We start from the raw sequence: 57671 nt of genomic DNA, 5'->3' as shown, positions 1-57671 counted from the left end.
CATTATTATTTTTTAATTTAATCTTGATTAAAGAATGTTCGATTTAAACATAACAATTTAAAAAAATGAATAGTTTTTATTACAAAAAATCTAATAAAAACAATAAATAAAATGAAAAATCAATAAATTAAATCAACCAAAAACCAATAAATCAACTTTGCCTTTTATTCAAAAATCCTCTTAGTCAATTCTTCTTTCCACTATCTCAAAACAACTAAACAGTATGAGTTCAGCAAAAAAACGCTTGTAATTGTAAAGTATCAGTCGCCTTTACGATTATTCATAGAAAAGCTTAATCCAACTTAATTTATAATAAAGATGTTGTAAAAATTTAGTTTGAATCATTTGAATCACCTACCGCCTCAACACCACCAATGACCATTTGAAGCCAATCTAATAATTGAGGAAATTCCCGATATCCATCACTCGCTAAAAAATGTCCAGCATTGGGAATAATTTCATAAGGAAACTCTAATTTTTCTGCCAGTGAGATACTTAAATCAGTTGGAACATATTGATCATTACTCGATATAAACATTTTTCGATTTAATATTTTATTTTTAAAAGAAAAATCCTTATTTGTTTCAGCGATATATGAATCCAGTTGAGGTAATACTGCCAATTTATTCGAAAATCCAGATACACAGACAACACCACCTATCTGTTGAAAATCCAATTCAGACAGAAAATCAAGCAGCGTAATACATCCTAAACTGTGCGCAACAAAAAATGTATGCTGATCAATTTGAGCAACATTATTTTTTAAGGTTTGCTTCCACTGTAAAAGATTTGGATTTCTTGAATTCGGTAAAGCGATCTTTACAACTTTAGTATTTTTATCTTGTAAATTTTCCTCAATATAATCAAACCAATGATCATCCACCTTTGCACCATAGCCATGAATGATATAAACATTATTTTGAGCATATGCAGTATTTAGCAATAACAAACTGCTTAAAAGAAAGATGATTAATTTCATTTATTGATCTCTTTGATGTATATAAGATCTTCATGCTAAAGTATGACAGTAGTGTCAATGTCAATCACTGTTTGAATAAAATCACCCTATTTCGCCTAACAATTTGAAATAACGCTTATCAGAGCACTGCTATAGATGCAGATCTAAGTTTATTTTACTTATTTAAAAAAAAGATAATAAATCCTAAAAAATTTATATATTATGAATAAGTATAAAATTTAATCATTTATCGTTTAGCATTCAACAAAAGCATTTGTTTTCTTTATTAAATTAATAAAAACATTGATATTCATGCAACGACATCACTACCCAATGTCAACACGCAGCCACTATGTATAATTTTCATTTATTGATATGATAAACAAATCTTTAGAGTCTGTTTTAAACAATTAAAATTCTTTTAAAACATACTGCTAATCCTCAAATGTAAAGAATATAGATAGCGCAATCAGACAAGTACGTCACCGCATTATTTATTTTCAAAATGTTAAAAATTCGATTTAAATGATCGAGAATGCAAAGGACAAAATTCTACTGCATTTGCTACTTAGGATTTATTCATGAAAAAGCTGTTTGGCGTTTTACTTAGCGCGTCTGTGCTTACTCTTTCTGCCTGTGGAAAACAAGAAGCTCCAAAAAATGATGCTGCTCAAGCAGATGCAGGTAAAGAACAAGTCGTTACCATGGCTTCTACAGGTTCAGATGCAGATATTTGGCGCTATATCGCAACATTACCAGAAACAAAGCAAGCTGGAATTAAATTAGAAGTTAAAAACTTCACTGACTATGTTGCAATGAATACTGCTGTGGCAAACAAAGAAGTCGATATCAATGCATTTCAATCTTATGCATATCTTGTTGCTTTCAATCAATCAAACAAAGAAAAAATTGCACCAATCTCTACAACATATTTAGAGCCAATGGGTATTTATTCTAGTAAAGTTAAAAAAGTTGAAGAGTTTGCCAATGGCGCAACCATTGCTATTCCAAATGATGGCGCAAATGAATCGCGTGCATTGTTACTTTTACAATCTGCTGGTCTCATCAAATTGAAAGATGGCTTTGATTTAGTTAAAGGCACGCCTGCTGATATTACTGAAAATGCAAAGAAAATTGTTATCAAACCTATTCAAATGGCGACTGCGGTACGTGCTAAAGATGAAGTTGATGCAATTGTTTTAGGTAATACTTTGGCAATGGAAGGCGGTTTAAACGTGCTTAAAGATTCGGTTTATTATGAGCCAGTTGACCAAACAACCAAAATGAATGTCAACGTACTTGCTGTTGCAGATGCACGTAAAGATGATGCCCTTTTGAAAAAAGTGGGTGAGTTATATCATGTTCCTGCTGTAGGTAAATATGTTCAAGAACACTTCGGTGGAACTAAAGTTGATGTGAATAAACCTGTAAGCTATCTTACAGAATCAAAATAGTTTTATAATGGATCAGGTCTATTGACCATTCTTTTATGAAAGGTCTGTAGGCCCTCATAAAACAGGCAAAGTGAATTTGCCTGTTTTTTCTTTTTGCTATAGTTTTTGACGATATGATTGAATTTAAAAACATTTCAAAACACTATGAGTTGAAAGGTCAAACCATACGTGCGCTGGATCAGATTAATCTTGAGATTCCAGCGGGCAGTATTTTTGGCATTATCGGCTATAGTGGTGCAGGTAAAAGTACCTTAATCCGTTTGATTAACTTGCTTGAGCGTCCTAACCAAGGGCAAGTCATCATTAATCAAAAAGACTTTACGGCACTTGATGCACGTGCATTACGTCAAGAACGTGCAAATATAGGCATGATTTTTCAGCATTTCAATTTACTACAAACCAAAACTGTAGCTGACAATATTGAAATGCCGTTAAAGTTGCTAGGTGTCAGTAAAGACCAACGTGAAAAACGTTTAAATGAGTTACTTGAGTTTATTGATCTAAAGCACAAAAAAGATGCTTTTCCAGATGAACTCTCGGGAGGTCAAAAGCAACGTGTCGGTATTGCACGCGCCTTGGCCAACCACCCCAAAATTTTACTTTGTGATGAAGCAACCTCTGCGCTTGATCCACAAACCACGAAATCTGTTCTTGCTTTGCTTAAAAAGATTAATCAAGAGCAAGGGATTACCATTGTCATGGTTACGCATGAAATGGATGTGATTGAATCTGTTTGTGATTATGTTGCGGTCATGGAACAAGGCAAAGTGATTGAAACTGGCTCTACCTTAGAAATTTTTAGTCAACCGCAACACCCGACGACGAAAAATTTTATTCAAACTGTTTTACAGCAACAGCTCCCTGTTAATATCTTAAACAATCTCGAAAATCAAAATCATAAAAGTATTTATAGCCTGCAATTTTTGGGTACTTCAGCGCAAGAGACTGTGGTACAAGCAGCAATTAAGCAATTTGATGTCAGCTTAAATATTTTATTTGCCAATATGACTGAAATTAATGGCTCAGTCATCGGTCAAATGTTTATACAACTTTTGGGAGATGCTGCAAGCATTCGCCAAACCATAGATTTCTTTGAAAAAAATGGGGTCAAGGTGGAACAGTCAGGAGTTAGACTATGAGAGAACTCATTGTACAATGGCTCACTACGCTTACTGCACCATTTTGGAAAAGCTCTTTAAGCATTGACCAATTTGTTACAGCGATGCAAGAAACCATTCAAATGGTCATTTTTGCAATGCTGTTTGGTACCATTTGGGGCTTTATTCAAGCAATTACCTTGCTGGTCACTCGCCCTAATGGCATTTTACCCAATCGTGCTGTCTATCAGATTTTAAATCCTATCGTCAATGCACTACGCTCGCTCCCCTTTATTATTCTATTGATTGCGGTTTTTCCACTGACCAAAGTGATCGTGGGTACAACAATCGGTACTTGGGCGGCGATTGTACCGTTGACCATTTATGTTGGTCCTTATATTGGTCGTCTTGTAGAAACATCATTGCTTGAAGTGAACGAAGGGATTATTGAGTCTGCACAGGCAATGGGTGCATCGCCTTGGCAGATTATTTTTAAATTTATTATCCCTGAATCTCGTAGCTCACTCATTCTGAGCCTTACTACAGCAACCATTAGCTTGATTGGTGCAACAGCGATGGCGGGTGCTGTAGGCGCTGGCGGTATTGGTGATTTAGCTATTTCTTATGGTTATCAACGTTTCGATCAAAGTGTGGTTTATCTCACTGTGATTGTCTTATTGATCCTTGTACAAATTGTACAGAGTCTTGGAAATTGGTTATCTAAGCTTCGATAATCCTTGCTTGCCATTTCCAGTTGTTCTTCGTTCTAAAATCATACCCTCCTTGTTGAGGGTATTTTTTATTTCTTGAGTTAGCTACAGATATAAATACTTATAAAATTTATAGATCCTTTTTAATTCTACTCATTTGATCATCTGCTCTTGATCAATCCTTCAGAACTGATTAAGTTATAGAAAACTTAAGAAATATTTGAAATGAATAATTTTACCCAAACCATCGCCCCGTTGCTCCTTATGCTACCTATTTGCAGTTTTGCTGCGCAACATTCAGAAGATTACACCACCACAGTAAAAGTCAATGGTGTCGAGCTCAACCAAGCAGTAAGTGCAACACAAATTGAAAAATTGCTTGGAAACACCTCTCAAAAAACTACAAAAGCATTTTCAGAATGTAGTGGGAACTATGAATACTCAAGCTCTACTGCATTAGGGAAAAAACTGATGTTTGAAATTTATAGTGAAGACAATCCACAGATTAAGTCTGACGCATTTTATAAAAGCAAAAATACTTTTCAACAACTTGGCACAACCAAAGGACGAGTTTGGCTTTCTTGGTCAAATGCGCCAGCGATCACGGATACAATCCTGATTAACAATAAACCCATCACTAATCTGTATAGCATCAATCAATTTAAAAAAGACTTCCCAAACAGCGCCAAAACAGGCACCAGTGTTTTAATTTTAACGGCATCGGAAGCCAAAGAGTTTTTAAAAAATCCTGCTGAATTTGAAACAGGCTATCGCAGTTATGTCGATTTTAGTTTTAAAAATGGCAAACTCAGTAAATTAGAAATCAACCAAGGGATGGCCTGTTAAGTTTTATTGAGAATAGCATATTGATCTATATACTATTCTCTAAAAGAATAACCTACCATATGACTTGTTTGTTTAAGCAAACAGCATGCAGTACTGTCGAATTACATATGTTTTCACATAAAAAAGACTGTAATCAGTTTTCTAACTTGTCTATAGCCTGATTTTGCTATTAAATTTGTGTCAGCATATCCATGGAATTCAACGATGCAATTTAAAATTCACGTCATAGATGTAAAAAATCAATTACAAAACTATATTTGGCTGATCGAAGACAGTCAAAGCCATGATGTCGTTGCAATTGACCCCACTGAAGCATCGCTGGTTGAAGATTATTGCCTTGAGCATCAGCTGAATTTAAAACAAATTTGGCTCACACACTGGCATAAAGACCATATTGGTGGTGTTCCAGAATTAATCGCAGATCATAATATTCCTGTTTATGGGCCACGCGCTGAACTGAGTCACATTCCTTTTATTACCTACCCGCTACAACACGATGATCAATTTGAATTTCATGGATTAAACATCGACATTATTGCTGTGCCAGGTCACACCCTAGGGCATGTCGTTTATTTTATTGATGCATTAGACAGTGTTTTCTGTGGTGATACCCTTTTTGCTATGGGGTGTGGACGTATGTTTGAAGGAACTGCTGAACAGTTTTATCACTCTCTCAATCGCCTTGCTGCTTTACCACCAAGAACCAAAGTTTACTGCACCCATGAATATACGCTTTCTAATGCACAATTCGCTTTGCATATCGAGCCAGAGAACCGAGCGATACAACAACGTGCCGAAGAAATCAAACAGCTCCGTGAACATGGGAAAATCACCTTGCCCAGCACCATTGAACTTGAACTTGAAACCAATCCTTTTTTACGTGTAGAAAGTGCTGAGGAATTTGCGCGTATTCGTGCATTGAAAGATCATTTTTAAGCAATCACGATTATTGTCCCCACAATGTTAAAACTGCGCCAGTCTAAGCCTCTTTTTTAAAAGCCTCTCAGCGGGCGGTACTGTTATTACATGCCTATACCAGTACCGTTCAAGATATGAAGGCCTTAGCAAAATTTCTGCATAAACATGGCTACACTTGCTATGCACCTAGCTACGCCGGGCATGGTTTAACGATTGATGAGTTTATCAATTACACTACAGATGATTGGTGGCAAGATACATATAATGCTTATCAACTCTTAGAAAATCAGGGTTATAAGCATATTGCTGTCATTGGGGTTTCTTTAGGTGCAATTTTATCGTTAAAACTCACTGAGCACTTTCCAATTGAGGCATGTATTAGCATGTCTGCGCCACAGGATCGAAGTGTAAATGATCTTTTTAAGCGACTAAAGCACTATGCTGAATATCTCCATCAATTTCAGAATAGCAATGTAGAGCTAGACTTAAAAAACTTAGAAAATAAAGCAGCAATACAACTACATGCATTTCATCAGTTTGTTGCCGCAACCATAAGCAATGTTTCTTTAATTCGCGCACCTATTTTTTTATTGTATGGCGAGTTAGATGATGCACATTATCAATCCAGTGCACAAACCATTTATAATCATGTGAATTCTACAAAAAAACAGATTAAAAGTTATCCCAATACAGGGCATCTCATGACTTTAGGCAAAGATCAGACACAACTGTTTGGCGATATTTTAGATTTCTTAGATCAACATCATCCCATACAGGCATAATAACCTATACTTCTGTTAAATTTACTTACATTTAGCCAAAGTAAAAATGAGAAAAATTCTGCTTTTTTAAAACGATATCTTTGCATCAAAATATTACAAGCACAGTTTTAATATTTAATTAATTGGTTGTTTTATTTAAAAATTTTTAAGTAAATTCACATTTCATCCATATTGATAGCAAAAAAATACGCATTGATACAAAAGCGTCATTTCTCAAATTGCTCAAATATTGATATAAAAAATAAGTTTCATCAAATTTCCCCTTTAAAAATTTAATGATCACCCCTATTAAATTTATAGGCAGGAATTAAGGAGATCTTCTGTGAAAAAGGTTGTAAAGGCAAAGAATTTAATCGCTTTTCGTATTTGGTTAGAAAAATTAGGCTATTCAGTAAAAAATTTAGCTGATGGAAAAGGATTTACTTTCAGCTTTAAAAAAGAATATGGTTTAGTCACTTGTGATTTATCTGGTAATAACTTAGCAATGCAGCTCGGTGAAGAATTTGAAGATCACTTAAAAGCTTAGTAAGTGTCTAAATGAAGTTTCTCTTTGAAAAGACCTAAATGATTTTGTTTAGGTCTTTTTATTGATCTGAATAAAATTTTAAATCCCCAAAACCTGTGATCAAGATATAGCATAGCCAGAATAAAAATTTAGGCATAAAAAAAGCATGATTTTCATCATGCTTTTTTAAATATGGTGGGGACGGAGAGACTCGAACTCTCACACCTTGCGGCGCTGGAACCTAAATCCAGTGCGTCTACCAATTTCGCCACGTCCCCGAATAAAAACTAACACTGTAGTCTTTTTAAATAACTTGGCAGAGGATCAAGGATTCGAACCTTGACGAACGGTTTTGGAGACCGTCATGCTACCATTACACCAATCCTCTATAACCCTTCATTTTGTTTTAGTACCACAAAATGAATTGCTTGGTGGGGACGGAGAGACTCGAACTCTCACACCTTGCGGCGCTGGAACCTAAATCCAGTGCGTCTACCAATTTCGCCACGTCCCCAATGGCTGTGTATATTATAGAGATCGTTTTATTATGACAAGCCCTTTTTTCGAAAAAGACACTCGTTTGTTTAAATAAAAAACAAATGTTGCAAATACTGCTTTTTGTTTAAACAATTTGGCTTAATACTTGTTTTATTTGATAAATATTTGAGCAACGTTGCCCTATTTTTTTCATTAACATCTCTGTTAAAACCATTTCAAAAATTTTAAATTGCTGTGGTAACACCACATTTAGCTGCTGACAATGCAAAAATGCCCAATCTTGATAGCTTTTCGCCGATAAGCGCTGTTGTGTCAACCACTCCAACCAAACGATTCCCAACGCATAAATATCGGATTGAAATGATTTTGGTTGCCCATGAAACAATTCTGGTGCCATATACCTTGGTGTTGCTGTATGTGTTGCGATACTGGTTAAATTTGCCTCTTGAGCGATGTTTACAGCCTGTTCAAAGTCAATCAAATAACTTTTCTCATCCTTAACTCGAAAGTGCTCAACTTTGATATCGCCATGCAGATAACCATAGTCATGCAAATGTTCAAGCACATCTAAGCTGAGTACTAATCGCTTACCAATTTCAGCCAAACTAAGTCGATCAGGCAGATCCTGAAAAAGCTTTGGGACATCTTCCACCCATAAAGCTTGATCAATGACCTCTTCTTCAATTTTAAATTGCTGAAATGGATCAAATATTGAAAAATTTAACAATACAGGTTGAGCTTCAGTCTCCAATGCATTCAACTCGCTATAACAGTTCAGTTCATTGAAAAAGTGCTGTTTATAATAGCGATTTGAATTTTTGAGCTGTAATTTCAACCAAAACCATTGCTGTCCCTGTTGAATTTGATAAACACGGCGACCAAATTTTTGACTTTGGATTGAATTATATGCAACTGGAAGAATTCTGCTTTGGCTCATACTTCGGTCAATTGTTCTGCGGGTATATCTTTCGTCATTGGATGATTCAAAACTTCTAGACAATGTTGGATTGTTTTACCAATACGCGCATGTGTTTCTATGCTTGAAATTTTTGGCCAAGTTGCACGCTCACCTTCTCGTTGCAACAGCTTGAATAGATATGGGCGTGGGTTCTGTAACATATAGCTATAATGGCGCAGACTATACTCCCCAATAATATTGACATCACCATAGTAGCGCTGGTCAATAATACCGTAACCGTGATCGAGTAAACGACGCATAGAAGGAACTCGTCCCATACGACCTCTGGCAAAATCCATGATCCCCATTGCAGCCATGCGTCCTTGACTACGCACAATACGTTCAGGCCAACTCAGTAAATCTCTACGATAACGTTCTTCATCATTCTGCATAAACGGTACAATATGTGGATTAACCTGACTGGCAATGGTGTAATTCAAATTATAAAGACGTGACATGCGCTCTTGGGGGAAATCATTGCGGACACTGCCATCCACCCAACGCGTATTTGCCAAATAAGGGGTATGTACACCATCGTAACGTTTACTGATCAAACGCACAGGTGGAAATAAAACCGGTACAGCACATGATGCCAATACTGCACTCCAGACCAATAAATCTGGTGAGGTATATTTATTCATGATTCGTACATCTTCTTGGGAAACATCATAAGGCGCGACGGTGACATTGATATCCAAGCCTGATTTTTCAAATGCCTCCTGAAAGGTTACATCACCTAAATTTTCGACCAAGAACTTTTTAAGATATCGGACATCTGCAAAACCACCATTGCCTTTGATTAATTCTTTTAAGCTACGGAAGTGAAAGGCTTCACTATAAAACTGGTCACCACTGAGCAGATTTGGAATTTCACCCGGTTCATTTACCCCCAGCATCGCCGTCATGATTGCCCCAGCACTCGAACCAGAAAGCACTTTTGGCATTAAGTCTTGTTCCATTAATGCCTTACAAACACCACTGTGAAATAAACCTAATGTAGCACCGCCTGAAAACATCAGCGCGGGCTGACCATAGGCCTTTTCACAGTTTTCAAAAAACTTCCTTTTACTTTCATGACACAAAGCTTGGCAACTTTCTGAAGCAATGAATGCCAAACTATTACTGACTTCATCGATATAATCTTCAATTATTTTTTTAGTTCCAACATAGGTATGTGCAAATAGCATCGGATGCCCGATATTGGCAACATCGTGACTAAATCCTTCTCGTAAGATATACATCAAATCTTGGGTGCGATTTTGCAGACGATAACGACGCAATAAATTTAACCGATGGGAAATAATTTCAGCATCAAAATATGGAGAGGTATTATCCAGCTTCCACTCCTGTGCCCCCGTTTCTTCATCCAGTTTTAACGCTATAGATTTCCACTCTTCATAGTTTTCCGCATGTTTCAGTTTTCTTTTTAGTTTTTTAATACGATAAGCCTGATGCGGATTTAAATCTTGAGTAAGTTCTAATAACATTTCTAATATTCCTTTGATTTTTAATCCGACACTTTTAGATACCTGTCGATAAACTATGCTGAAAAATAACCAGATAATCAATTACCATAAGTCATTTAATTCTTGCTTTAGATTCCAATTATCGCCTATTGAGATTAGCTCAATAAAATTACTGTGCTAATATCAACCACACATTGTAATTTCTGAAAATAGCGAACGGATATGGCAACTTTCGACTTACCTGACAATATCATCCAAAAATTATCCACTGTTCTTGATCAGTTACATCAAGTCCTTCCTGAAACAAAAAAGGATACCGACTTTGAAGCAGTGGCTTTTAGGTGGCACGATAAACAACTCAAAGCGATTTATAACCCGAAAGCAATGCATTTGGATGATCTTAAAGGGATTGAACGTCAGAAAGCTAAAATTTTACAAAATACTGAACAATTTCTACACGGTTTACCTGCCAACGATATTTTACTGACTGGCTCACGCGGCACAGGAAAATCATCCATTGTCCGTTCTTTACTTACCCAGTATGCAGAACAAGGCTTACGTTTAATTGAAATTGAACGAGATGATTTGTCTGACTTGCCAGAAATTCAAAAAATTATTAAAGATCGTCCAGAAAAGTTCATCGTTTATTGTGATGACTTGGCATTTAATGCTGAAGATGAAAATTACCGTAGTTTAAAAAGTGTCTTAGATGGCTCGCTACAATCTGGCTCAAGTAATTTTGTGATTTATGCGACCAGTAACCGTCGTCATTTATTACCTGAATTTATGCATGAAAACACGCCTGTAACCAAAGTCGATGTACCGCAATATAAAGAGTTGCACCCACAAGAAGCCATCGAAGAAAAGATTTCTTTATCAGATCGTTTCGGTATGTGGTTGTCGTTTTATCCGATGGATCAAAATCTTTATTTAGAAATTGTGGAACATTATTTAGCAAAAGCAGACATGCCCTTTGCTGATGATGTACGTGCTGAAGCATTAAGATGGTGTCAAGCTCGTGGTCAACGCTCAGGGCGTGCAGCATATCAATTTTCTAAACATTGGATTGGTTCAGAACGTTTAAAGGCTTTATAAGTCCCACTTTTTTAGATATACAAAGCCCTAACTGAATAATAGTCAGGGCTTTTATTATTTATCAGTTAGATCATGTGCGATAAGAATAAGTAAGCTAAGCGAATAGCGATATCAAAACGTCCAATAAGCTCATTCATGCTAAACCCATTTATCACCCGATAAAATCTCACTGTATCTTTGTCTGATTCGATAACAATAGCTTGAATGGATTCCCCTGTTTTATTCAATCAATATCACTCAATTAAAGCTTAAATTATTTGTTTCTATGTAAAAATGACCATCAACACACAACTCAAGCTGACTGCTGGTTAATCATGCAACTAAAAGCCAAAATTAAAAAATTCAGTATATTTAAATATATTTCAAATACTTAAATACAAAGCAATAATTCACCCAGAACATTTTATTTCAGCACATCGCAGTTTAAGCGTGATAAAATAGCCGACAGTTTCATATAGGATAGGTCTATGCAGTTTGTTCATCTTGGTATTCATACCGAATTCTCGATTACAGAATCGATCGTACGTATACCTGATCTGATTAAAGCTGCCGCATCTGATGAAATGCCTGCTTTAGCCATTACAGACCTATCCAACCTGCATGCAGCAGTTAAGTTTTATAACAAATCGCTGGGGAAAGGGATTAAACCTATTTTCGGCAGTGTAATTCGATTAAACGATGCAAACCATAAAGCAACCTTACTGGCGATGACCAATAAGGGCTGGCGTGGACTGACTGAAATTGTCTCTCGCGGCTTTATTGAAGGACAACAACTGTCGATTCCATGTGTACAAAAAGAATGGGTGCTTGAACAGTCTCAAGACCTTATTGTACTTTTGGGTCTACATAGTGATGTCGGAGAAATGCTCTGTGCCGCTTATCCTGAAAAAGCCGAACCGCTGTTAGAACAATGGATCGAAAAATTTGGCAATCGTGTTTATTTAGCGCTGACGCGTACAGGTCGCCCATTAGAAGAAAGCTTCAATGAAGAAGCGGTTAAACTCGCTGCAAAATATAATATTGGTGTTGTGGCACATAATGATGTGCATTTTGTTAGACCAGAAGATTATGAAGCACATGAAGCACGCGTTTGTATCGCAGATGGTTATGTTCTAGGCGATAGTAAACGTCCTAAGCAATACAGCCCTGAGCAATATTTTAAAACCTCTGCTGAAATGATTCAGCTATTTGCAGATATTCCAAGTGCGATAGAAAATACCTTACAAATTGCAAAGCGTTGTACAGTTTCACTCCGTTTAGGATTCCATGACCTACCAGACTATCCAATTCCGGAAGGTCATACCATCCATTCTTACTTTGAGCATCTCTCTGAAATTGGTTTAGAAGAACGCTTAGACTTCCTTTACCCTGTTGAAACACGTGATGAAGATTGGGCTGAAATTCGTAAGCCTTATGATGAACGTCTGGCCTATGAGCTTGGCATTATCAATAAAATGGATTTCCCCGGTTACTTCCTCATCGTCATGGACTTTATTCAATGGTCTAAAAACAATGGCGTTCCTGTAGGTCCCGGTCGTGGTTCAGGTGCAGGCTCACTCGTCGCTTATAGTTTAAAAATTACTGACTTAGACCCGCTGCGTTATGACCTACTCTTCGAACGTTTCTTAAACCCAGAACGTGTATCCATGCCCGACTTTGATATCGATTTCTGTATCGCTGGGCGTGATAAGGTCATCGATTATGTGGCACGCCATTATGGTCGTGATGCGGTTTCTCAGATTGCAACTTTCGGTACCATGGCTGCTAAAGGTGCGATTCGAGATGTAGCACGGGTTTTAGGTAAATCTTATGGTTTAGCAGATCGTATTTCTAAAATGATTCCGACTAAACCTTTAGGTCTCACCTTAGAAGAATCTATTGAGGCTGAACCACAACTTAAAGATATTGTGACCAATCCATCCAACCCAGATTATGATGATGCTGCTGAAATCTGGGAAATGGCGCTCAAGCTTGAAGGCATTACCCGTAATACAGGTAAACACGCAGGTGGTGTGGTCATCGCACCAACCAAAATCACCGATTATTCGGCAATTTTGTGTGAAGCTGATGGCACAGGACGGGTTGCCCAATTCGATAAAGATGATGTAGAAGCTGCGGGCTTAGTAAAATTCGACTTCTTGGGCTTACGTAACCTTACTGTAATTGAAGATGCGATTCAAAATATTAATAAGCGTATTCAATCTGATAAGCCGTTAAATATTTCAAACATTCCTTTGGACGATCCTAAATCCTATGCAGTATTTGCTGACGCAAATACCACCGCGGTATTCCAGTTTGAATCCGTGGGCATGAAAAAAATGCTTAAAGAAGCACGCCCAAGTAAATTTGAAGAAATTATTGCCTTCGTATCCTTATATCGACCGGGTCCAATGGACCTTATCCCCGACTTTATCCATCGTATGCATGGTGGTGAGTTTGAATACTTACATCCGCTGTTAGAAAGTGTACTCGAACCCACTTATGGAATCATGGTATATCAGGAACAGGTGATGCAAGCCGCACAGTTCTGTGCAGGCTATACACTGGGTGGTGCAGATTTACTTCGTCGTGCGATGGGTAAAAAGAAAGTCGAGGAAATGGTCAAGCAACGTGCCACCTTTATTGAAGGTGCTGCGAAAAAAGATATTGATGAAGGTACAGCCAACCATATCTTTGACTATATGGAAAAATTCGCAGGCTATGGTTTTAACAAATCACATGCCGCCGCTTATGCTTTAGTTGCCTATCAAACGGCTTGGTTAAAAGCACATTACCCTTCTGAATTTATGGCTGCGGTCATGTCTTCGGAAATGCAAAATACAGATAACATTGTATTTTTAATTGATGACTGCCGAATCAACAACTTAGTGGTATTGCCGCCATCGGTAAATATGTCGTTTTACCAATTCTATGCCAGTGATGTAAACACCATTATTTATGGTTTAGGTGCAATTAAAGGTGTCGGCGAACAGGCCATGCAATCCGTGATTGATTCACGCGAGCAAGATGGTCCTTTTAAAGATTTATTTGATTTCTGCCACCGTGTAGATTTGAAAAAAATCAATAAAAGAACATTGGAAGCATTGATTCGTGCTGGCGCACTGGACTGCTTGGGAATTGAACGCTCAAGTTTAATGGCTCAACTTCCAGAAGCTGTCCAAGCCGCTGAACAGGCACGTTCAAATCGTGAAACGGGCATTATGGACTTATTTGGTGAAGTTGAAGAGGTTCAACGTAAGCCAGCTAAACCTGTAAAACCGTGGTCTGATGAAGTGCGTCTAAAAGGCGAAAAAGACACATTGGGTTTATATCTGACAGGTCATCCAATTGATGTCTATCGTGCAGAGTTAAAATCATTTATTCCAAATAAAATTAATGAATTAACCCCTACTCGTCGTGGTGTAACTACTGTTTTCGCAGGTTTAGTGGTCGATATTGCCAATTTCCCGAATCGGATGATGATTACCCTTGATGACGGCACAGCACGTATCGAAGTCTCTGCGAATCATGAACGCTTCCAACGCTTTAAAGACATTATTCAAAATGAAAAAGTGGTGGTGATTGAAGGTGAAATTTATGAACGTGAAGGTTTTGACCGCCCTATGGGGCGTTTGACCAAAGCATTTACCCTCAATGAAATTCGACAAAAGCGTGCCAATAGCATTGCCATAACACTGAATACTGAAGTGATGACGAAAACTTTAGCCTCGGATATTCAAAAGATCTTACTGCCCTTCTGTAATGTCGATATGTGTCAACATATCCCAATGCAGATTCAGTTAGATTATGACTATGCCACGGCTGAGTTACATTTAGGTCAACAATGGAAAGTTGCCCCATTGGATGAGTTACTTTCCAAATTACGTGATTACTTTGGTAAAGAATCTATTCATATTGAATACCAAGTCAAATCTAAAGCGGCAAAAGCCGTGGATCATCGTGGACTTGCCCAACCGACTCAAGTTGCACCACCGCCAGAAAATATGAGTATGGATGATGCAATGGATGACTATATGGCAGATGCAGGCCAATTCTCCTAACCTCCCTATTTGAATTTAAAGCTTAATATTTTGGAATATTCATGGATATTTTCGACAATGCTGTGATTTCACAGCATTTAAGTCATGTACGTATTGTCATGGTCAATACGACACTTCCTGCCAATATCGGAAGTGCTCTACGTGCAATGAAAACAATGGGCTTAACTAAACTTGTGCTCGTTGCGCCTAAAACCTACCCTCACCCAGATATAGATGCGTTGGCAGCTGGTGCGGCAGATCTGATTGAGCACATAGAAATTGTCGACAGCTTAGAAAATGCCATTAAAGATTGTCATATTGTATTTGGAACAAGTGCGCGTAGTCGCACTATTCCGTGGCCTTTGCTTGACGCACGCCCTGCAGCGCAAAAATCAATGCAGGCTGTTATCCAACACCAACAAGAAATCGCTATTGTCTTCGGTCGTGAAGATCGCGGTTTAACCAATGAAGAGCTTGCTCTGGCAAACTTTCACGTCACCGTACCTGTGAATAGTGATTATGGTGTGTTAAATGTCGCTCAAGCAATTCAGGTACTGTGCTATGAAATGCGTATGGCAACATTAGAACTGGCTGATAAGAAACTGGATACTGAAGCAGTGATGCGTGTAACAGATTCAGAAGATATGCATTGGGATGAACCTTTGGTCACACATGAGCAAATGGAACAGTTTTATCCGCATATCGAAAAAATGTTGGCTGATATCGAATTTTTAGACCCTAAAAACCCGCGTTTACTGCCTTTACGCTTGCGTCGATTATTTGGGCGTATACAATTAGATAAGATGGAATATCATTTATTAAGAGGCATTTTTAGTCGAGTTCAAGCCTTAAATAATGGTACATGGAAAAAGTCAAAAGATGAGGATCAAAACTAATGCTAAAACAGCTTAAAGAAGATATCCAAGCTGTATTTGCGCGAGATCCTGCTGCGCGTAATACATTTGAAGTTTTAACCACATATCCTGGGATACATGCATTAATGATGCATCGTGTTGCCCATGAATTATGGGAAAAAGATTGCAAAACTTCAGCGCGCATTTTGTCTTCTTTTAGTCGTTTTGCAACAGGTATTGAGATTCACCCTGGCGCTAAAATAGGTAAACGCTTTTTTATCGATCATGGCATGGGTGTGGTGATTGGTGAGACAGCAGAAATTGGTGATGATGTCACCTTGTATCATGGGGTGACTTTAGGCGGCACGACATGGAATAAAGGTAAACGTCATCCGACTTTAGCAGATGGTGTTGTAGTAGGTGCTGGTGCAAAAATCCTAGGTCCTTTTGTGGTCGGTAAAAATGCCAAAGTAGGCTCAAATGCTGTTGTAACTAAAGCTGTACCTGATGGCGTCACTGCGGTAGGCAACCCTGCTCGCTTTATTAGCAAAGATAAAGAAATCGTCACTACACCAGAACCAAGTTGTCCAGAAGAAATGAGCAGTGGCATTGAAAACACAGAATTTCAAGCCTATGCAGCCGTACCAGAACAATCCGACCCTATGCTGGACGGCATGCGTGTTCTGTTAGATCGTTTGGAACAAAATGAAAAACGCATCAATAGTTTGTGCCAGCGTTTATCACTTTTAGACCCAACGTTCAATTTACAGCACAATATTGAACAGCCTTTGAGTGATGATGAAATCAAAATTATTGAAGAAGTTAGACGTGAATGTGCAGCACAAAACCACTCATCGAAAGCATAAGGTTGCTTAATACTTCACAAAATGAAGTGTCAATAGACTGTAATGTATAATTTTTAATAATACGAACCAAATCAAGTTGCATGTTCAGACGTCTTTTCATAGACTGATGCGCATGCACGTTTTTTAATATAAATTAATGGAAGAAACACATGACGATTAAGCCTTTGGCATATGCATTGCTCGCAACATCATTACTTACTGCGTGTTCAACAACACCCACCAAGCAACAAAATAAAATAGATGCAAACGAGCCTTTTATTTACACTGAGCCTGAATTGTCTCCTCCGTTCTATGCATTAAACCCTTTCGATTACTCGCAACCGCCTGTTTTTGAATTAGAGTTAAAAAAAGCATCGGCTCAACCTGTAAACAAACTCGAAGTTACTGATCCTGCAAATCCAAGCCAAAAAATCATTTTAGATACCAATAAATTGATTGTACCTACAGTAAATAGCTCACAACGTGCTATGAAATATGCAGTACTTGCTGGAAACAATGAAATTGACATCACTGCAATTGATGATTTCTTACAAATGGTTGAAGGCAAAGCACGTCATTACCCACCACAATTTAGTGATCGTAAAGAACGTAAAGGCTTTGAAGCTAAGTTGAAAGAAGTCTCTACTCAGCTTGACCAATTAGCTGCAGCACCAAATGCTTCTTTTGATATTTTGATTCGTGCATTTAAAGCCAGTGTTTTGGGACGTAACCTTGACCTAGGTTCTTCTTATACCACCAAGTCATTAGAGTATGCTCAACGTATTCTTAAAATCAACAAAGATGATGCTGAAGCAAACTTGTGGTTTGGTTTCTCTTTATCTGAGGGTGGCGGTCAAAAAGAAGCGATCCCATATTTAGATAAAGCCATCAAACAAGGTGTTCAAGAAGCCTATTTATCTTCTGCAAACAACTTTATTGGTATGGAGCAAAAGAAAAATGCGATCCAAACCTTGAAAAACTATAAAGTGAAATACCCAGAAGAAGCTGAAGTTGCAGATCGCTTAATTCAAGAAATTGAAAAGCAAGGTCGTTACAACGTTTGGCAGGTTTTGAAAAACCCAGCTCTAGCAAAATAAATTTATAAATTTTTGAAAAAAATAGGCTGAACATTCAGTCTATTTTTTTGTTTATAAATTGAATAAAACTAACGTATGATTCAGACAAAGATTGATCTAGTTAATGATTATGCAATACTCAAAAAACAATATTTTGCTTTGTGCTTTAGCAATGAGCCCATTGATTTTATCTGGATGCCAAGTTGTCAGTGTAAAAAATCAAAAGGTGAATGTAACCATTACCAATGAACGTGACAGCATTTTGACCCGTTCAAAAATGAGTGAAGCCAGCTTAAATGTCTTGTCGATGACTGGACGAGAAGCCAAATCTTGTACAGATGAACCCGAAAAATGTGTGGCAGATTTAGCTGAAATCCCACAGATTCAAGATGAACAACTGCTTTCGACCGCAAGTGAAATTTACTTAACCAAAGCAATCAATCTTGGCGACTCATCAGATTGTAAAGTCAGTCTTTTTTCTAAGCATCAATCCACTGACAAACAACAAGCCTCGCAGAAAAACTATGAGCAATGTTTAGATCAGCAAATGGTGATGTTAGATAACAGCATCCGCTATAGTTATGCCTATTTATTTAAAACTGAACGCCAACCTCAAGACCGTATTTTTAATAACCGACAAGTTCAGATACGTGACTTTTATAATCAAGCCTTAGCTAAACTGATTTCGACATATGCCGTAAGAAATAAAAACCAAAAAGTAGCAAAACAAATTAAAGTTGGCAAAAGCACTTATCGCATTAACTTTAATGGTTACCCTGCACTGGCTCAGATTGAACTAGAGGATCTTGTTTCAAGCTATAATTTAAACTTTTCAGGTTTACGTTCGATCAACCGTAGAGACGGTTTCGGTGCAGAATTTGTCGCAATTTTACCCAACACGACAGCACCTGAAGAAAACAAATATATTGTGAATCCATTTGATTATAAATACAAAAATGGCATGAATCCCAATATTCATCAACCACGTTATTTATCGGTTAGTATTGCAGCACAACCTGAAAATGCAAATGAATCACTACAAAACATCTTACACAACCCAAACTTTCAACTGAATGTTTATGATCCTTATAGCATTGAAAATTTAAAAATTGGTGGCAAACAATACCCGCTTGCTGCAAACTTTTCAGCTCCCTATGGTCTATGGCTGGCTCAAAATAACTTAGGTATTGCGGCTTATCTTAGCTTAATCGATCGTGATCAAAGCCTGACCATGCCTCATTTATATATGCTTGAACCGTACAACCCGAATAAAAAAGTGATTGTTTTGGTACACGGTTTAGCCAGTAGCCCTGAAGCTTGGATTCGTTTAACCAATGATATTATGGGCGACAATGTATTGCGTGAGCACTATCAAGTTTGGCAGGTTTTTTATTCAACCAATATGCCAATATTAGAAAGCCGTTTTCAGATCAATGCTATCATTAATCAAGGTTTTGCTTCAATTAATCAAAATTCTGCTTCTGCTAAAGATGCCGTGTTGATTGGGCATAGTATGGGCGGGATTATTGCGCGCTTATTAGTCAGTGATGCCAATCTGACACAACCAGCCTTAAAGATGTTGAACAATCGTAAATTTGATAAATTTAAAGATGATCCAATGTTCAAATCGCGCTTGACTATTCAATCTGTGCCTAATTTTGATCGTGCTATTTTTATTTCAGCACCACATCGTGGTACTGCATTTGCTGATCGCTGGTTCACTTTGGCTGCTCGTCGAATTATTAAGCTGCCAGGCGCCTTCTTGGGAGCTTTAGCTGACTCTATAGATGATCGTGATTTAAATGCAAAAAACTTTTTAAAAGATGTTGGGCATGGACTGATTCAAAATGGTCCAAGTGACTTAAGCCATAGCTCAAACTTCACCAAATTGACTGAAAACGTTATGCCAAAGAAAGACATGATCTATCATTCAATTATGGGGAATATCACCAATAGCACTGATCCTAACGTCATGACGGATGGAATCGTTCCATATACCAGCTCACATTTAGACGGCGCAGTATCTGAGAAAATTATCAAGGGTGGCCATTCAATCCAAGAGACACCTGAAGCCGTATTGGAACTTAGACGGATTTTAAGATTACATTTGACTGAGCTTGGGCTTTATAAACCTTAAACTCAGCGTCCAAGCACATAAAAATGCCAGTCAATCTTAAATTGGCTGGCATAGGATTATTGGTTTTATAAAAATCTAAGGTCTTATCCGAATCAGTGAATAACTTATTTATAAATCAGTGGTTCCTGCAAAAAGCGCGATTACATCTGCTTCGGTTAGTTTTTTTGTCTCATTGTTAAAAGCATAAAACTCAGGCTTATTGTCTATAAAAATTTCCATATCGAATTTTATATCTTGAGGCTGTTGATCCAATGCAAATGCATTGATATTGCAATAACTCTGGTCTTTAGTCCGCCAAAATAAATTTGTGCCACAGCAGTTACAAAAGCCTCGCTCGCCCCAATCAGAAGAATTATAAATACTTAAGTGCTCATCTTGAGTAAACTGTAAACTGCCCTGTTCGACATCAATCGTCATAATTACACCGCTCGTTTGTCTTCTGCAAATTGAACAATGACACGCATGAACATCATGATTTTTTAATTCAACCGTAAAAGTTGTTGCCCCACAAACACATTGCCCTTTCATAATGATTTCCTTGTTTTATAAATTTTCCACAAAGATACTACGATGATGTAGTGAAATTATAGTGAAACAGATATTTTTTATCATATCCATGTTTTTTAATTGAAAAGCGAAATGATTCACTCTAAATTAGTCAATACAACAATTTAAATATAATATTTGGAAAAGTATGCGTTATAAAATTATAGATGTTTATCAGCTCCAAAATATTCAACGGTATATTGCAAAGTGCCTAAAGACACAATCACCTCAATTCATTGTGATTGAAAGTGATCAAACCTTATGTAAAGAGCTCGATATTATTGATGTCGACTTACAAGCATCGATTGCCACGTGGGCAACGGGTGAAAGAATTGATTTAAAAATCATTCATCAATCCAACCATATTGAAAAATTCTACGATTTTGAACATTAAAAAGATCAACTCAATCGTTCAAATTCAATAAAAAGTTTGACAGTAAATCCCCCAACATCATATTTTACTTTAAGTTCTCTTTTAGAACCCTATATAAAGGATAAATATATGAAACACCCAAAAGAAATGACAGGGCTTGAATTTCTACAAGCAATGGTTGCTGGACAAATTCCTAGAGCATCGATTAGTGAAACCATCCCGATGGATTTACATGAAATTTCGCATGGTCATGCAAGTTTTAAAGTCAAAGCGGACCAACGTCATTTAAATCCTTTAGGCGGCGTACATGGCGGTTTTGCAGCAACAGTTTTAGACTCAGCAACAGGTTGTGCAGTACATACCACCCTAGAAGCAGGCGTAGGTTATGGCACCATCGATTTAAATGTAAAAATGTGCCGCCCTGTACCTCAAAATAAGCAATTATTTGCTATTGGACAGTTGATTAATTTAAGTAAAAGTCTTGCCATTTCTGAAGGGAAATTGGTCGATGAAGATGGCAAATTATATGCACATGCAACAGCGACCTGTATGATTATTCGTACATAATTGACTGCTTAGAGTGCTATTTATATTGAATAGCACTTATTCAGCATTAGCCTTCGGTTCATCAACATACATCTTACCCATCTTCAACTGTTTTAGGCTCTCATCCCATTCCAAATTACGCTTACAATTGATTGCTTCTGCACGGCTAATTTCTGCCATGTTTTGCCCACAATATCCCCCACCAACTTCGACTTGAACGATAGCTTTGGCTTGATTATTGATAATCTGATAAGAAAATACCGCACTGTTAAAAATTTCTTGTATGGTTTTATGATCTTTAGATTGGTAGATCACCAGCTGATCTCCCCCATGCCCTCTAAATACACCATCTTCAACACACCGAATTGAGTCAGGTTCATAAATATATTCTGGCTGATCATCCCCAATTAAATCCACAACCGTAACAACATCTTTCATATCAACCGCTACAGCTTGCTTACAATGTTTCTGTGCATCTTTTACCTGCTGTATAAGCTCATCAGGATAATTTAACGCTTTAGATTTATGCTCTATTTTTGCTTCAGTAACAGTCGTAGGAATTTCGACTTCAACTTCACTGCTTGACTTTCCTGAATCAGCTTTTGCACGATCAACTTTGTCATTATTATCTGCTGCAATCGCTACTTTTTTCGTAGACTCCGCTGGAGCTGCATTCTGAGAATTTTGTTGAGAACAAGCGCTTAAGAAAACAAGCACTGATAAACTCAAAATATTGACAATGTTCAAAATATTTTCCTAAATATAAACTAAGGTTTCTTAATAAAATAAATACTTAAAGTTATGAAATTTAAATATAAAAATGAAATCAGCAAATCCATAAAAGACCGAATAATAACGATTTCTATGCTGATCTAGATTCACCTTTAAAGTTTTGACAAATTTACTTTCGCATTTTGCTCAAAATTTTTTCTAAAATATTCAGTCTGATACAAAGGTTGCATGTGAAAAAAATGCTGTAAAACTTCTGCTCTTTTGACTTTATAGATTTCAGCATCAACCCACGCGTATTCTTGTTGAATTTGCTGTTCATATTCTGCAAAACGTTCAACTGGACTAGCTAAAATAGCCAAATCGATATCAAGTAAATAATTTAAATCATGCTGTTTAGACGGCTGATGCTTTTGTGTTGCAATGATCCATTGAGAAACTTTGTCTAAGACCGATTGCGTTAAAATACCCACACAATGCTTGTGCATTAATTGAGCACTTTGTTGCTCATTATCTTTTGCTTGTGGATTATAAACGGCATCATGAAACCAAATTGCCAACTCAACAGCAACAGGATCATTCAATTGCGCTTTTACTTGGTGAAATAACTCAAGGCATTCGACAATATGTTGAACCGTATGATAATGACGTTGTGGCTCAGTATAAGCAGCAACAAGCAACTGCTGTAAAAAAATACACTGCTCTGTTTCGATTTCTATCTGATTCGCAAATTCAGCCCAATATTGATTGAATGGTTTGAGGTAATTTTCTGTTTTAGCTATGATCATATTTATAGAACATCTAAGACTTTATATATTAATACAACACTTTTGGCTGTTATCCCATGATCAATAAATCAAAATTTTTAGCCCCTTCTCATTTAGACAAATTTGCTTGTTATAAACACGCTGACTATTTTCAAGATCTCATTGATATTGAATGGCGAGGTCAAATACAGTCCTCCACACAAAATAAAAGATTTAAAATCAAATATTATGGAGATATTTTTGAAGAATATCAGCTCATTTGTGGGACAGACTTTGCACCAGAACTCATCTACGCGGTAGATGTAGAAAGCAATGAAGAAATTTTACTTTTTGATGGTACGCAACATGGCTATGATCCCATGTTCTGCGATGAGTTTACACATAAACAAATCACCGAAAGACCGTTAATCCATTTTTATAAAGATCAGGACAATCAGGATCAATTCGAGATCATTTTTAGTGTCTATCACAATATAGATTATGATGAAGAACTAGATGATTTTCTCAATCAAGACGGTGAAATTGAGCTTATTTCGGGGGAAATAATTTCTGTTGAGAGATTAAAATTAGATGGCTTTGATTTTGTTCAAATCAAAGCGGTAAATTCGCTTGGTCATGAATACATTATTTTTGAAAAAGAGCTGGCTTAAAGCAAGCCAACTCTCTTTCAATACATTAAACGATTGAAATACTTAAGCAACTTGCTCATCACGCTTAAATACCAGTTCACCTTTCAATGAACTCTCGGCATCGAAATAATAACCATCAGTATTAAAGGATTTAAGATCATCCATTTTTTTCAATTGATTTTGAATGATGTATCGAGCCATTAAGCCACGCGCTTTTTTAGCATAGAAGCTAATCACTTTATATTTACCATTCTTCTGATCTAAGAATACTGGTTTAATAATATCAGCCTGAATTTTTGCTTCCTTGACCGATTTATAGTATTCATCAGAAGCAATATTGACCAATAACGTTGAGCCGCTTTGTTGCAAATCCTGATTGATCAAATCGGTAATTCGATCCCCCCAAAACTCATAAAGATTATGACCACGGGTATTGGCAAGTTTTATTCCCATTTCCAAACGATACGGCATCATTAAATCAAGAGGACGTAATAAGCCATATAGACCGGATAAGCTGCGTAAATGATCTTGCGCAAAATTGAGATCGTCTTGCGACAAACTATAAGCATCCAGACCTGTATAAACATCGCCTTTAAATGCAAAAATTGCTTGTCGCGCGTTGGCAAAACTAAAGTCAGCATTCCAGTCACGAAAACGCTCCGCATTGAGATTGGCAATTTTTTCACTGACACTCATCAAACTGGCAATATCTGAAGCGGAGAGTTTACGACTTAGGTCTATAAGCTGTTGAGATTGATCCAGCAGTCTTGGTAGAGTGTGCGTATCGGTCGGGAGTGCTGACTGGTAATCGAGTGTCTTAGCAGGGGAAATTAAGGCGAGCATGGTCTTCCTGATCAAAAAATAACTAATCAAACTATAACAGTCGGGATATTTTAATTCCAATTCATGTTTTCTGTGAACAGAATCGGTAAACTATCGCACTTCCCTGCTTATGATCGTTTAAATTATGTCCGAACAACTGTTCATTCAAGGTTCGGTTGGCAAAATTGAAGTTTTTGTTGACTATCCTGTGGGCGAAGTAAAAGGTTTTGCTGTCGTTTGTCATCCTCACCCACTGCAAGGTGGTACACCTCAACATAAAGTTCCTGCTTTACTTGCACAAATCCTCTCTGAACAGGGTTGTGTGGTCTATCGCCCAAGTTTTCGCGGTTCTGGACAAAGCGATGGAATCCATGATGAAGGCTTTGCTGAAACTGAAGATATTCTAGAGGTCATTAGACACGTTAGACAATTACACAAAAGTCTACCTTTCTATGTTGGCGGTTTTAGTTTTGGTGCACATGTAATGGCAAAAGCCTATCATGCGCTCCCTGATGAAATTAAACCGCAACAAGTGATCTTATGTGGTTTACCAACATCCACTGTAGATGGTCTACGTCATTATGTTACCCCAGCAATTAAAGGCGATATCCTGTTTGTACACGGTGAAGCAGATCCGACGACTAAACTCTCTGATTTGCTTGAATGGGCGAAACCACAACGTCATTTGATCACCGTATTGCCAGGTGCAAACCATTTCTTTACAGGTTATTTAAAGCAGTTAAGAATCGCAATTTCGCGTTTTCTTCTTGTGCCATAAATCTGAATTTAAAAAATTTAGGATAAATAAGGTGAGTGATTCACTTTATTTATCCGTTCACATCATCCCAACTCAAACCAAATTTCGCCAAATACTTTTTCACGCGATCGCTGTCGTTGGTGGTTTGTCTTTGCTCGCGAGATACAGAAAATAAACGCCGTCCAGCATCGGCCATGGATTTCGATTTTTGGCAAACATCAATCACCCCCTGCAATTGAATACGATCAAATTCATCAATCTGCGCCACTTGTTCAGCACTTAAAATTTTCATCAGTGACGATTGGGTTAAAGCCTCTTTATTTTCAGCAATATTCCAAATTTGTTGTAGTCGGCCAATCTCAGCATTTACTTCATGTAAACCAATACGCTCACCATTGGCTAAAGTCGCCATACGTGTCACGCTTGCAGTTAAATCACGAAAATTCCCTTGCCAACTGGCGTCTAAAGATTGCGCAAATTTTAAATATTTTTCTAAGGCATCGGTATGAAAACGTAACTGCCGTTGATGCGCAACAGCAAAACGCTGTAACTCAAAGGTGATGTTCGGTTCAATATCTTCCACACGATCTTTTAAGCTCGGTAAAAAGAAGGTCCATGTATTTAAGCGAGCCCATAGATCTTCACGGAACCGCCCTGCACGGACTTCCTCACGTAAATCTCGATTGGTTCCAGCAATCAACTGAAAGTCAGCCTGAACCTCTTTATCAATTCCTACAGGAAAGAATGACTTATCCTCCAAGGCCTTGAGCAACATGGCTTGCTCATCCAACCCTAGCTCGCCGATTTCATCGAGAAATAAAATGCCATTATCCGCACTTTTTAAATAACCAGTACGTGCTGCAATAGCACCTGTAAATGCACCTTTACTATGACCAAATAATGTCGACATCGCACTATCACCAACCAGCGTTGCGCAGTTCACATCAATAAAGCGCCCAGAAAGATGAAATTTTTCCTTTTTCAATTGATAAATTTGCTTAGCTAAATGCGACTTACCGACCCCTGTTGCACCCATAATCAAAATTGGCGCACTTGAGCGTGTTGCAACCAGTTCTACTTCTTGAATCATTTGATTAAAGTTTTGGTTCTTCGTGGCAATATTGGCTTTTAACTGCTGCCAATTTTCAGATTGTTCATGTTCAAACCGCTGGGTTAATGCTGCATATCGAGATAAATCTAAATCTATAATACGATATTCACCCTCAGGTTGTTGTTTACCTGTAGGTGCACTTTGAATGAGTTTGGCTGGTAAATAATGCGCATCAATTAATAAATACCAACATATTTGCGCAACATGCGTACCTGTGGTGATATGTAATAGATAATGATTGTTCTCAGTATCAAAAGAATATGATTTTACAAAGTCATATAATGCACCATACATATCCGAAAAATCCCAGGGATCACGGATATTCATCTTATGGCCAGTAATTTGGGTTTGCGGTGAAATTTCTAAAGCATCTTGTCGCAAATGATCAATTAAGCTGACATTTCGGCGATCATGTAATAAAACCAGCTCATCAACCACTAAATCTTCATGCATCAACAAACTCATGGTGGGACGCCAGCGTTGCCAGCGATCAAGTTTTTTCCCTTGATCTAAAGTTGAACCCACAAAACCAATCACGACTGTTTTTTTAAATTTTTGCATATTTCTATAAATCTATAAAATTTTATATATCTTGCTTAAAGCATAGTTTTATTTTGTCAAAAATCAAATACTGTTTATACCGTCATTTTTTAATATTTTAAAAATCTCAGTTTCTTTTTTGAATATAATGCGACTATACTATTGATGTACAAAGCTTTTACTCACTTCTCCCATCACTGTCTGATTCGACACTTTTTTTGATGGAATCCACTCTGCTTTGTTGTAAAAACAATCATAGAAAACATTTTAAATATTCAATAGGTTTTAATTCCTCATGTTACAGTTTACATTCTTAGGGACATCCTCTGGTGTGCCTACATTAACACGCAATGTGTCAGGTTTAGCGATTCATTATTGCAAAAGCAAAGACTGGATATTGCTTGATGCAGGCGAAGGTACACAGCATCGTATTCAACAAGCAAAACTCTCTTTACAACATTTAAAAGCCATTTGCATTACGCATGTACACGGCGATCATTGTTATGGCTTGATGGGTTTACTGGCAAGCGCTGGTATGAATGCACGTAAAGATCCAATCACGCTGATTGCACCCAAAGAAATTCAGCAATGGTTTGAAGCAACCTGTCAATTCACTGAACTTTTCCTGCCTTATCCAATACATTTTATCGATGTAAATACATTGACGAGTCCATTGCAATTGGATGAGCATATTTCTATTGACGTTCATCACTTACACCACCGTGTGACAAGTTATGCTTATGGTTTTAAAGCGACACAAACTCAGCGCAAACTGAATGTTGACGTTTTAAATCAACTCAAAATTCCGAAAGGTAAACTCTGGGGCGATCTACAACAAGGTCAAAATATTGAGTGGAATGGGCAGTCCATCTTAAGTCAAGATGTTCTCATTCAAAACACTCAAAGTGTTTACGCCATTGTCGGTGGAGATAACGACCAGCCAGAATTACTATCCAACGCTTGTCAGGATGCGGCACTACTGATTCATGAAACCACCTATACCCAAGCTGTATTGGATAAAGTAGGCGCAGGTCCAATGCACAGTTCTGCGAAAATGGTCGCTGTGTTTGCCGAATCGATTCAGCTATCCAATTTAATTGCAACGCATCTCAGTGCCCGTTACCACGATGCACAAGGTGTGCAGACCATTGGTGATGAAATTGCCCAGTACTATCATGGCAATTTTTATATTGCTGATGATTTTGATCAGTATGAATTAAATATGTACGGCGAATTAACACAGCTTCGCACTGGGAAACCTTGGGAAAAGTAATTGTCCCAAGGTTTTAAAATAAATAATTATTTTAAATCCGCATTGAATTTAAAAACATCCTCTGCTACTTTAATCATTCAACTCAAAACCAAAGACAGGTGTCAGTCTGTAAAACGCAAATCATGTCTATACAAGTTATTGTTGACGATAACAATCTTGCTTTAGAGAAACTAAGAGTCAAAAAGTACTATTTAGAAACTAACCACTGGTATAAGAAATGCCAGAACTATCATGAAAAACCGCCAAGTAAAAGTCGTAAAAAAAGCGAACTGAAACTTTTACATGGGCATAGTCAAATCCTAGAAGATGATCCTCTCGCACTGAGGTTAAAAATTCATATCGAAGAACATTATCAACCAACTGATGATAATACGATATGGGATATGAACAAAAATTAAGATTCACAAATTTCATCAAATCTAGCATGGGAGAAGAAATTCTCCCAAGCTAGATTTGATACTATAATCTGTAACATGATAGATATCCTGAATAATAACAATGCATACTTGGTTTGCTTTCCTCTTATTTCCTTTACTAATTTTTGTATTCTTATTTTTCTTCTATGTCATTTTTTTACTTTCACTCACTTTGGGTTGCAGTTTCCAGCAAGAAAATATCCCAACCTGCTCAAAAATTTATTATTTTTCAATTATATCAATATTCCCAATAGCTATTTGGCTTGGCTATTTTACAACTAAATTTGCACCACATTGTGGAAGATATTTCCTTAGTAGTATTTATAGCCTAATATTTTCAATCACTTTATTTGCATATTTACAAGGCTCTAAAGTAAGCCTCATCTTTTCAATTGGTTTTAGCCTCCTTTTCTTATTATGTTTAGGAATTGGTTGTTTTATATTTTGTTTAAAATATAAAAATAGATAAATTACTATCTAAAATAATACTTAAATTTGCATATTTTTTTTAAAATGCACATTTAAAATAAAATATAAATTTATCTATTTATTATAAATCAATATCTTATAAAATAAAATCAATTAAAAAACAAAGTTGGCACACTCTCTGCAATATATAGAGCATACATCATGAGATGTATATAAATATCACCTGCCTGCAACCGCTTGGCAGGCAGGTTTTGAAAAGGATCAAAGCAATGACAATGTTAGTCGCAGAACAAATCGAAAAACAAACTTCCTTAGCACAGGAACGTACTTATAACGTAATTCAGGATGCTAAAGGTGTTCCTATAAAAATGTGGACCAAAGGTGTCCCTGTTGATGAGAAATCAAAAGACCAATTATTAAAAACAGCACAAATGCCTTTTATTTATAAATGGATGGCAGTAATGCCAGATGTACATGTAGGAATCGGAGCAACGATTGGAAGTGTAATTCCAACCAAAGGCGCAATCATCCCTGCTGCGGTCGGTGTAGATATTGGCTGTGGAATGATGGCTGCACGTACTTCGCTAAGCGCATCAGATTTACCAGATAACTTATACGCACTGCGTACCGAACTTGAACGTTTAATTCCGCATGGTATGACCAAAGGTCGTGGTCGTCGTGACCGAGGTTCATGGGATACACCTACTGCACGTGTTGATCAGGCTTGGGCTGAGTTGGTGACTGATTTTGAATATATCTGTGCCAAGCATCCCCGTTTGAAAAATACCAACAACCATAAACAGTTGGGTACTTTGGGAACAGGCAACCATTTTGTTGAAGTCTGTTTAGATGAGCATCAACAAGTATGGATTATGTTGCACTCAGGATCTCGTGGTGTAGGAAATGCAATTGGTAACCACTTCATTGAGCTTGCACTTAAAGATATGCAAAAGCACTTTATTAATCTGCCTGATAAAGATTTAGCTTATTTAGTGGAAGGGACTGAACACTTTGATGATTATTGGTTTGCAGTGGGTTGGGCACAACGATTTGCCATGAAAAACCGTGAGTTAATGATGGAAGCTGCGGTTCAAGCTTTACGAATCATCATCAACAAACCATTTAATGCCAAAGTAGAGGCTGTAAACTGCCACCATAATTATGTTGATAAAGAAGAACACTTTGGTCAGGAAGTGCTGGTAACACGTAAAGGTGCTGTACGTGCCCGTTTGGGTGAGTATGGAATTATTCCGGGTTCAATGGGTGCCAAGTCTTTTATTGTCAAAGGTAAGGGAAATCAGGAGTCTTTCTGTTCGTGTTCGCATGGGGCTGGTCGTGTACATAGCCGTACTGCAGCGAAAAAGTTGTTTACTGTGGAAGATCAGATTGAACAAACCAAAGGTGTGGAATGCCGTAAAGATGCAGCCGTGATTGATGAAATCCCTTCTGCCTATAAGCCTATTGAAGATGTGATGAAAGCACAAAGTGATTTGGTGGAAGTGGTTTATACCTTAAGTCAGGTTGTTTGTGTAAAAGGTTAGTTGATGCATAAATTAGGGAGTTTAGATTGTAAAATCTAAACAATGCTATTGGGCTTTAGCTTGGAGCCATGAATGTTCAATTTGGGATGATTCATTGGATTATTCTTATTTAGAATTTTGTAATTATGATCAACCTGCAGATGATGATTATAATTTCATGACCACTTGGCATGAAAATCAAACTTTATAAGACGTTATAGAATTTGCCGAATCAATCCCAGTTGATACACTACCCCAGCAAACTTTATATGAAATCGTTGTGTTAAATATTTATTGACTATTAAAAGCGATAAGGAAAATAAAATGAAACTTGCAGAAGCACTCTTATTACGAAGCGATCAACAAAAGAAACTCGCTTCATTAAAACAACGTATCAATGCGAACGTATTGGTACAAGATGGTGATGAGCCATCCGAGGATCCAAACGAGTTATTAAAGCAAGTATTTGCATTAACTCAAGAATCCCAAAAACTTGTTTATGCCATTCATCAAACCAATGCTTTGGCAAAATTAACGGATGGTCGTTCATTATTGGCTTTACTTAATCAACGTGATGAGCTTGTCGAGCGCCATAAAATTTTAACCTCAGCCATCAGCAACACACAACGTGAGCCTGACCGCTATAGTACACGTGAAATCAAATGGCATAAGGTCATTCCAGTATCATCCTTGCAAAAACAATCCGATGATATTAGTGCCAAATTACGCGACTTGAATGTATTGATACAAGCCACCAATTGGCAAGTTGATTTACTTGACGTTTAAAGCCATCATTTAAAAGTTTTGATAGGGCTTACCCTATCAGATCTCGAAATATATTGGGCGAGTACAAGATCTAAGGCTGTATAGATTGAAATAAAAGTCAGCATCATTTTTGGGTAATGACAGCGAAGCGGATTTAGAGCGGAAACTCACCAATCAAATCCATCACCTTTCATCACTTAAACCATTGTGAATCAGAGTGACTATTCACACTGTATTACCACGTACTGACAATATATTTCACCTTTTCTCAAGTGATTCGTCATTTGAGAAAACCCGAACATACTGGGCGAGTGCAAGATCCCCTACCTCCACAACATAGGATTGAAAATAAGGTGTAGTGGCTTGATGAGCGAGCGGGTTAGCTTAAAACTTTAAGCACATATCAACCCATCACTACGTACAAGGCAAACCTTTGTGAGAGCAAAGTTACAATGCACTAAGCATCACCATGCACTGACAGTATGTTCACCCCTTTTAGGAATTTTAATGAATTACCCTTGTTCTTGTTGTCATCATTACACTAGAGATCAACCTTTGGGTAATTTTGACTTTGAGATTTGTCCAGTTTGTTCTTGGGAAGATGATCCTGTACAAAATATTCACCCAAATTCAAAAAGTGGTGCAAATGCAATCTCATTAGCAGAGGCACAAGATAATTATCAACAATATGGTGTAAGTGAATTACGGTTTTTAAAACATGTTCGAAAACCGAATGATTTAGAAAGCAATGATGAAAAACAAAATGAACACATTAGTAAAAAATAAAGCTATCCAAATTGATGGCTCACAAGGCGAAGGTGGAGGGCAAATTTTACGAACTGCCCTTTCACTGTCTATGTTAACGGGTATTCCATTTGAGCTTGTGAATATTCGAGCAGGGCGTCAAAAGCCGGGCTTAATGCGACAGCATTTGGTCTGTGTACAAGCATCACAACGCATCAGTAATGCCATTGTGGAAGGTGCTGAACTACATTCACAAAAATTATATTTTCAACCCCAACAAGTTCAAGCGGGTAAATATGATTTTCATATTGGTTCAGCGGGTAGCACAGTACTGGTTTTACAAACACTACTACCTGCACTGATGATGCAAAATGAAGTCAGCCAAATCAGTATCCACGGCGGAACACATAATCCAATGGCACCGACTGCAGATTTTATAGAATCTTGCTTTCTACCTGCTATTCATAAACTTGGAATAAAGGTTGATTTTGAATGCGAACGTGCTGGTTTCTTTCCAATTGGTGCGGGTCAAATCAATATTACAACTTATCCTTGGATAGATAAGCTTGAATATTCAGTATTAGATAAAGGCAAATTACTGGAAATACATGGCTATGCCGCTGCCTTAAATATTCAACAGAATATTGCTGATCGTGAACTGGAAGTATTACATAACAAATTGAGCTTAAGCCAACGTAACAGACTAAACTTTCAAGGGATTAGCCAAGGGAATACAGCTTTTGTGGTGTTAAATTACCAACACCATCAACAAGTATTTTCTGTGTTAGGTGAAATGAAAAAAAGTGCAGAAAAAGTAGCGCATGATTTAGCCAAAGAAGTTAAATCCTTTTTAGCTTGCGATGCTGTGGCTGACGAATATCTAGCAGACCAACTTTTATTACCTTTAGCTTTAGGTAAAGGTGGTGAGTTTACTGCTCAAGTTGTCAGTGAACACACCTCGACACAAGCTGAAATGATTCAAAAATTCTTAGATTGTGAAATTCACTTTGAAGCAATCAATGATATTTTTAAGGTGAGTGTCATCACATAAGCTTCAGCTATGCTAAATCCAGTTTACAAGCTCATCAATTGCTTATCTTTATGTGCCAATTCATTTTAAATTTCATACTTATTGGCACATTATGTAAATAAATGACCCAACTATTCATTATATAATCAACGCCTTAAATAAGTATGATTTTTAAAGTAGAAAATATCCACTTAAGGAATAAGGGAAATGATGAGAGTTTTATTGGGGACAGCATATATCGCATTTTTAACATCGGCAGCTTTTGCGGAAGATATCGTGGGAACCTGGCGTTATATCGATGACAAAACTGGTGAAGCAAAGGGACTGGTTAAAATTGAAAAACAAAGTAACGGTAGCTATGCGGGTACAGCATTAAAAGCAACACCACGCCCAGGCTACACTCCAAAAGAATTTTGCACCAATTGCCCTGCCCCTTATACCAACAAGCCCATTATTGGCTTACAGGTAATCTCTGGGCTAAAGACAGATGATCATGTGAGTTATACTGATGGGAAAATTATTGACCCAGTTTCTGGTAAAATCTATCGATTAAAAGGTAAAGTCAGCCCAAATGGCAAGAAACTATTTCTTCGTGGATATTTAGGTATTTCAGCAGTAGGTCGTAGTCAAACATGGTTACGTGTCGAGTAGTAGCATAATTTCATTCACAATAAAAATGACAGTTTTATCTCAATCAAACTGTCATTTCTAAACATCTATTTTTTAAATGATTTTTAAATCAGTTATTCACAGCAAGTTGATATAAAAAAGCTAAATGTGTGGCTGCATCACCTTTATCTAAATTGAGATCACTAGCACGCCCACCTAATCTCAGTGCAGGAAGATAACAATACATTTGATTATCAACTAATTTACCATATTGAGTTTGTGCCTTTGCTAAGGCTGATTTTTCTAAAAATTGCTCAATGATCTCATCATCACAAATCCAGTCATTAAAAAAATCTGTTAATGACCAAGCTGTTACCTCAATATCCGAGTTGTGCGGGTCGATAAAGGATATATCCTCATCGCCATCTTCGCTTAATAAACGATAATAAAACACCAAACCAAATGCCGAAATAGCAATGGGTAATCGGGTCATATCAGGTTGATCTTTCATTAACCATGACCAAAGCACATCTTGATAAAACTCAGGGTTAATGATCTGTAGCAAACCGTTACCATAGAAGCCAAAACCATGGTTTTGCCAAAGCTCTAAGAGCGCTTCAGGTAAATACGCTTGATATTTTTTTACAGTTTCAGGGCTTACTGTATTTCCCGCCTGATCTACTGAAAATTTATCGATAAATGCTTGTAATTGCATAGCTATCCCCTAGGCCCTGCTTATACTTTCCATTCAAATCCACTAAACGCATCATCTTCTTTTAACGTATTTTCTACAGCATTTGCCAATTGTTTAATCATACTCTGGGTTGCTATCTTCTTAAACCACGCTTGTTCTTCATCAGCATGGGCTGAAATTTCACAAGTTAACACGCCTTGATCATTTAAATGACAATTAACCCCCAAACCAATTGGATGATTTTCTACGCTGACAGCGAGATCTTCATCTGAGTGTGTTGTTTCCGCTTTAAAGCCATATTGAGACAGTTGTTTTAACAACAAAGTCGTCACATATTCCTGAGTGACATAACATACATTTTCCCCATGATTGTGACTGTTAATATGATTCTCACAGTTTGCAGTAAATTGTAATGTTCTCATTGCTTCATCCAAAAGGCTTTATAGTTGTATGGTTTTAGAATAAGCAATATAAACAAAACAGCCAAGCATTTGCTTGGCTGTTTTTAATTAATTATACAAATATTAGACAAGGACTGATTTATTCGCTGACTTGAATCTGAAGCCCCGCCTGATTGGTGAGTTCGGTAAATGTAGGGAAACTTGTTGCTACAGTTTCAGTGCCAATAATCTTAATCTCGCCAGAGTTACGTAACCCCGCCATCGAAAAACTCATTGCAATACGATGGTCATGGTGCGATTCAATTTCACCGCCAGAGAAAATAGCAGACCAGTCACCCGATTTACCTTTTCCTTCAATGATAATGCCATCATCAGTTGGCGTACAATCAATCCCCATGGTTTTTAAACCATCTGCCATCACTTGAATACGATCAGACTCTTTAACCCGTAATTCAGCAGCTCCTGTCAACACCGTTTGCCCTTCAGCACATGCAGCAGCAATAAACAAAGATGGAAACTCATCAATTGCCAACGGTACTTGATCTTCTGGCATATGAATGCCTTTCAATGTACGGGTACCACGGATACGGATATCAGCAATCGGCTCACCGCCTGCAATTCGTTCATTTTCAACAGTTAAGTCTGCACCCATTTGCTTAAGGATTTCGATTACACCTGTACGAGTTGGATTAATCCCAACAGCTTCAAGGGTAATATCTGAACCTTCAGTAATGGCAGCACCCACCATAAAGAATGCAGCAGAAGAAATATCAGAAGGTACTTGAATCTCTGTCCCAACCAACTTTCCACCACCGTGTAGTGAAATACGATTACCTTCCGTTTTCACAGCATACCCAAAAGCACGTAACATACGCTCAGTATGGTCACGGGTTGGTTCAGGTTCAGTCACAGAGGTTTCACCCTCTGCCCATAAACCTGCCAATAAAATCCCAGATTTGACTTGCGCAGATGCCATTGGCAAATCGTAGTGAATGCCTTTCAATGCTTGAGCGCCAGTGATTGAAACAGGCGGAGTACCACGTTCACCCGTGGTTTGAATTTGCGCACCCATTTCACGTAAAGGTTTTGCAATACGCTCCATTGGACGCTTAGACAAAGACGCATCACCCGTCATCACAGAGTCAAACTGTTGTGCTGAAAGCATGCCTGAAAGCAAACGCATCGACGTACCAGAATTACCCATATACAGTGCCGTTTTTGGCGCTTTTAAACCATGAATACCCACACCATGAATGGTCACTTCACCATTTTTAGGGCCTTCAATACTGACCCCCATATCGCGAAATGCTTGAAGTGTTGCTAAAGCATCTTCACCTTCAAGGAAACCTGTAACGTGGGTTGTACCTTCAGCGATTGCACCAAACATGATGGAACGATGTGACACTGACTTGTCACCCGGCACGGTAAATTTACCTTTAAATGTCTTCTCACCTGGCAAAATGGTAAATTGTTGTGTCACCTTATTTTTCTCCATCAAAGGTTTATTGGCGAGCATATGATTGAAATGCTGTCGTGCCGCTTGTGCATGTCCTAGCAATCCCATCAGGGCTTGTGAATTCTCATCTTCAATCAGTTGACGTAATGTCGCAAGTTGCGTTTCAAAACCATCAACTGCTTTCAATATGGCTGTTTTATTGGCAAAAAATATATCATGCCACATCTGCGGATCACTGGCAGCAATACGTGAGAAGTCACGAAAACCTCCAGCGGCATAACGGAAAATATCTAAGTTATCTTCACGATTTGCAAGCTGTTCGACCAGATTAAATGCCATCAGATGCGGTAAATGACTGGTATGTGCCAACACTTCATCATGTTTGTCCACATCCATACAAATGACTTCTGCTTTTGCAGCCTGCCAAAGCTGAATCAGTTTTTCAACTGCCCAATCAGCACTGCTCGGCAACGGCGTTAGAATCACTTTATGATTCACAAACAAGTCAACTTTACCTGCATGGACACCTGTATGTTCTGCACCAGCAATTGGATGACCAGGTACAAAACCTACAGGGAGATTTTCACCATAGACAGCATGTGCTGCTGCCACCACGTTCCCTTTGGTACTTCCGACATCGGTAATGATGGCGTTTTCAGAAACATAAGCTTGAATCGTTTCAAGCACTTTCTGTGTCGCGCGAACAGGCAAAGCCAGAACGATTAAATCTGCATCTTTTACCGCTTCGACAGGATCACTAAAACCCGCAGAAATAATTCCTAAAGCTTTGGCATCTTCCAGCGTTTTTTTTGAGCGTGTTGATGCAACAACATTTTCAGCAAGATGTTCGGCTGCAATCACACGGGCTAGACTTGAACCAATCAGTCCAAGTCCAATAAAAGCAACTTTTTTAAATAAAGGTTGTGACATAACGATTTTGAACTACCTATTTCACAACGACATCAAAGCACAGCAATCGGATATGAACCCAGTACACGTACTTCTTTAACCAGTGGGCGAATATCTTCAATCGCCGCTTTAACATTGTCCTGTTCCACATGACCTTCAAGATCAATAAAGAATACATAAGCCCATTTTTCAGGTAATGCAGGACGGGTTTCAATACTGGTCAAACTAATGTTGTGTTTTGCAAATGGTGCAAGAATTTCCAATAAAGCCCCTGCACGGTCATGTGCTGAAATCAGTAATGAGGTTTTATCATTACCACTTTGCGGTACCTTTTCACGACCAATCACCAAGAATCGTGTCGTATTTTCAGGATTATCTTCAATATTGCCGTGGAGAACTTCTAAGTCGTAAATACTTGCAGCCACATCAGATGCAATTGCTGCTGAATGCCATTCATTGCGAATACGACGAGCAGCCTCTGCATTTGAGCTTAAAGCTACACGTTCTACACCCGGATAATGTGCATCCAGCCACTTACGACATTGCGCAAGTGTTTGTTGATGTGCATAAATTTGTTTAATACTGTCTTTACGAGTATTTGAAGAAATCAGGAATTGGTGATGAATACGCAATTCAACTTCACCAATCACATTTAAATGCGATGCTTTAAAACAGTCTAAAGTATGGTTGACCACACCTTCAGATGAGTTCTCAACAGGAACTAAACCATAATGTGCACTACCCGCTTCAACCTCACGGAACACTTCATCGATCGTTGGTAATGGGCGAACCACAGCATCCTGACCAAAATGTTTTAATACAGCAGAATGAGTATAAGTGCCGACTGGACCTAAAAATGCAATACTTTGTGGTGCTTCAAGTGCCAAACATGCAGACATAATTTCACGGAATAAACGTGCCATAGTTTGATCTGACAATGGCCCTTCATTGCGCTCCATAACTTGACGTAAAACCTGTGCTTCACGTTCAGGACGATAAAATAACGGATTCTCTTCTGCTGCAAATTTTGCTTTAGCAACTGATTCCGCCAGTTTTGCACGGCGATTGATAAGTTGTTGGATTTGCTGATCTACAGAGTCAATATCTTCACGGATTTGAGCAAGATCTAGAGAAGTCGTTTTTTGATCATCGTTGATCATTGTTATGTCGCCCTTTAAAGTCGAGAATTACGAGAAGTCTATGTTTTAGACCACTGACAGTATAACAATAGTTCAGTTTAATTTGTTGGGCAATAGTGCATTTTTCAATGTTTCACTTTCAACTTATATATTGAATAAAATGTCATCACTTTATAACTTTTCTGACCACAAAATGAATTACAAAGCAGCTATAGAATTTTAAGCATTGCGCTCTATGATAAAAAGCATAAGCGCATTTCGAGACATAGAATATGAATAAAAAAATCGCTGTTCTCATTACCCATGATTTCGAAGATGCGGAATATCATCATCCTGTTGAAGCTTTTCGAGCTGCAAGCCATTCTGTGCGCAATATTGAAAAGTCTGCGGGGAATATTGTGTATAGCAAACAAAGAAAATCCTCGGTCAGTATAGATTTAGGCATTGATGAAATCTCTGTTCGGGATTTTGATGCGCTGATGATTCCCGGTGGATATTCCCCTTATCATCTTAAAGAAGACGAACGATTTATTGATTTTTTACGTAATTTTGCCAATGCGCAAAAACCTATTTTTTTATGTTGTTACAGTAGCCATTTGCTTATCGATGCACAAATTGCAATTGGACGGCGCTTAACCTCAATTGAAGATATCCTCAAAGAACTTAAAGACGCTGGTGCTGTGACTTTCGATCGCGAAGTGGTGAACGACAACAATTTATATATTTCTTCACGCTCGACTTTTGAGTTACCTATCTTTATCAATGAATGTTTAAATGTATTAAGCGCTTAATCCCAAAACCTTGATAATAAAAAACCTTCTTTAAATAAAGAAGGTTTTTTATTTGAACACTTTATCGTTGCTATTTATCTATGCATTATCGACCAATGATGCCACGCGCCACGATTTCTTTCATGATTTCATTTGTACCACCATAAATACGCTGAATACGTGCATCTACAAAGAAACGAGAAATTGGATATTCCGTCATATAGCCATAACCACCAAACAGTTGTAGCAAGCTGTCGATGATTTTCATCTGCATATCCGTACTAAAACTTTTTAAAGCTGCTGCTGTTTCAACATCCAATTTACTTTGTTTATACAAAGCTAGATTTTGGTTATAGAATGCTGCTGTTGCCAACTCATCAATTTTTGCTTGAGCCAAAACAAAACGAGTATTTTGGAAGCTGCCAATTTTCTGACCAAACGCTTGACGTTCCTGTACATACTGAGTAGTGATATCGATTGCACCACGAATTGCACCAAGTGCCGTTGCTGCAATTGCAGTACGTTCACGAGGTAACTCTTGCATCAAATAGGCAAAACCTTGCCCTGCACTACCTAACAATTGATTTGCTGGAACTTTAACATTATCAAAGAACAGTTCTGAGGTATCTTGAGAATGCAAACCAATTTTATCGAGGTTGGTGCCCTTTTTAAATCCATCTAGATGTGTATCAACCAATAAAAGTGACACACCTTTTGCACGCGCTTGTGGATCAGTTTTTGCTGCCAGTACCACTAAATCTGCATGCTGACCATTTGAAATAAATGTTTTAGAACCATTCAAAATATAATGGTCACCATTTAAAATCGCACTACTACGCATCCCTTGTAGGTCTGAACCCGCACCCGGTTCCGTCATCCCAATTGCGCCCACCACTTCACCTGACACCATTTTAGGTAACCAGTATTGTTTTTGTTCTTCGTTGGCAATATGCAAAATATAAGGAGCTGCAATTTCTGAATGGCATGAAATCGCGGTAGACAATGCACCATAGCCTGCACGTGCAGACTCTTCAACCAACATCAATGAATATTCAGTTGGAACGCCGTAACCACCATACGCTTCAGGTACATCAACACAAAGATAGCCATTTTCACCCAATAAGGACCATACTGAACGTGGCATTAAACCTTCTTTTTCCCATTGCTCATAAAATGGAGCAACGTGTTCACTCATAAAACGTTTAAAGTTATCACGAAAAAGTTCTAAATCTGCATCATATGCCAACATGTCTTGTATTCCTTTCAATCTGAGTTTTTGATTTTATGATCCCTAGCATGCTAATCATTTTTTGCAGACTTGTCATGACCACATGAGGTCATTTTTTCTGAGCATTTTTGCGAATAAAGAAAAGACTTTTCCATAAAAAAAGAGTAATCAGCTTTCGCCAATTACTCTTCAGGTTGTAAATGATCAATTAAAACTTAGAATTTATCATCTTTAAACATCGGTAAAGAAGAATTTAGCTTCGTGATCTCACTCATCAATTTATTCACAACTGATGGAATTAAGGCATCTGCCATTTGTGCAGCTTGTAAACCTAACTTCTCGCCAAGTGTTGGCTTACGACGTGTTTGAATCACATATACGTCATGTTGTGGTAATAAGCTCAGCAAGTATTCATCTGAAGTTTGCAATTTATCCACTAAATTTAAATTGCGCGCATCTTCACCATACCAGTGTTCACCTGTTGCAACTTTTTCGACATTGAGTTGCGGGCGATATTTTTCAACAAAATGCTTAAATAGTTGATGCGTTTGTTGTAACTCTTCTTCAAATTTTGCTTTACCTTCTGGGGTGTTTTCACCAAACATCGTCACAGTACGCTTAAACTGACCTGCGGTATATAGCTCAAAATCAACATGATGTTCTTTTAACAGTCGATTAAAATTAGGGACTTGGGCAACAACACCAATCGAACCAACCACAGCAAATGGTGCAGAGACGATTTCACTTGCGATACACGCCATCATATAACCGCCACTCGCAGCCACTTTATCCACACAAATCGTCAGATTAAAGCCTGCATCACGTAAGCGAACCAATTGTGCAGCTGCAAGACCATAACCATGCACCATACCACCAGGGCTTTCTAAACGAACAATGACACGATCACGGCCTGCTTTTGCTGTCGCAAGAATTAATGTAATTTCTTCTCTTAAGTTTTCTACAGCTGAAGCCTGTACATCTCCTTTAAAATCTAAGACATAGATTTTTTGATTATTTTTTTTACGTACACGTGCTTCTTTTACAAACTGTTGAGTCAGTTGAAACAATTCCAATTTCGATGCAGTAGATTGAGCAATTCTTTTTCTTTGCTCATTTATTCGGGCATTTAAATGACTGATACGAATTTCTGCGGGTACTTTGGGTAAATGAAATAACATAGAATTTATAATCTCTAATATCTAAGGAAATGCTTTTCTAATAAGATGCGGACGGATCAGCTAAATTTCAATACACTTTTTGAAAAATTCGACAAAGCTCAGTCCACTTAGTCTTTATGCATGATAAAAAGCTTTGTCTACACACTTTTAACAAACAACAATAATTAAATTTTAGTTATAGAATACATAGCTTTTTTTTATAGTTAAAAACGCATGAAAATTCGAGTAAGGATACGCGTTTTGAATAAATTAAGATTTTATTAATAGTTTTTACATCTAAGTTAAGCCTTGCTGATTTCAGCATATTCAGTGACTTTACCTCGAAAATAACGCAAATGCCACTTAGTAGAACTTTTGCTGGCTTTTCTTATGATAAATTCACATAAAAAAACATAGACATGTTTATATCAAACAGATAATACAAATAAACATATATCACACATTTTTAAAATTTATAATAGGTTATTTACCAACTCTTTTTATCTAAATAACATATTTGTTATTTTGATTAAACTATTTAAAATCAACACGTTAAAAAGAATAATTACATTTTGTAAATTTATGAACATTTATGAGTCATTTTTTTAAAAAATGTTTAATTTTATCAACATCAAGGATAAGGATTGAGTATGGATATCTCCTCACACGATGAACACCTACCCCCTAAAAAACAAAAGTTTTATCAAATCCTCTATGTTCAGGTTATTTTTGCCATTGTACTTGGTATCCTTCTTGGACACTTTTGGCCAGATATTGGTGCAAGTTTAAAACCATTAGGTGATGCATTTATTAAACTGGTCAAAATGATTATTGCACCTGTTATTTTCTTGACGGTTGTCACTGGAATATCAGGCATGAAACATATGGGAACTGTAGGGCGAGTAACGGGTAAAGCGATGCTTTATTTCCTAACATTCTCTACACTCGCATTAATCGTCGGGATGATTGTTGCCAATATTATTAAACCAGGACAAGGTTTAAATATTGACCCTACATCATTGAAATCAGAGAAAGTTGTTGAGTATGCTGAGAAAGCACATGACGCTTCTATTGTCGACTTCTTACTGAATATTCTTCCGACAACCATCGTTAGCCCATTAACAAGTGGTGACATTCTACAAGTTCTATTTGTTGCCGTATTATTTGGTTTATCCTTGGCTGCGGTAGGCGAAAAAGGTCAACCGATTGTAGACTTCTTAAACAACCTTACAGCACCCGTATTTCATTTAGTTGGAATGCTGATGAAATTTGCTCCGATTGGTGCTTTTGGTGCAATGGCATTTACAATTGGTAAGTATGGTATTGAAAGTATTGGAAATCTTTTACTTTTAATTATGACATTCTATATCACTGCACTACTCTTTATTCTGGTTATTTTGGGTGCAGTGGCGCGCTATAATGGATTTAGAATTACAGATCTGATTCGCTATATCAAAGATGAATTATGGTTAGTTTTAGGGACCAGTTCATCCGAAGCCGCACTTCCATCATTGATGCGTAAAATGGAAAAAGCAGGCTGCGAAAAATCTGTAGTTGGCTTGGTTATTCCTACTGGTTATTCATTTAACCTCGATGGTACCAACATCTATATGACGATGGCGGCGCTCTTTATTGCACAAGCATGTAATATCGATTTGAGTATTCAAGACCAAATCCTATTATTGCTCGTTGCAATGCTGAGCTCTAAAGGTGCTGCTGGTGTTACAGGTGCTGGATTTATTACCTTAGCTGCAACATTATCTGTTGTTCCAGCAGTTCCTGTTGCAGGTATGGCTTTAATTCTAGGTATTGACCGCTTTATGTCTGAATGCCGTGCACTGACCAATTTAGTCGGTAATGCGTGTGCGACGATTGTTGTGGCACGTTGGGACAATGCTTTAGATAAAGACAAACTGGCTACTGCATTCGCTCATCCGAGTAAAGCACACTATGATGCTAAAGCAGTTGAACAACATCGTGAAGATCCAATCGATTAAAAACACCCTATAAGCAATATTTGTAATAAGAAGGAGCTTTTGAGCTCCTTTTTTATATAAAGTAATTATGAATAGATCAGAAAATTAGAAATAACAATCAACTGCTATTTGCATATAAAATGAAGAACTAACTGAAAAATATGTTTAATACACAAAGCTTAAAATGATGTGTTTCTTAAAAAGCATTTGTCTAATGTTCCGCGATTATAAGTTCAAACAATTAAGCATTTATTTCGTATCACGTATATAAAAGCATGAACACATAGCTCATCTATTCCAGCCTCTTAAATTATTTAGCCTCACCCATTCATATTAGGTGGGTTTTACTAGAACAAAATAAACTTAGTCAACAATACCTCACTTACAAGACTTCATTAAAACTGCATTACATCCCTATTTCAACACTTATCAAAGAATAGACTTAGACAATCAATTCATTATTTTGAAGCTTAAATTTTTAATTGTTTTTTGATCTACCATTCTCGTCAATTTGATTCATTGCCACAGAGGTTTATATACTTTATCAATAAAAAAAGAGCCTTTCGGCTCTTTAATTACACATTTAAACTTAACTTAATCAGTACTCGAATTAACCAAAACGGCCGGTAATATAAGCTTCAGTCAATTGGTGATCTGGTTGAGTAAAGACTTTCTCTGTAGAGTTAACTTCGATTAAGTCACCTAAATGAAAGTATGCTGTACGATCAGAGACACGCGCTGCTTGTTGCATGGAGTGGGTTACAATTGCGATTGTATATTGCGTAGAAAGCTCAGAGATTAACTCCTCAACTTTTGCTGTTGCAATTGGATCGAGCGCAGAACATGGTTCATCCATTAAAATCACTTCAGGGCTTACCGCAATCGTACGTGCAATACACAAACGTTGTTGCTGACCACCTGAAAGTCCTGTACCTGGCTGACTTAAACGATCTTTTACTTCATCCCACAAACCTGCTTTACGCAAACTATTTTCAACAATCTCTTCTAAATCATACTTATCTTTGGCTAAACCATGCAGTTTAGGACCATAAGCAACATTATCAAAAATTGATTTAGGGAACGGGTTTGGTTTTTGAAATACCATTCCAACTTGAGCACGAAGCAACACAACATCTAGATTTGGATCATAAATGTCTTGGTTGTCTAAACGCACTTTACCTGTTACACGGCAAGTATCAATCGTATCATTCATACGGTTCAAGGTACGTAGAAATGTTGATTTACCACAACCTGATGGTCCAATAAATGCAATCACTTCATTTTCATAAACTTGAAGATCAATACCCTTAATCGCTTCTGCGTCACCATAGTATACATGCACATCTTCAGCACTAAGTTTCACAGTTGTATTTTTTTCTTTCTTCGGTGTCGAAGACTCAAACTGGGAGACAAAAGAAGTGCTTGCTTGCTTTTGCTTACTATCAGTCGATGTAAATTGAGATTGTTCAGAATTCACGGTTGTATCCTGTCTTAAGGAATTTTTAGTTTCTACAGTATTCATCTCTATTCTGCCCTCTTTTACCAGCGAACTTCAAATTTCTTACGTAACCAAATTGCAAAGCTATTTAGACCGACCATAAGTGCCAATAACACAATGATGGCTGCAGCCGTACGCCCTTCGAAAAAGTTACGTAATTCATTACCTTGCCATAAGTAAACTTGAACAGGTAAAGCCGTAGATTGATCTAATGGAGATACTGGAATATTTGCAACGAAAGCGCTCATACCAATTAATAGTAATGGTGCGGTTTCACCCAATGCATGAGCAATACCAATAATCGCACCTGTCATAATCCCCGGTAGAGCCAAAGGCAATACATGGTGGAATACTGTTTGTAAACGAGAAGCACCAATACCTAACGCCGCTTGGCGAATTGATGGTGGTACTGCCTTCAATGAAGCACGTGTGGTAATAATCACTGTAGGCAAAGTCATTAAACTTAAGACCAAACCACCAACCAAAGGTGCGGATATAGGTAAATGCATCCAACCAATAAAGATGGCAGCACCCAACAGACCAAATACAATCGATGGAACTGCTGCAAGGTTATTGATATTGACTTCAATGATGTCCGTAATAAAGTTTTTTGGTGCAAACTCTTCTAAATAAATCGCACTTGCTACACCCAATGGAATAGAAATCGCGATCACAATTAGCATCATGAACAATGAACCCATAAATGCACCGGCCAAACCTGCTGTTGCTGGTGAGCTACGTGAATCTGGGTTGGTAAACATTTGCGTGTTAAAAGTACGATTAATAATACCTTTTGCAGCTAAGTCATCAGAAAGTTGACGTACCTCTGGACTAAGCTGTTGTTGCTCATCAGGCAATGAACGATCAATATGACCAGCTAACCACACATCAATGTTGGCATCAGCAAGGAAATTGAGCTCTACTGTTTTACCAATCAATGCTGGATCTTTAAAGACCATATCACGGATACGATATGCCTCTGAACTGGTATAGATGCCAGAAAGATCATCACGACGACTTTCAAGTGCAGGGTCTTTTGAAATGATTGCATTTACAATCAATGCATCCCAATCAACCATACCCATTTTAGTTTGCCAGTCGACATAACGCTCTTGAAATACAGCAGGAGATTCACCTACTTTTTGTGTTGGTTTTGGTCCTGCATCAATCATATTGGGATCAAAATACACAGGTACAGTCATACTTGCTTGCCAAAATGCTGGCAACCCTTTGTATAAGATACTTCCAAATAAAATTGCAACAAATGCCAAACCAATAATCACTGCTGAAAAGCCAACAAAACGGAAGGTCTTTTCTTTACGATGACGTTTTGACAATGAGCTGGCGATTCTAGCTTTACGTTTCTCTCGCAACTCAGCGGCAGCTTGAGGATCAAATACATTTTGATCCACAGGAGATGTATTTGATGTACTCATTCGTATTGCTCACGATATTTACGCACAATATAAAGTGCGACAATGTTTAAACACAATGTAATGGTAAATAAAGTTAAACCCAGTGCAAACGCAACCAATGCCTGCGGACTTGCAAAGTCTGTATCGCCTGTTAATTGTTTTACAATCGTTACAGTGACTGTTGAGACAGCTTCTAGTGGATTGATATGTAACAGTGGACTATTACCAGCAGCGAGTACCACAATCATGGTTTCACCGACTGCACGAGATACCGCAAGTAAGAATGCACCAGTAATACCTGGTAACGCAGCTGGAAGAACCACTTGGCGAATGGTTTCAGATTTGGTTGCACCTAAACCTAAAGAACCATCACGTAAGGCACGTGGAACTTGAGTAATAATGTCATCTGACAAAGAGGATACGAATGGGATAATCATAATACCCATTGCAAAACCTGCTGTTAATGCACTGGTCGCATTAACTTCAATGCCAATAGAGTCACCAATAGATTTGAAGATTGGGCCAATCACCATCATGGCAAAAACACCATAAACAATGGTTGGAATACCCGCTAAAACTTCAATTGTCGGCTTTGCCCATGAACGGAATCTAGGTGAAGCATATTCAGCGAGATAAATTGCAATCATTAATCCCAGTGGAACAGCAACCAGTAAGGCAATACCACTGACCATGAGTGTTCCCCACAGTAATGGTAATAAACCATAACTTCCTTCAGCATTTCCTGAAGTACTAAAGCCAGGATTCCACTCTGTACCAAAGAAGAAGTCGATTGGACTTACAAACTGGAAAAAGTGCATCGCTTCACTGAACATCGACATCACAATACCCACAGTCGTGAGAATCGCAACACCTGAACACAGGATCAAAACAACGTTAATGGTTTTTTCAACTTCGTTACGTGCACGAAATTGTTGACTAATTCTTTTTCTTGCCCAAATCAATCCAAGGATCGCAGCACAAGTTACCACAGCAAACTTTGCAAACGAGCCAATTCTTTCAAATTTTGAGAGTTGTTCTGCAGCTGCAACCTCATAAACTGCTGGCGTATCTGTCACACCAAAGCCAGAGGCAATTGCTTTAATACGATCCACCAGTACATCTACCCCAGCTGTATCTAGCGTTGAAGCAATATTTGCTGGAACATTTTTTAAAATTAGATGTTGTAAAACACTTGGTTCTACCAAGTTCCAAACTATCAAAATTAAAAAAGCTGGAATTCCACACCACAACGCCACCAAAGAGCCATAATAGCCAGGACGTGAATGTAAAATTGCAGTGTTATTTCCCTTACCTGCTAGGCTTCGGCTTTTTCGTAGCCCGATTTGATATGCGATAGCGATTAAAGCCAATAACACGCCAATGAGTAGCAGATTCATGTATTCTCCACCGTTTTTTCAATTTCAATAATTTGAAAAAACTCTACTTAGCAAGGAAAGCCGATGGTAGTCACCCACCATCAGCTCCATTATTGCGGTTTTATTATTTACCAGCTTTAAAACCAGCCAATACTTTTGCACGTTCAGCGTCTGACAATGAAATCAAACCAGCTTTATCTAACTTAGAACCTTTACCAGATACCTTCTTGTTAAGGAAGTATTCAGTATATTCTTTTAAGCCTTTGATTGACTGTAAGTGTTCACCTTTTACATAGAAGTATAAAGGACGAGATACAGGGTAAGTACCATTTAAAACAGTTTGCTCAGAAGGAACAACATTGTTCACTGTAGCAACACGTAATTTATCTTTATTTTGATCATAGAAACCTAAGCCAAATACACCTACCGCACTTGGAGATGTTTTTAAACGCGCTAGAGTTTCAGTATAATCACCTGCAATTTCAATTACTTTACCGTCTTTACGGAAGCTAGAACATGCTTTTTTCTGAGCATCTTTGTCTAACTTTTTAAAGTAATCATAACTTTCACAACCCGCTTCAACCATTTTTTCTTGGAACACTTCACGTGTACCGTGGTTAGAAGCAGGAACAACTAAAGTAATTGGCTCATTTGGAAGCGATTTATCAATTTGGTTCCAACGTGTATATGGGTTTGGTACCAATTTACCATTTGATGGTAATTCAGCTGCTAGGGCTGCAAATACGTGTTGTGGACGTAATTTATAAGCTGCTTTGCTTGCATTCGAAGCAAAAACGATGCCGTCATAACCGATTTTTATTTCTTGGACTTTATTTACGCCAGCTTTTTTACACGCTGCGATTTCAGTATCTTTAATTTTACGTGAAGCATTTGCGATATCAATTGTGTTATCGCCCACACCTGAACAGAACTGTTTAAGACCAGCAGAACTACCGCCTGAGCCAACTACAGGTGCTTTAAATTGAGGGAAAGTATTACCAAATTCTTCAGCAACAATACTCGCATAAGGAAGTACAGTAGAAGAACCAGCGATTTGGATGGTATCACGAGCGTTTGCTGCTACTGCTGCCCCTGAAACTGCTAATGCAAGTGCGATGTGATTAATGCGCATTCTTTTCTCTCTTAAATAAACTGCAATTTTGAAGTACACCACTTCTTGTTGTGTCGTACTTTTCGGATAACTGCATTTTGATTTTAAAATATGACAAATAAGTTACAGCTTTATGACGCTTTTATGATATTTGATAATTCACATTTGATTTTATTAAAAATCTTTTAAATTCAATATGTAATCAACTGTGTTCTATTTTTTAAATTTGAGGATATTACAATTCAAATTGTAATATTTCATGTGTATGTCACAAAAGTTGTATTAAGGTTTACCCATTTCAAGCGACACATTACGTCGTGATAGCCTTATTTTTCCATCTAAAAACCCTTAAAATAAATAAAAAAGAGCAATTTAAATGATCAGATTAAATCGTAAAGAATGGCATGAAACTTTTCTAAAGATGGTGGCCTCGGCCAGCATGATTACGTTCATTATCTATATGAGTTGTTGGATCATTTACTTTTTATTGGCACAAACTAGTCAATACAATCTGATCCAAAATATAGTCATTAGTTTTAGCTTCATCAGTTTATTTATATTAACCATGCAAACCTTACGTTCAATGTATCAAGTCTACTATTTACCTTTAATGAATAGTTGCAGGTTAAATTATCAAAAAATTATTTTCTTTTGCAGCAGTTTCTCCATCGCACTTATTGTAGTCAGCTCATTTTTATTAAATTTTGGAAAAATGTTAAAAGATTATTACAGCTAAGCCAATACAAAAGATCCACCGCTTAGCATGTCCACTATTCAATCAAGTGTTCTATTTTTCTTAATCATTCAACACAATAATTGAAATTTCAAAGAACACGGCATTGTTTTATATTCAAATGAGCACTCCATAAAAGATTTGAATATGAATAGCAAAACGTCTAGCAGCTTCAATCCTGACCTCCCCGTTCATATGAGCTTCTCCGAACATGACTGGCAGCTCTTAGCCCAATATTGGTATCCAATTGCATTAGCAAGAGATATTACTGAGCAGCCACTCGGAACCATGTTGCTGGATATGCCATTGGTCATTTATAAAATAGATGCTGAAATTATTGTTGCCAAAGATGCCTGTCCACATCGCGGTGTTCCTTTAAGTATCGGAACAAATGATGGTCAAGGTATCGTTTGCCGTTATCATGGTTTACGCTTTGGTGAAAATGGAAAATGTAATCGTATCCCTGCGCATCCCAATCATAAAATTTCGGACCGGTTCCACCTAAAAACCTATGCTGCAGTTGAACGTTATGGATTAATCTGGTGTTCACTTTTAGCAAAAAAGCAAGATATACCCAATATCCCAAACATGCCGCATTGGGATGAGACCACGTATCAACAACTGATTTGCCCTCAAGTCGATTTAAAATGTTTTGCTGGTCGACAATTGGAAGGTTTTATCGATGTTGCTCATTTTGCATGGGTACATCCAGAAACTTTTGGTGACCCAGAAAATACTGAAGTGCCTGATTACACCACGCAAGAAACAGACTATGGTTTTAGTGCTGATTATATCAGTAGTGTAGGTCGTTACCCGATTGGTCTAGATCAATTAGGACAAGCGGATTTTCAATGGTTACGCCATTTTGAAATTCATTTGCCTTTTACCGCAACATTAACCATTCATTTCCCCAATCAAGCGAAACAGATCATTATGAATGCTGCCTCGCCCATGACAGCACGTAGTACTCGATTATTTGCCCCAATTTGTCGTAACTATGATCAAGATTTACCAATAGAAGATGCTTATGAATACAACCTTAAAATCTTTGAAGAAGACCGTTTGATCGTTGAGACTCAAAAACCAGAATATCTACCTTTAGATTTATCCATTGAGGCGCACTTCCCTGCTGACCGCAGTTCAAGTATGTATCGCCGTTTATTAAGAAAAATAGGATTTAGCCCATTATTCGCCGCATAAATCAGTTTCATGCCATGTTTTATAGAAGTTGATCAGGCTTCTTTAAAACAATAAAACCTGAACGTATCGCTCTATATATTTATAATTTTTTCAAGTTGATTAAATTTAACTCAAAAGTTTCTATTAAAATTGCACTCTTCGATTAAAAGATTAAAATGCACATTACATAAATGAAGTGACTCCAATTAGGTGGTATAACATGCAACAAATGTGGTCAGACATCGATGCCTATATCGAATCACATTTAATTCCTGAAGATCCAATCCTCATACAAACATTAAAAAACACTGAGGATAAAGGATTTCCAGACCACCTTGCTGTTGCCGCAAATCAGGGCATGTTATTGCAAATGTTGATTCAAATGAACAAATGTAAACGTGTTTTAGAATTAGGTACTTTTGCAGCTTATAGCACCATGTGGTTAGCCCGTGCCTTACCTGATGATGGCTATATTTTAACGATTGAAGGTCGTGATACGCATGCTGCTTTAGGTCAAGAAAATATAGATCAAGCCAAGCTCAAACAAACCGTTGAATTAAAGTGTGGTCGTGCAGCTGATATTTTAAAAGCGTTACCTGAAGCTACAGAACCTTTTGACTTTATTTTTGTCGATGCTGATAAACAAAGCTATCCTGAATATTTAGAATTAAGCTTAAGTCTGTCACATTCAGGTACAGTGATTGTTTTGGACAACGTGATTCGTGCTGGTGACATTCTTAACCCAGACAATGTCAAACCAAGTATTGAAGGGATCCGTGACATGTATAAAGCCATGCAAAACCATCCTAAAATTCTGTCATGTACGGCTTTGCAAACTGTAGGTAGCAAAGGGCATGATGGTTTTGCCATTGCGATTGTAAAATAAAGCATGCTGATTTAATTTTTAAAGCTGCTATTTAGATAGCAGTTTTTTTATAGCTAAAATTTTAACAACTCCAGCTTAGCTTCAATCATTCTCCTTAGAGTTATCCCCTGAACTTGTTTGTAGAATTGTGGATAACTCAATAATGCGTTAATAAACCACTGAAAATAAAATACTTTTAATTTTCGATTAATTTTCAACCAGTTAAATTCACGGTTCATGAAAAAGCGCTTGCATTTCAAAATGCAATATTTTTATCAAATTTTTTAATCAAAAAAAATGCCACAAATCATATTATTTATGGCATTTCATTTCTTCTGTTTGATCGGTCTTTTGACAGAATCTCGATTGCTTAATCGCGTTGTCTTTCATCTTCAAATCAAACTTATTTTGCGACCAACAATGGAACTGCAGCATTTCTAAAAATAGTGGTCGTTACACTACCCAAAAAGAACTGATGAATTTTACTATGACTAAATGCACCTAAAACAATCAATTGAATTTGATGCTGGTCTTGATAATCCAAAATATTTTCAGCAACATCACCATAACGGTACTCTACCACCACATCCAAACCCGCATCTTTTAAACGTTGCGCAGGCTCATTGAGAATCTCAGGATGATCACCGACATAGAGTAAATGGCATTGCAAAAGTTTAAGCAAATCACTTTTTTCAACACGTTTTAGCATTTTTTGACATGTTTCTGAAAGCTCATAAGCAAAAATAAACCGTGTAGGTGGTTTAAATGTTTGCCCAACGGTTAATACGGTACTTTTGGTTCCACGAATAAAGTTTTCAACATTACTGCCCAGTATTTTATTCTTCTCAGCTGAACGCTCACCCACTCGACCGATGACAGCGATATCATCTTCAGTCAATTCATTGAAGCTTTGTTCGAGAAAATCACCTTTGGCTTGAATTTGAATCGGTGTGATATTGTATTTTTCTTGAATCATTTCAGAAATATGCTTGAGTAAATTATTACTGTAATCCAGTGCTAACTCACTTTGCTTTTGTTCAAGTTCAGCCAGCTCTTTAAGTAACATCGCATTACTTTCAAAGCCAATTACCCCACTAATTTCCCCTAAATGATAACTTGCAGGGTAATAATCCAATACTTGCAATAAAACCAGTTCACGACCAGTTTTTTGAGCAATCCATGCGGCTGCTTCTGCCAATGCATTGATGCACGGAGAAGAGTCAATACAAGCCACTACTCTGTTCATTTTAACCTCGCTTTAGCTTTACAGCTTTGGGTCTATATTATTGTTTTAAATTAGCATAAGTTTTTATAAGTTTGGACAACTTTATGTAATTAATCCCATAATTTAATTATGTATTTGTACAAACTGTGCGTTCATTCACGATAACGAATAAAACGCGCTGGGTTCCCTGCCACAATTTCTCGTTCAGCTACATTTTTAGTAACCATACTATTCATTCCAATCACCGCATGTGAAGCAATTTTTACACCATCTTTCACACCAACATGCGCGCCCAACCAAACATCCTGACCAATTTCAATGCCTTTGGAAGTCACAGCTTGTTGATAAACAGGAATACTCAAATCCATCCCATGATCAAAAGCATAAAGATGACAATAGGCGGCTATACGAACTTGATCATGTAATTTAATACCGACTTTGCCCCCATCCAAAATACAATGATGGTTGATCGCGACTTCATTACCAATCTCTAACGGTCCATGCAAGGTACAATCTGCCGCAATAAAAGTATTATCCCCAATGACAATTTTCCGTCCAGGCTCAGCAAATATATGCGCCAATGGTGAAATAAAGCAATTTTGACCTATTTCAACGGTTTCCATAGCCATTAAATACGCTTGATACTGCTGCTGCCACTGCTCCGCCCAAACTCGATTTTTCGGTTTAAGTGAATAATACAGCCACGGCATATAATTTAAGCGATGCTTATGTTGTTCGCGATATTTCAATAATGGGTCTTGTTCAATCATCAACGTCTTCCAACAATTTAAGTTGCTCACGCCCACGCGTTACATCTTGAATTTTTAACTTAAGTGGATCAATTTGATGTATTTGTAATAATGCCTCAACTTCAACCCCATCAGCAGTATATTGTTCTTTATATTCAATGTCTTGAGTATTCAATTCATACTGAAAAATTGACCATTCGCTGAATTGGCATTGAAAATAAATTTTCTTCTTTTCAATCAGTTCTATTTTTTCAGCCAAAAGCAAACATTGCCCTGCACAGCCACCATAAGCACGAACTAAACCGCCTGTACCCAACTTGATGCCACCATACCAGCGATTGACCAATACAATTGCATTGGCTAAATCATTGCCCTCAATGGTCGCAAGGATTGGGCGACCTGCTGTACCTGAAGGTTCACCATCGTCATTAAAACGAACATTATGACCTATTTTCCATGCCCAGCATTGATGTGTTGTTGTTAGATCTAAATGTTTTTCCAGAAATTTTTTAACTTGCTGTTCATTTTCAACAGGCGCTGCAATGGCTTGAAATCGACTCTTTTTAATATCTTCCTCAAAAATCGTTTCGGATACAAGTGTATAAACCATAATGAAAATAAAACATTCAAACTCAATATATTGCCATTATAACGTGCTTTTAAAATACATTGGATAATAAAAAACCCTAAGCGAACTTAGGGTTTTTTCTATTCACTCAATAAATTACAGGACAAGCTGATGATTTTGGAGCAAGAGTTTCAAAATATCATCTTCAGTTTTGCCGTTAAATGCAGCACCTGATTGCGCCAAATTATCCAATTGGAGTAAATCAGTTTTACCAGTGTATGTAGTTCCTGCACCATCACGATCTAGGGTGAGTGTGACATTATTACCATCAACTCTTACACCAAGATAGTTTTTCAAATAGTTTGCCGATGCTGTTAAATCAGCTGTGATATTGGCACTGTTAAAACCAATGAGTAAATCAGAAATATCAATGATGTCTGCATTCGTATCAGTGTTCACATTTCCAGAATGAAAGTCTGTCCAATGATCGATACCATTTCCACCACTTGCACTTGCACTTTCTAATACATGATATACAAGTACATCTGAACCAGCATTACCTGTAAAGGTATCATTCTGTTCACCACTAATCAGCGTATTACGTAGAGTATCTCCAGTGGTTATTGCATCAACAGTTACTGTAAGAGATGCTGTATGATCTTGACCAAAAACAGAGAGTTTATAATCGAATACTTCTTGACGACCGATTACGCCCGCACTCGGTGTATAAACATAGCTTCCATCACTTTTCACGAACAGACTGCCATACTCACCTTGCACCGTCACACCATTATATCCCACCTCTACAAACTGACCATTACCTGTATCAATACTAAATTTAGCATAAGATGGATTATAGGTATCATCTGTCAACATGTTGCCAATAATTGGAGCTGCGGTTACTGGGGCAATTTCATTATAGTGAGTAATGTCTTGCGCTAAGCTCACTGTAGCATTAAATCCTAAACCTATATTACCCGATGCAGATGCCGTAATTGTATAGGTTCCTGGGCCTAAATTAGGCATGTCGACAGTTATTGAACTTCCAAGTGCGTTGAGAAGAGGCTTACCGGTTATCGTCCCAACTACTGTACCATTTTGATCTTTGATTGTAAGAACAATCGTTGGCAATAGAGAAACTGAAAGTGGTGGGATATTTACTTTAACTACAACATGCGAAGAGTCTGTATTTGCTACATTAAATGTCGTCGGAACATAAGTACCACCACCACCACCTAATGTACCTGCCACTGCAAAACTAGCACCTTGATTCGCTTCACTTACTATTTGCACCACATTCGTTACAGCACCAATAGCCACATGCTCTGCATTATCTAGAATGATTGGAGCTGGGAGAGATACATCATTTTCTGGATTTGTATTATCCCAAACTACACCAGAGTTATCACCATCAATACGAATATTCAAATTCGCTGTTGCTTCACTACCATTGAAGTCCCTAATCGTATAGGTGAATGTATCTACCTTGCCAATATCCGCAGGATCACCATTACTTACATATTTATAATGTCCGTTTGGAGAAATATAAAGTGTTCCGTAAGCACCAACCACAACCGTGTTTGCACCAGATAATGTGACTGCAGGATCACCAACCTCATTGGCCACTTTAGTGACAAATGTTGTTGTATTTACTTCATCTGCACCATCCACACTTGAAATTACATTTCCTTCTATGGTACTTGAACCCAAATATTTATTGGTTTGATCTTGCATGGTTAATTCAACACCACCAAATAACTGGGCAGATGCTGTTGAATCCAATAAATTCAAGATTTGTTGTAATAAACCAGAATCCGTTGGTTTCTCTTGCAGTGCGATGGTATAAACGCCTGGTGGCAAATTATCTAAATTAATCTGACCAGAATAATTAAAGATAATGCCCAACAATCCAGGTGGTGTTAGCTTTACAGCATCTTCCACTATGAAGTGTTCTTTTTGTATTACACCATTTTCATCCACATATTGACGTTCAAGTACAGCATTGAAAAACTTATCTGCCGTACCCAATAAAGCACCAATAAGACCGCCTATCGCAGCACTTACAACGCTACCGCTTACATTGACATGAATACTTGACGTGCTGTTTTCTTCAACTTCAAAATTAAATGGTACGGTATTACCTAAAGAGATATTTAATCCAAGTAAATTTACGCCCAGCAATTGTGAAGCTCTGCCATGTACACCAACATCATCACCCACGGATTCATGATAATTTTTAACAGTTGCAAGGTCGTCACGGGCAACAACTTGATCAACATAATCTGGCGGTGTTAATTCACCTGGATCTGCTGGTGTTCCTGCAATATTAATAATGATTTGAGCCGTATCAGATGTTGCTCCATTGGACAGTTTATAATCAAATATTTCAGTTTTTCCAACAGCCGCTTCTCCTGCTGTCACAGTATAAGTAAAGACTCCAGTTAGTGTGTTAATTTCAAGACTTCCATACTCTCCTTGAATCGTAACACTACCTTGTGCAACAGTCGCACCATCTATTTCAGTGATCGAACCACCACCAACTACATCTTGACCATTTCCATTATCAGCAAAAACATTACCTGTCACTGCATAGTTCGCAAAAACCTCTTCAGTTCCAGTTACGCTAATATTTGTTTTTTCGTAAATCGTTAATAAGTTTGATAATAAAGGTGCAACAGCCGCGTCAACAATGTAATCAATTACGCTAATTGGCAATACATTTAATAGTTGGTTAACGACACTTGAAAGCGGTAAACCGAGTGTATTTACAGGAATTAAAATTGTATTGACTAAAGCGAGAACTGGAGCACCTAATGGGCCAAGTACTGTATTAATTGCTGCCCCGATAGCTGCCGCATTTGAAGCACCCAGAATTTCTCCTTCGCCACCAAGGTCAGTAATGGCAACGTCTTTGAGTAAAGTTGTTAGAGCACTATCATCAGCCTGAACTGCAACCGTATAATCACCTTCAGGTAAATTAGTGAAATCGAGCTTAATTGAGTCGTTACTATTCACGACACCAATGATTCCAATACCACCCACCGTGACAATACCACCTTGACTGGTACCACGTGCAACCTCCACCGGTCCATTGGTAGTTTGCTGATAAATAACAATTTGAACAGCCTCACCGACCGAAATCAGATCTTGTTGTGAAACTGTGACAGAAATATTACCTGTCGCTCCCTTACCTGCACTTCCTGGCGTTTGTGGAATTGAAAAATTTAAACCAGTAGCATTATTCCCCAAGATATCAACAACTGCGATATCTGAACCTGCAACTTCTGTACGGTTTACTCGGACTTCCTGACCTAGATTTAATGCAAATTCATCATTTACAGCATTAAGTGGTGGAATAACAATCGAACCATTGGTCACTGAAGTTGGTGGAAGGGTTA

At 37.6% G+C, this 57671-nt stretch carries 51 protein-coding genes, 3 tRNA genes and 1 pseudogene (1 of these 55 running past the window's edge); 29 read left to right on the top strand and 26 right to left on the bottom strand.

Annotation, left to right across the window (positions count from 1 at the left end; genetic code table 11):
* A pseudogene (locus FY049_RS14685) lies at window positions 1-3 on the bottom strand (PAAR domain-containing protein); its annotated part reaches 429 nt to the left of the window's first position; the annotation flags it as partial.
* Between the two features lie 328 nt (window positions 4-331).
* Window positions 332-979, bottom strand: coding sequence for an RBBP9/YdeN family alpha/beta hydrolase (locus tag FY049_RS14680; protein WP_446083927.1), 648 nt, complete (start codon window positions 977-979; stop codon window positions 332-334).
* A 560-nt stretch (window positions 980-1539) separates the two neighbouring features.
* Here FY049_RS14680 and FY049_RS14675 point away from each other — a divergent pair.
* From FY049_RS14675 to FY049_RS14645, 7 genes are all read left to right on the top strand, one after another.
* Complete coding sequence (locus FY049_RS14675) at window positions 1540-2412, top strand: MetQ/NlpA family ABC transporter substrate-binding protein (RefSeq protein ID WP_056511959.1); 873 nt, start codon at window positions 1540-1542, stop codon at window positions 2410-2412.
* Between the two features lie 113 nt (window positions 2413-2525).
* Window positions 2526-3551, top strand: a complete 1026-nt coding sequence (locus FY049_RS14670; protein ID WP_262781877.1) for a methionine ABC transporter ATP-binding protein — start codon at window positions 2526-2528, stop codon at window positions 3549-3551.
* Complete coding sequence (locus FY049_RS14665) at window positions 3548-4243, top strand: methionine ABC transporter permease (RefSeq protein WP_327857341.1); 696 nt, start codon at window positions 3548-3550, stop codon at window positions 4241-4243. The genes FY049_RS14670 and FY049_RS14665 overlap by 4 nt, the downstream gene beginning before the upstream one ends.
* A 201-nt stretch (window positions 4244-4444) precedes the next feature.
* A complete protein-coding gene (locus tag FY049_RS14660) occupies window positions 4445-5065 on the top strand; it encodes a hypothetical protein (protein ID WP_224963803.1) in 621 nt (206 codons plus the stop codon).
* 204 nt (window positions 5066-5269) lie between these two features.
* Window positions 5270-6001 (top strand): hydroxyacylglutathione hydrolase, encoded by a 732-nt coding sequence (gene gloB, locus FY049_RS14655; RefSeq protein ID WP_004719298.1) that lies wholly within the window; start codon window positions 5270-5272, stop codon window positions 5999-6001.
* A 116-nt stretch (window positions 6002-6117) separates the two neighbouring features.
* The gene (locus tag FY049_RS14650; protein WP_446083926.1) at window positions 6118-6765 is read left to right on the top strand and encodes an alpha/beta hydrolase; all 648 of its coding nucleotides are present in this window, start codon (window positions 6118-6120) and stop codon (window positions 6763-6765) included.
* 322 nt (window positions 6766-7087) lie between these two features.
* Window positions 7088-7291, top strand: a complete 204-nt coding sequence (locus FY049_RS14645; protein ID WP_004719296.1) for a hypothetical protein — start codon at window positions 7088-7090, stop codon at window positions 7289-7291.
* Between the two features lie 172 nt (window positions 7292-7463).
* Here the strand turns inward: FY049_RS14645 and FY049_RS14640 are convergent.
* The 5 genes from FY049_RS14640 to FY049_RS14620 all read right to left on the bottom strand — a co-directional run bounded on the left by FY049_RS14640 (window position 7464) and on the right by FY049_RS14620 (window position 10213).
* A tRNA-Leu gene (locus FY049_RS14640) sits at window positions 7464-7548 on the bottom strand.
* Window positions 7549-7584: 36 nt separating this feature from the next.
* Window positions 7585-7658, bottom strand: a tRNA-Trp gene (locus tag FY049_RS14635).
* A 41-nt stretch (window positions 7659-7699) separates the two neighbouring features.
* Window positions 7700-7784 (bottom strand) — tRNA-Leu (locus FY049_RS14630).
* Window positions 7785-7892: 108 nt separating this feature from the next.
* Entirely contained in the window at window positions 7893-8705 is an 813-nt protein-coding gene (locus FY049_RS14625; RefSeq protein ID WP_446083925.1) for a protein kinase domain-containing protein, read from the bottom strand.
* Window positions 8702-10213: a DUF3336 domain-containing protein gene (locus tag FY049_RS14620; protein WP_056511973.1), complete on the bottom strand. Its 1512-nt coding sequence runs from the start codon at window positions 10211-10213 to the stop codon at window positions 8702-8704. The genes FY049_RS14625 and FY049_RS14620 overlap by 4 nt, the downstream gene beginning before the upstream one ends.
* A 201-nt stretch (window positions 10214-10414) precedes the next feature.
* Here FY049_RS14620 and FY049_RS14615 point away from each other — a divergent pair, with 201 nt between their 5' ends.
* The 6 genes from FY049_RS14615 (at window position 10415) to FY049_RS14590 (ending at window position 20218) form a co-directional block, all read left to right on the top strand.
* Window positions 10415-11287, top strand: a complete 873-nt coding sequence (locus FY049_RS14615) for an ATP-binding protein (RefSeq protein ID WP_056511974.1) — start codon at window positions 10415-10417, stop codon at window positions 11285-11287.
* Between the two features lie 467 nt (window positions 11288-11754).
* Window positions 11755-15327 carry a DNA polymerase III subunit alpha gene (dnaE, locus tag FY049_RS14610; protein WP_446083924.1) on the top strand — a complete coding sequence of 1191 codons (3573 nt, stop codon included), beginning with the start codon at window positions 11755-11757 and terminating at the stop codon, window positions 15325-15327.
* A gap of 41 nt (window positions 15328-15368) precedes the next feature.
* Complete coding sequence (locus tag FY049_RS14605; protein ID WP_151957215.1) at window positions 15369-16202, top strand: RNA methyltransferase; 834 nt, start codon at window positions 15369-15371, stop codon at window positions 16200-16202.
* A complete protein-coding gene (gene cysE / locus FY049_RS14600; RefSeq protein ID WP_004719288.1) occupies window positions 16202-17026 on the top strand; it encodes a serine O-acetyltransferase in 825 nt (274 codons plus the stop codon). Before FY049_RS14605 ends, cysE begins: the two co-directional genes overlap by 1 nt.
* 149 nt (window positions 17027-17175) lie before the next feature.
* Complete coding sequence (locus FY049_RS14595; RefSeq protein WP_004719286.1) at window positions 17176-18102, top strand: ABUW_2363 family tetratricopeptide repeat lipoprotein; 927 nt, start codon at window positions 17176-17178, stop codon at window positions 18100-18102.
* A 103-nt stretch (window positions 18103-18205) separates the two neighbouring features.
* A complete protein-coding gene (locus tag FY049_RS14590) occupies window positions 18206-20218 on the top strand; it encodes a lipase family alpha/beta hydrolase (RefSeq protein WP_151957217.1) in 2013 nt (670 codons plus the stop codon).
* A gap of 108 nt (window positions 20219-20326) precedes the next feature.
* Here FY049_RS14590 and FY049_RS14585 read toward each other — a convergent pair whose 3' ends face one another.
* Window positions 20327-20746: a GFA family protein gene (locus FY049_RS14585; protein WP_004719283.1), complete on the bottom strand. Its 420-nt coding sequence runs from the start codon at window positions 20744-20746 to the stop codon at window positions 20327-20329.
* Between the two features lie 166 nt (window positions 20747-20912).
* Here FY049_RS14585 and FY049_RS14580 point away from each other — a divergent pair, with 166 nt between their 5' ends.
* Together FY049_RS14580 and FY049_RS14575 are read left to right on the top strand one after the other, a co-directional pair.
* Window positions 20913-21158 (top strand): hypothetical protein, encoded by a 246-nt coding sequence (locus tag FY049_RS14580; RefSeq protein WP_004719281.1) that lies wholly within the window; start codon window positions 20913-20915, stop codon window positions 21156-21158.
* Window positions 21159-21266: 108 nt separating this feature from the next.
* Window positions 21267-21704: a PaaI family thioesterase gene (locus tag FY049_RS14575; RefSeq protein ID WP_004719280.1), complete on the top strand. Its 438-nt coding sequence runs from the start codon at window positions 21267-21269 to the stop codon at window positions 21702-21704.
* Between the two features lie 36 nt (window positions 21705-21740).
* Here the strand turns inward: FY049_RS14575 and FY049_RS14570 are convergent, their stop codons facing one another.
* Together FY049_RS14570 and FY049_RS14565 are read right to left on the bottom strand one after the other, a co-directional pair.
* A complete protein-coding gene (locus tag FY049_RS14570) occupies window positions 21741-22430 on the bottom strand; it encodes a hypothetical protein (protein ID WP_004719277.1) in 690 nt (229 codons plus the stop codon).
* Window positions 22431-22567: 137 nt separating this feature from the next.
* Complete coding sequence (locus FY049_RS14565; RefSeq protein WP_333664430.1) at window positions 22568-23200, bottom strand: HD domain-containing protein; 633 nt, start codon at window positions 23198-23200, stop codon at window positions 22568-22570.
* 56 nt (window positions 23201-23256) lie between these two features.
* Here FY049_RS14565 and FY049_RS14560 point away from each other — a divergent pair, with 56 nt between their 5' ends.
* Window positions 23257-23829, top strand: coding sequence for a hypothetical protein (locus FY049_RS14560; RefSeq protein ID WP_056511990.1), 573 nt, complete (start codon window positions 23257-23259; stop codon window positions 23827-23829).
* 42 nt (window positions 23830-23871) lie between these two features.
* Here FY049_RS14560 and yaaA read toward each other — a convergent pair whose 3' ends face one another.
* Entirely contained in the window at window positions 23872-24651 is a 780-nt protein-coding gene (yaaA, locus tag FY049_RS14555; RefSeq protein ID WP_004719270.1) for a peroxide stress protein YaaA, read from the bottom strand.
* A gap of 124 nt (window positions 24652-24775) precedes the next feature.
* Here yaaA and FY049_RS14550 point away from each other — a divergent pair, with 124 nt between their 5' ends.
* Window positions 24776-25408, top strand: a complete 633-nt coding sequence (locus FY049_RS14550) for an alpha/beta hydrolase (RefSeq protein WP_004719268.1) — start codon at window positions 24776-24778, stop codon at window positions 25406-25408.
* 49 nt (window positions 25409-25457) lie between these two features.
* On the opposite strand, the gene rtcR is transcribed toward FY049_RS14550, so the two are convergent.
* The gene (gene rtcR, locus FY049_RS14545; RefSeq protein ID WP_446083923.1) at window positions 25458-27059 is read right to left on the bottom strand and encodes an RNA repair transcriptional activator RtcR; all 1602 of its coding nucleotides are present in this window, start codon (window positions 27057-27059) and stop codon (window positions 25458-25460) included.
* A gap of 274 nt (window positions 27060-27333) precedes the next feature.
* On the opposite strand from rtcR, the gene FY049_RS14540 reads away from it, so the two are divergent.
* From FY049_RS14540 to FY049_RS14505, 8 genes are all read left to right on the top strand, one after another.
* On the top strand, window positions 27334-28311 hold the full coding sequence (locus FY049_RS14540; RefSeq protein ID WP_224963816.1) for a ribonuclease Z: 978 nt from the start codon (window positions 27334-27336) through the stop codon (window positions 28309-28311).
* A 122-nt stretch (window positions 28312-28433) separates the two neighbouring features.
* Window positions 28434-28709: a hypothetical protein gene (locus tag FY049_RS14535; protein ID WP_446083922.1), complete on the top strand. Its 276-nt coding sequence runs from the start codon at window positions 28434-28436 to the stop codon at window positions 28707-28709.
* A 722-nt stretch (window positions 28710-29431) separates the two neighbouring features.
* Complete coding sequence (locus FY049_RS14530; RefSeq protein ID WP_446083970.1) at window positions 29432-30697, top strand: RtcB family protein; 1266 nt, start codon at window positions 29432-29434, stop codon at window positions 30695-30697.
* A gap of 25 nt (window positions 30698-30722) precedes the next feature.
* The gene (locus tag FY049_RS14525) at window positions 30723-30887 is read left to right on the top strand and encodes a DUF7684 family protein (protein WP_446083969.1); all 165 of its coding nucleotides are present in this window, start codon (window positions 30723-30725) and stop codon (window positions 30885-30887) included.
* Window positions 30888-31000: 113 nt separating this feature from the next.
* Window positions 31001-31462, top strand: a complete 462-nt coding sequence (locus tag FY049_RS14520; RefSeq protein ID WP_446083921.1) for a DIP1984 family protein — start codon at window positions 31001-31003, stop codon at window positions 31460-31462.
* A 486-nt stretch (window positions 31463-31948) separates the two neighbouring features.
* Window positions 31949-32227, top strand: a complete 279-nt coding sequence (locus tag FY049_RS14515) for a CPCC family cysteine-rich protein (protein WP_333666054.1) — start codon at window positions 31949-31951, stop codon at window positions 32225-32227.
* Complete coding sequence (gene rtcA / locus FY049_RS14510; protein WP_446083920.1) at window positions 32205-33236, top strand: RNA 3'-terminal phosphate cyclase; 1032 nt, start codon at window positions 32205-32207, stop codon at window positions 33234-33236. Before FY049_RS14515 ends, rtcA begins: the two co-directional genes overlap by 23 nt.
* Window positions 33237-33422: 186 nt before the next feature.
* Entirely contained in the window at window positions 33423-33866 is a 444-nt protein-coding gene (locus FY049_RS14505; protein WP_446083919.1) for a DUF2147 domain-containing protein, read from the top strand.
* Between the two features lie 88 nt (window positions 33867-33954).
* On the opposite strand, the gene FY049_RS14500 is transcribed toward FY049_RS14505, so the two are convergent.
* The 4 genes from FY049_RS14500 to pheA all read right to left on the bottom strand — a co-directional run bounded on the left by FY049_RS14500 (window position 33955) and on the right by pheA (window position 38444).
* Window positions 33955-34539, bottom strand: a complete 585-nt coding sequence (locus FY049_RS14500) for a GAD-like domain-containing protein (RefSeq protein ID WP_224963822.1) — start codon at window positions 34537-34539, stop codon at window positions 33955-33957.
* A 20-nt stretch (window positions 34540-34559) separates the two neighbouring features.
* Entirely contained in the window at window positions 34560-34940 is a 381-nt protein-coding gene (locus FY049_RS14495) for a hypothetical protein (protein ID WP_151957228.1), read from the bottom strand.
* Window positions 34941-35058: 118 nt separating this feature from the next.
* Window positions 35059-37305 carry a bifunctional prephenate dehydrogenase/3-phosphoshikimate 1-carboxyvinyltransferase gene (locus FY049_RS14490; RefSeq protein ID WP_105713771.1) on the bottom strand — a complete coding sequence of 749 codons (2247 nt, stop codon included), beginning with the start codon at window positions 37303-37305 and terminating at the stop codon, window positions 35059-35061.
* A 32-nt stretch (window positions 37306-37337) separates the two neighbouring features.
* Entirely contained in the window at window positions 37338-38444 is a 1107-nt protein-coding gene (gene pheA, locus FY049_RS14485) for a prephenate dehydratase (RefSeq protein ID WP_004719240.1), read from the bottom strand.
* 251 nt (window positions 38445-38695) lie between these two features.
* Here pheA and FY049_RS14480 point away from each other — a divergent pair, with 251 nt between their 5' ends.
* Entirely contained in the window at window positions 38696-39214 is a 519-nt protein-coding gene (locus FY049_RS14480) for a DJ-1/PfpI/YhbO family deglycase/protease (RefSeq protein WP_151957230.1), read from the top strand.
* An 85-nt stretch (window positions 39215-39299) separates the two neighbouring features.
* On the opposite strand, the gene FY049_RS14475 is transcribed toward FY049_RS14480, so the two are convergent.
* Both FY049_RS14475 and sohB read right to left on the bottom strand, forming a co-directional pair.
* The gene (locus FY049_RS14475; protein ID WP_224963824.1) at window positions 39300-40442 is read right to left on the bottom strand and encodes an acyl-CoA dehydrogenase family protein; all 1143 of its coding nucleotides are present in this window, start codon (window positions 40440-40442) and stop codon (window positions 39300-39302) included.
* A gap of 194 nt (window positions 40443-40636) precedes the next feature.
* On the bottom strand, window positions 40637-41599 hold the full coding sequence (sohB, locus tag FY049_RS14470; protein ID WP_004822565.1) for a protease SohB: 963 nt from the start codon (window positions 41597-41599) through the stop codon (window positions 40637-40639).
* 629 nt (window positions 41600-42228) lie between these two features.
* On the opposite strand from sohB, the gene FY049_RS14465 reads away from it, so the two are divergent.
* A complete protein-coding gene (locus tag FY049_RS14465; protein ID WP_419301466.1) occupies window positions 42229-43575 on the top strand; it encodes a dicarboxylate/amino acid:cation symporter in 1347 nt (448 codons plus the stop codon).
* Between the two features lie 589 nt (window positions 43576-44164).
* Here the strand turns inward: FY049_RS14465 and pstB are convergent.
* The 4 genes from pstB to FY049_RS14445 all read right to left on the bottom strand — a co-directional run bounded on the left by pstB (window position 44165) and on the right by FY049_RS14445 (window position 48975).
* Entirely contained in the window at window positions 44165-45076 is a 912-nt protein-coding gene (gene pstB, locus FY049_RS14460) for a phosphate ABC transporter ATP-binding protein PstB (protein ID WP_004719228.1), read from the bottom strand.
* 17 nt (window positions 45077-45093) lie between these two features.
* Entirely contained in the window at window positions 45094-46488 is a 1395-nt protein-coding gene (gene pstA, locus FY049_RS14455; RefSeq protein ID WP_446083918.1) for a phosphate ABC transporter permease PstA, read from the bottom strand.
* Complete coding sequence (pstC, locus tag FY049_RS14450; RefSeq protein WP_446083917.1) at window positions 46485-47864, bottom strand: phosphate ABC transporter permease subunit PstC; 1380 nt, start codon at window positions 47862-47864, stop codon at window positions 46485-46487. The genes pstA and pstC overlap by 4 nt, the downstream gene beginning before the upstream one ends.
* A 103-nt stretch (window positions 47865-47967) precedes the next feature.
* A complete protein-coding gene (locus FY049_RS14445; protein WP_004719220.1) occupies window positions 47968-48975 on the bottom strand; it encodes a substrate-binding domain-containing protein in 1008 nt (335 codons plus the stop codon).
* A gap of 859 nt (window positions 48976-49834) precedes the next feature.
* Here FY049_RS14445 and FY049_RS14440 point away from each other — a divergent pair.
* The gene (locus FY049_RS14440) at window positions 49835-50887 is read left to right on the top strand and encodes a Rieske 2Fe-2S domain-containing protein (protein ID WP_333666041.1); all 1053 of its coding nucleotides are present in this window, start codon (window positions 49835-49837) and stop codon (window positions 50885-50887) included.
* A gap of 199 nt (window positions 50888-51086) precedes the next feature.
* A complete protein-coding gene (locus FY049_RS14435; protein WP_327857352.1) occupies window positions 51087-51752 on the top strand; it encodes an O-methyltransferase in 666 nt (221 codons plus the stop codon).
* A gap of 382 nt (window positions 51753-52134) precedes the next feature.
* Here FY049_RS14435 and FY049_RS14430 read toward each other — a convergent pair whose 3' ends face one another.
* From FY049_RS14430 to FY049_RS14415, 4 genes are all read right to left on the bottom strand, one after another.
* Window positions 52135-52977: a universal stress protein gene (locus FY049_RS14430; protein WP_004719212.1), complete on the bottom strand. Its 843-nt coding sequence runs from the start codon at window positions 52975-52977 to the stop codon at window positions 52135-52137.
* Between the two features lie 131 nt (window positions 52978-53108).
* Window positions 53109-53726 (bottom strand): acyltransferase, encoded by a 618-nt coding sequence (locus FY049_RS14425; protein WP_105713775.1) that lies wholly within the window; start codon window positions 53724-53726, stop codon window positions 53109-53111.
* A complete protein-coding gene (locus FY049_RS14420) occupies window positions 53719-54315 on the bottom strand; it encodes an IMPACT family protein (RefSeq protein WP_446083916.1) in 597 nt (198 codons plus the stop codon). The genes FY049_RS14425 and FY049_RS14420 overlap by 8 nt, the downstream gene beginning before the upstream one ends.
* Before the next feature lie 114 nt (window positions 54316-54429).
* Window positions 54430-57671, bottom strand: a 3242-nt coding sequence (locus tag FY049_RS14415; RefSeq protein WP_446083915.1) for a BapA/Bap/LapF family large adhesin, incomplete at its 5' end; no start/stop codon positions are given.

Source organism: Acinetobacter sp. 1125_18A, from assembly GCF_052824985.1.
This window is presented reverse-complemented; position numbering and strand designations above follow the sequence as displayed.

Coding starts and splice junctions, on each gene's coding strand:
- FY049_RS14680 (WP_446083927.1), bottom strand. CDS start 979: ATGAAATTAATCATCTTTCTTTTAAGCAGTTTGTTATTGCTAAATACT.
- FY049_RS14675 (WP_056511959.1), top strand. CDS start 1,540: ATGAAAAAGCTGTTTGGCGTTTTACTTAGCGCGTCTGTGCTTACTCTT.
- FY049_RS14670 (WP_262781877.1), top strand. CDS start 2,526: ATGATTGAATTTAAAAACATTTCAAAACACTATGAGTTGAAAGGTCAA.
- FY049_RS14665 (WP_327857341.1), top strand. CDS start 3,548: ATGAGAGAACTCATTGTACAATGGCTCACTACGCTTACTGCACCATTT.
- FY049_RS14660 (WP_224963803.1), top strand. CDS start 4,445: ATGAATAATTTTACCCAAACCATCGCCCCGTTGCTCCTTATGCTACCT.
- gloB (WP_004719298.1), top strand. CDS start 5,270: ATGCAATTTAAAATTCACGTCATAGATGTAAAAAATCAATTACAAAAC.
- FY049_RS14650 (WP_446083926.1), top strand. CDS start 6,118: ATGAAGGCCTTAGCAAAATTTCTGCATAAACATGGCTACACTTGCTAT.
- FY049_RS14625 (WP_446083925.1), bottom strand. CDS start 8,705: ATGAGCCAAAGCAGAATTCTTCCAGTTGCATATAATTCAATCCAAAGT.
- FY049_RS14620 (WP_056511973.1), bottom strand. CDS start 10,213: ATGTTATTAGAACTTACTCAAGATTTAAATCCGCATCAGGCTTATCGT.
- FY049_RS14615 (WP_056511974.1), top strand. CDS start 10,415: ATGGCAACTTTCGACTTACCTGACAATATCATCCAAAAATTATCCACT.
- dnaE (WP_446083924.1), top strand. CDS start 11,755: ATGCAGTTTGTTCATCTTGGTATTCATACCGAATTCTCGATTACAGAA.
- FY049_RS14605 (WP_151957215.1), top strand. CDS start 15,369: ATGGATATTTTCGACAATGCTGTGATTTCACAGCATTTAAGTCATGTA.
- cysE (WP_004719288.1), top strand. CDS start 16,202: ATGCTAAAACAGCTTAAAGAAGATATCCAAGCTGTATTTGCGCGAGAT.
- FY049_RS14595 (WP_004719286.1), top strand. CDS start 17,176: ATGACGATTAAGCCTTTGGCATATGCATTGCTCGCAACATCATTACTT.
- FY049_RS14590 (WP_151957217.1), top strand. CDS start 18,206: ATGATTATGCAATACTCAAAAAACAATATTTTGCTTTGTGCTTTAGCA.
- FY049_RS14585 (WP_004719283.1), bottom strand. CDS start 20,746: ATGAAAGGGCAATGTGTTTGTGGGGCAACAACTTTTACGGTTGAATTA.
- FY049_RS14580 (WP_004719281.1), top strand. CDS start 20,913: ATGCGTTATAAAATTATAGATGTTTATCAGCTCCAAAATATTCAACGG.
- FY049_RS14575 (WP_004719280.1), top strand. CDS start 21,267: ATGAAACACCCAAAAGAAATGACAGGGCTTGAATTTCTACAAGCAATG.
- FY049_RS14565 (WP_333664430.1), bottom strand. CDS start 23,200: ATGATCATAGCTAAAACAGAAAATTACCTCAAACCATTCAATCAATAT.
- FY049_RS14560 (WP_056511990.1), top strand. CDS start 23,257: ATGATCAATAAATCAAAATTTTTAGCCCCTTCTCATTTAGACAAATTT.
- yaaA (WP_004719270.1), bottom strand. CDS start 24,651: ATGCTCGCCTTAATTTCCCCTGCTAAGACACTCGATTACCAGTCAGCA.
- FY049_RS14550 (WP_004719268.1), top strand. CDS start 24,776: ATGTCCGAACAACTGTTCATTCAAGGTTCGGTTGGCAAAATTGAAGTT.
- rtcR (WP_446083923.1), bottom strand. CDS start 27,059: ATGCAAAAATTTAAAAAAACAGTCGTGATTGGTTTTGTGGGTTCAACT.
- FY049_RS14540 (WP_224963816.1), top strand. CDS start 27,334: ATGTTACAGTTTACATTCTTAGGGACATCCTCTGGTGTGCCTACATTA.
- FY049_RS14535 (WP_446083922.1), top strand. CDS start 28,434: ATGTCTATACAAGTTATTGTTGACGATAACAATCTTGCTTTAGAGAAA.
- FY049_RS14530 (WP_446083970.1), top strand. CDS start 29,432: ATGTTAGTCGCAGAACAAATCGAAAAACAAACTTCCTTAGCACAGGAA.
- FY049_RS14520 (WP_446083921.1), top strand. CDS start 31,001: ATGAAACTTGCAGAAGCACTCTTATTACGAAGCGATCAACAAAAGAAA.
- FY049_RS14515 (WP_333666054.1), top strand. CDS start 31,949: ATGAATTACCCTTGTTCTTGTTGTCATCATTACACTAGAGATCAACCT.
- rtcA (WP_446083920.1), top strand. CDS start 32,205: ATGAACACATTAGTAAAAAATAAAGCTATCCAAATTGATGGCTCACAA.
- FY049_RS14505 (WP_446083919.1), top strand. CDS start 33,423: ATGATGAGAGTTTTATTGGGGACAGCATATATCGCATTTTTAACATCG.
- FY049_RS14500 (WP_224963822.1), bottom strand. CDS start 34,539: ATGCAATTACAAGCATTTATCGATAAATTTTCAGTAGATCAGGCGGGA.
- FY049_RS14495 (WP_151957228.1), bottom strand. CDS start 34,940: ATGAGAACATTACAATTTACTGCAAACTGTGAGAATCATATTAACAGT.
- FY049_RS14490 (WP_105713771.1), bottom strand. CDS start 37,305: ATGTCACAACCTTTATTTAAAAAAGTTGCTTTTATTGGACTTGGACTG.
- pheA (WP_004719240.1), bottom strand. CDS start 38,444: ATGATCAACGATGATCAAAAAACGACTTCTCTAGATCTTGCTCAAATC.
- FY049_RS14480 (WP_151957230.1), top strand. CDS start 38,696: ATGAATAAAAAAATCGCTGTTCTCATTACCCATGATTTCGAAGATGCG.
- FY049_RS14475 (WP_224963824.1), bottom strand. CDS start 40,442: ATGTTGGCATATGATGCAGATTTAGAACTTTTTCGTGATAACTTTAAA.
- sohB (WP_004822565.1), bottom strand. CDS start 41,599: ATGTTATTTCATTTACCCAAAGTACCCGCAGAAATTCGTATCAGTCAT.
- FY049_RS14465 (WP_419301466.1), top strand. CDS start 42,229: ATGGATATCTCCTCACACGATGAACACCTACCCCCTAAAAAACAAAAG.
- pstB (WP_004719228.1), bottom strand. CDS start 45,076: ATGAATACTGTAGAAACTAAAAATTCCTTAAGACAGGATACAACCGTG.
- pstA (WP_446083918.1), bottom strand. CDS start 46,488: ATGAGTACATCAAATACATCTCCTGTGGATCAAAATGTATTTGATCCT.
- pstC (WP_446083917.1), bottom strand. CDS start 47,864: ATGAATCTGCTACTCATTGGCGTGTTATTGGCTTTAATCGCTATCGCA.
- FY049_RS14445 (WP_004719220.1), bottom strand. CDS start 48,975: ATGCGCATTAATCACATCGCACTTGCATTAGCAGTTTCAGGGGCAGCA.
- FY049_RS14440 (WP_333666041.1), top strand. CDS start 49,835: ATGAATAGCAAAACGTCTAGCAGCTTCAATCCTGACCTCCCCGTTCAT.
- FY049_RS14435 (WP_327857352.1), top strand. CDS start 51,087: ATGCAACAAATGTGGTCAGACATCGATGCCTATATCGAATCACATTTA.
- FY049_RS14430 (WP_004719212.1), bottom strand. CDS start 52,977: ATGAACAGAGTAGTGGCTTGTATTGACTCTTCTCCGTGCATCAATGCA.
- FY049_RS14425 (WP_105713775.1), bottom strand. CDS start 53,726: ATGATTGAACAAGACCCATTATTGAAATATCGCGAACAACATAAGCAT.
- FY049_RS14420 (WP_446083916.1), bottom strand. CDS start 54,315: ATGGTTTATACACTTGTATCCGAAACGATTTTTGAGGAAGATATTAAA.